The sequence below is a fragment of the Glutamicibacter sp. genome (assembly GCF_032154645.1).
GTDB lineage: Bacteria > Actinomycetota > Actinomycetes > Actinomycetales > Micrococcaceae > Glutamicibacter.
Genome location: NZ_JALDXV010000012.1, coordinates 56,259 through 106,588 on the forward strand (window position 1 = coordinate 56,259; position 50,330 = coordinate 106,588).

The window sequence follows — 50,330 nt, forward strand, 5'->3', positions numbered from 1 at the left end:
TCGCCGGCACCGGGGTTGATGTCCTGCGATTAACAAGGACGACGATCGCAGCTAAGACCAGCAGCCCCAACGCCAGCCCATGGAAGCCGAAGACTGCAAGAATTGGGCCTGCACTCAGCCCGCCGGCCGCCCCGGCGAGATTCATCAGTAAATCGCTGGTGCCCTGCAGGCTCGTGCGATCCTGCACCGGCACGGCGCCTGAAACCATCGTGGAACCGGCAACGGTGGATGCCGACCAGCCCAGCCCCAGCAAACCCAATGCAACGGTAACTACTGTGGCGTTCGTCGGTGCAAACCACACGCAGAGGCTTGCAGAAATGAACAAGATCTGTCCGGCTAGGACCACCGTGCGGCCGCCAACTTTATCCGTCAGCCAGCCGAAGACCGGCGACAGAGCATACATTCCCAGAACGTGCAGGGAAATAGTCAACCCAATGATCGTCAATGTCGCACCATGGTGCTGCATGTGCACAGGAGTCATCGACATGAGCGAAACCATGTAAGCGTGGCTCAACGCAACGGTAATAACGGCCCTGCGAGCTGCGGGAATCTCACGCAGCAGCCTGAACCCGCCTCCGCGGCGCGGTTTGTGGGCTGGTTCCTTGGACTGGACCAGGGCGACCTTCATCGGGTCGGGGCGAAGTCCCGAAAAATAGATGATCATGCCGATGACTTGTGCAGCCATGGCGATCAGGAACCCGCCGGTGTACTCGGGAAGTCCGAAAGCCTGTGACACTACCTCTCCGGGCGCGAAGAGGTTCGGGCCGATGACGGCGCCGATGGTCGTCGTCCAAACGACCAGTGAAAGATCCCTGCCTCGGGTGGCTTCGCTGGAGAGATCGGTAGCGGCAAAGCGAGACTGTAAATTCATCGCTGAGGCGGTGCCAAGGACCAGCATGCCGATGAAGAGCAACGGTACCGATCCTAAGATCGCCGCGGTGACGATCAGCGCCGAGCCAAAGGCCGCAATGAGTGCGCCGGTCGACAGGGATATGCGTCGACCGTATTTGTGGGCAAGCATAGCCAGTGGAATGGCCATGGCCGCGGCGCCCAGGGTATTCATTGTCGCGGCCATGCCTGCCAAAGAGTCAAGCCCCGAAAGATGCACGATCAGCAACGAGCCCAGGGTTAGCGTTGCACCGCCGCCCAGGCCTCCCAGAATTTGTCCCAGGGCCAAGACCGAGATCGACCTGCGTCTAATGCTTTGTACCTGCACATCGGTGTAGGGCTTCACAGGTACTTCCGCCATGGGCATGCTCATTTCTTCGGTCGAAAACGTCTAATTCCAAGGTTATTGCAGAAGTTCAACTACTTTCTTGTCACGGGCCTTCTGTGTCTTCTACCTGGTGTCCTGTGCCTTCCACAAAGGCACAGCGATTTGGTCAACGAGCTGCTCTATATATTGTTCGTCTACCTCGCGGTAACTGATCAAGCGCTGCTTGAGCAGGTCTACCGGGGCGCTGAGTACAAGCTGAGGCGGAATCTGGTGCAGCTCTCCACGTTCAACCGCCCGCTCTACGACCACGCGCATCATATTTGGGCCCATCCCCCACGACATTTCTGCCATGCTGGGGGCTTGCTGGGCCAAGGATGCGGCAAGAAGACTGCGCACCAGTTGCCCGGCCGGCTGTTGAATCTGTTGCGCCATGCCCCGAAAGACCAGCAGCAGGTCTTCGCGCAAAGTTGAAGGTTCCGGGGGCATTTGCGGAATGTCCACCTGCTGCGTGGCTGCGGCGCGGATTAGCTCTTCCTTGGTTGACCACCGCCGATAGATCGACACCTTGGATGCCCCTGCGCGGCGGGCAACCGACTCGTAGCTCAACCCCGCGTAGCCCACCTCGAGAAGTTCATCGGCGGCCGCCTGAAGTATCGCATCGACAAGTTCCTGTCCACGGCGCCGTGTGGCTACCTTCTGTTCAGGATGCTGCGGCATCGGTTGCCTCGAATATTAAGCCGCGGTCGCCGTCAACGCGGATGTGCTGCCCGTCGCGCAAGGTAGAGGTTGCACTGGCGCAACCCATCACGGCTGGGATGCGGTATTCACGGGCGACGATGGCAGCGTGCGAGGCAGCCGACCCATGATCCACCACCACGGCACTAGCCCGAGCAAACAGCGGGGTCCACGATGGATTGGTCGCGGGGCAGACCAAGATTTCGCCGGCTAACAATTTGTCAAAGTCTGCAGGACTGTTGATGATCCGTACCACGCCGGTGACCTGGCCACCACCCGATCCGGTTCCATGCAGCAACGCGCCCGGAACCGGTGAAAGGTCGTAGACGGTGGCCGGTGAGATCATCGGAGCCGTTGCCAGTTCCTGATGGCGTCGACGCCGATCCGCTGCCGAGGCAGCGACATCCGCGGTACACAAGGATTCGACGGTGGCGGCGTTCAACAACTGCGAGTAGTTCAAGAACCAGACGTCCTGCGGATCATCCAACCCGCCGCCCGCAGCCAATCGTTCACCGATCTCGTTAATGGCGGCTCGCACCACCGGCATCGTTCGAGTGATCTCGAAATGGGTGTCCTCTCGAACCGAAGTAAATTTCTGGATCTGCCGCGCCCAACGACTAATCCGAGCAGCGATCGCCGGTGCACGGAAAGCGGGAGCCTTCAGGATTTCATCTAGCGCAGTGTTTTGTTGTTCTTCCGGATTCTGGCCATTGGCGAGCAACAAAATCATCTGGAACACGGGAGTGGGGTCAGCTCCCCAGGTTGCCGAGCGTGGAAGCAGGAGGCTCGCTGTTTCTCGATGGCCGTAGCGTTGCAGAAACTCCTCGACCAGTTGTCCAAGTTTTCGGGTCCGCCTGGAACTTCGGAGGCCTTCGAGCACCTCTGTCCCGGGGCGCGTTGAGAGCACTTCTAGTGCAGCGGGCACCGCAGCGAACTGTGCGGCAATCTCCTGCAGCTCGCTATTGATGCGGTGAGTGACTGTGTTATTGGTGATGGTGAGCGCCGACAACTTCGAGAGCTGTCCGCTGATAGCTAGGGCCACGATCAATTTGGCTGCCGCTGGAATGATCGGCCGCAAATATTTCACGCGCAGTTCAGTTACCAGTTGCATGGCGTCGCAGGCCCGCGCTGGAATGCTCACCAACTGCCTGAAAGGCAGCTCTTGAAGGTCTTCGCGCTCAAGGTCGGCACAGAGCTGCAGATACCGCTCATACAGTTCATCTTCATTCCATTCGCCGGCAGTCCGCTGTTGAAGGAACGCACCAAGGAGTCTTCGAGGCGTGCGCAAAGATGGGCGTGGACTGGCTGGGATGAACTCTGTAATGACGCCGTCAACCCGTTTCAAGGAAGCAGAGTAGTCGACCTTGACACCGATAATTCCGTTAAGCATTCCGCCGACCAACGGATTAATACCGGCATCGATCCACGCCTCGGCTTCAAGGATCGTGGGTCGAAGCGGCAACAGCTCAAAGAGCATGGGAGCACTTTTGCGTTCAAAGATATTGAGCTTACGCGGAGCTGGCGGCAGGGCGGTCATGGGGCGTGCCTGCAATATTGACAGTTGCTGCCCGCTCACGGCCCATTCAATATCCATAGGCTGACCAAATCCGTCGCGTATTCTTCTGCCGGCTTGTGCGATCTCCTGCAACGTCGATTCGTCGAGTTTTAGGGTGCTGCCGCCGTGTTCGGTTATTGTTCCACCGTCTTCTTTCAGACGAATAATCGTATCGGCTTGGCCCACCCTGCGTTCCAAAACTTCACCGTCGTCCTTGATAACAGCCCGATCCGTAGTAACCATGCCGGATACAACAGCCTCACCCAGTCCCGGGTTGGCTTCGATCACCACGCGATCCTGGTACCCGGCAACAGGGTCCGCAGTGAACATGACGCCAGCAAATTCTGCATCCACCATTTCCTGCACAACAACCGCTATGGACACTTCCGCATCGTCAATTTCTCGCTCTTTTCGATAGGATTGCGCGCGCTCGCTGTAGAGCGAAGCCCAGCAATCCTCCACTGCCCGGATAAGCTCCGTCTCGCTGGCGATTCCGAGGTAAGTTTCTTGCTGTCCGGCAAAAGCAGCGCCCGGAAGATCTTCCGCTGTGGCACTTGAACGTACAGCAACCAGTGGGCTGCCGAGCATTTGGTACGCCGTTCGAAGTTCTTGTGCGAGCGCGTCTCCAACGAGGGCGGAGTGCGATGACTGGTCCAGCGCCGACTGGTAGGCAGCAGTGGTGACGACGAACCCTTCAGGTACGTTCTCCCCCAATTGCATGAGTTTATTCAGGCCGTAGGCTTTACCACCTACCACGGCGAGAGAACCGGCTTCGACGGACGACAGTACAACTACATCGGGAAGAGTCATGGCCTCAGAATAGCTCAGTAGTAAACGGTCCGTATACTATTTCTACCCATAATTTCAGTTACTCTGCGCCACACCCAAGCCCTAGGTTCTGATCCCAGTGGATAACGTGAATGAAGTTGTCGGAGTGCGCTGGTAGGAATTGATCATGAATAAACATGAGCATCCCGAGACAATTGAACTTATTCACCATGTATTCACTTCAAGGACTAAAGCCTGGGGAGAATACGCATGGTCAACCCTCGTTGCTGCAGGCAAAGTTCCCGCAGATCTGGATGATCCAGAAGCACAGGATTACGTCGACCACGTCATCACCATGGCAGCACTTGCTGCCTTGGCCGAGTGGTTCGAAGACGACTATGACTTGTCAGACTTCGAACCATCATGCGAAATCCTAGAACCAAAATTCACTGTTTCACCATTCGAATTCGGCAGGTATGTTGAGATCAATGGGATAGACCCTTACGACGACGGACGGCCAAACGCCCACCATGCGGCGAAGGAAGCAGTTCTAGAACGAACAAGAACTGTCGCCCGCGATCTAAGGAACGTCCTCGGATACTCCAAATTATTCACTTCACTCTGGTCCATTGCCTACGACGAATCGATTTCTCTTCCACCTACCGAGGATGACTTGGACCGCACACTCAATCTAGAAGTAGATTCCGAAAAGGGATATCGATTCGAACGGCTTCAAGAACTCTAGACTCCAGCATGTTTGACCTCTTAGCAGCAGTTAACCCATTGAATCTTCGGATGCGCCGATTGGGAATGAATGCACAACGACGACCGTTGATATAGATGACACGTCAACTGACAGTGGGCGTAGTGTAAATTGCTAGGAATATGAGGCTCTAAACCATGAACGAGGATATCCGCACCATCGGAATCTTGGGCGCCGGTAAAGTTGGTACCGCACTAGCTCGGCTGGCGGTCGCAGCCGGATATCGTGTGCTCATTGCAGGTTCTGGAGAACCGAACAAGATTGCACTGACCATAGAAATACTCACCCCTGGCGCGATCCCGGTTCACCCGGCGGACGCTGCACGGGAAGCCGATCTCGTGATCCTTGCGTTGCCCTTGGGCAAATACCGTACGATGCCCGCCGCTGAGTTGAAGGACAAGCTTGTCATCGACACAATGAACTACTGGTGGGAAACAGATGGATTTCGTGATGATCTAAGAAATCCAATAACTTCCACAAGCGAGATCGTCCGGGAATTTCTGGGCAATCCTCGTGTAGTCAAAGCACTTAACCATATGGGATATCACGACCTAGAAGACGAAGCGAAACTGGCGGGCGCAGATCAACGCAAAGCCATCGCCATTGCCGGAGATTCCAGTGAAGACGTACAACAAGTTGCAGAATTCATTGATGCACTAGGGTTCGACCCGCTGCCAATCGGGATGCTGTCCGCCGGTGCCACGCTACAGCCAGGCAACCCCGCTTTCGGCGCCAACCTCTCCGCAACGGAGCTTCAAAAAATAGTTCCACTCCCAAATGCTGAACGGGTACTCTCCACAGCAAGAGACTAGGTCACCTTTAGTTCATTTCCACACTCAAACGCGGGACGCCACCTCAGAGGCGCCACCGCGGTCAATGTTCGATCCAGCCGCTTCGGATCCCAACATAACCAACATACAAAAGGAAGACCCAACTCCGTTCAAACACGGGTTTGGGTCTTCCTGAAAATGCAAGACTACTTTACTTAGAAGTCCCAGTCCTCATCTTCGGTATTAACGGCCTTGCCGATAACGTAGGAAGAACCTGAGCCCGAGAAGAAGTCGTGATTCTCGTCGGCATTCGGGCTTAGCGCCGCAAGAATTGCCGGTGAAACGTCGGTGACGGATGCCGGGAACATCGCTTCGTAACCAAGATTCATCAGCGCCTTGTTGGCGTTGTAGTGCAAGAACTTCTTGACGTCTTCGCTCAGGCCTACCGGATCGTAGAGATCGTGAGTGTACTGAACTTCGTTTTCGTACAGTTCAAACATGAGCTCGAAGGTGTAGTCCTTCAGCTCCTGCTTGCGCTCTTCGCTCAGACCTTCCAGACCCTTCTGGAACTTGTAGCCGATGTAGTAGCCGTGTACGGCTTCATCGCGGATGATCAGGCGGATCAAGTCAGCGGTGTTGGTCAGCTTGGCATGCGAGGACCAGTGCATCGGCAGGTAGAAGCCCGAGTAGAACAGGAAGGACTCAAGCAGAGTCGAAGCGATCTTGCGCTTGAGCGGATCTTCGCCGTGGTAGTAGCTCTCAATGATCTGAGCCTTCTTCTGAAGGTTCACATTCTCAGTCGACCAGCGGAAAGCCTCGTCGATTTCCTTGGTGGAAGCCAGGGTGGAGAAGATTGAGGAGTAGCTCTTTGCATGCACCGACTCCATGAAAGCGATGTTGGTGTACACGGCTTCTTCGTGAGGGGTGATCGCGTCAGGGATCAGGGATACTGCACCAACAGTACCCTGCAGGGTGTCGAGCAGGGTCAGACCGGTGAAGACGCGCATGGTCAGCAGCTTCTCTTCTTCGGTCAGGGTACCCCATGACTGAATGTCGTTAGACAGCGGCACCTTTTCTGGAAGCCAGAAGTTGTTGACGAGGCGATTCCACACCTCAACATCTTTTTCATCCTGGATACGGTTCCAGTTGATAGCTTCAACCTTGTTGGTTAGCTGAATCTTCTCAGTCATTGCCCCTCATCGAAAAGCGCTCGCTATAGATTATTTCGCTTAAATCGTACCCCGTTTGTCCTGCTATTCCTAATAACTTGACCGATCCCACGCGCACTTCAATCACATTCTGACTAGGTGTTATTTAAATACAGCAAGCCACCGAACCTTGAAAAGTTCGGTGGCTTGCTGACAGTCAAGTAACGCTGATTACTAGCTACAAGACCTAGGCTCTAGAGCATGCAGGATACGCAGTTATCCACTTCAGTTCCCTCAAGTGCCAGCTGGCGCAGACGGATGTAGTAGAGGGTCTTAATGCCCTTCTTCCATGCGTAGATCTGAGCCTTGTTGATGTCACGGGTGGTAACTGTGTCCTTGAAGAACAAGGTTAGCGACAGACCCTGATCTACGTGCTGGGTTGCAGCCGCGTAGGTGTCAATGATCTTCTCGTAGCCGATCTCGTAGGCATCCTCGTAGAACTCGATGTTCTCGTTGTTCATGTAAGGAGCCGGGTAGTAGACGCGGCCGATCTTGCCTTCCTTGCGGATTTCGATCTTCGCTGCCACTGGGTGGATCGACGAGGTGGAGTTGTTGATGTACGAGATTGAACCGGTTGGCGGGATCGCCTGCAGGTTCTGGTTGTACAGACCGTGCTCCATGACCGAAGACTTCAGGGCAACCCAGTCGGCCTGGGTTGGAATCTCGATGCCCTCAAACAGTTCACGAACGCGCTCGGTGGCCGGAGCCCATTCCTGCTCGGTGTACTTGTCGAAGAACTCGCCGGTGGCGTACTTCGAGTTCTCGAAGTTCACGAAGGTCTCGTTGCGTTCGATGGCGATCTTGTTCGATGCGGTCAACGCGTGGAACAGAATCGTGTAGAAGTAGATGTTCGTGAAGTCGATGCCTTCTTCGGATCCGTAGCGGACATGTTCGCGCGCCAGGTAGCCGTGAAGGTTCATCTGACCCAAACCAATGGCGTGGGACTTCTTGTTACCGTCAGCGATGGATGGAACCGAAGCAATATCAGACATATCCGACACGGCGCTGAGGGAACGGATGGCAATCTCTACCGAATGGGCGAGGTTCTTGCCGTCCATTGCCTTGGCAATATTCATCGAGCCGAGGTTGCAGGAAATGTCCTTGCCCACGGTCTTGTAGGACAGATCGTCGTTGAATTCGGAAGCCGAGGAAACCTGAAGGATTTCCGAGCAGAGGTTGGACATGGTGACGCGGCCTTCAATCGGGTTGGCCTTGTTCACGGTGTCTTCGAACATGATGTACGGGTAACCGGACTCGAATTGGATCTCCGCCAGAGTTTGGAAGAACTCGCGGGCATTGATCTTCGACTTCTTGATGCGCGAGTCGTCAACCATCTCGTAGTACTTCTCGGTGACCGAGACCTCGCTGAATGGCTTGCCATAAACGCGCTCGACGTCGTATGGGCTGAAGAGGTACATGTCCTCGTTCTTGCGCGCCAGCTCGAAGGTGACATCCGGGATGACGACGCCCAATGACAGGGTCTTGATACGGATCTTCTCATCAGCGTTTTCGCGCTTGGTATCAAGGAAACGGTAAATATCTGGGTGGTGTGCGTTCAGGTAGACAGCACCTGCACCCTGGCGAGCACCCAGCTGGTTGGCGTAGGAGAAGGAATCTTCCAGCAACTTCATTACCGGAATCACGCCTGAGGACTGGTTCTCAATCTGCTTGATCGGAGCACCGTGCTCACGCAGGTTGGTCAGTGACAGCGCCACGCCGCCGCCGCGCTTGGACAGCTGCAGCGACGAGTTCACTGCACGGGCGATGGACTCCATGTTGTCTTCAATGCGAAGCAGGAAGCAGGAGACCAATTCGCCGCGCTGAGCCTTGCCGGCGTTCAGGAAAGTTGGAGTGGCAGGCTGGAAGCGGCCCTCGATGATTTCATCGACCAGGTTCTTGGCCAGCTGCTCGTCGCCGCGGGCCAGGTGCAGGGCGGCCATGCAGACGCGGTCTTCGTAGCGCTCCAGGTAACGCTTGCCGTCGAAGGTCTTCAGCGTGTACGAAGTGTAGAACTTGAAAGCACCAAGGAAGGTTTCGAAACGGAACTTCTTGGAGAATGCGTGCTTGAACAGGTCACGGATGAAGTTCATGGAGTACTGGTCAAGGGTTTCACGCTCGTAGTAGTCGTGCTTGACTAGGTATTCCAGCTTCTCGTCGAGATCATGGAAGAACACTGTGTTGTTGTTGACGTGATCCAGGAAGTACTGACGTGCCGCGTAGCGGTCCACCTCAAACTGGATCTTGCCGTCTGGGCCATACAGGTTCAGCATGGCGTTCAGGTCGTTGTAGCTCAGGCCCTGGAACTGGGCTGGGAGCTCTTTTGAGTCCGTCATGGTTTCTGCTGCTTCTGCGACGCTGGTGTCCAAAAGGTTTCTAGCCCTTCCCTAACTCGGAGAACATCCTCTGGGGTTCCCATAAGTTCGAATTTATAAAGTACCGGCACATTACATTTCTCTGCAATGCGCTTTGCTGCAATGCAGTAGTACTCGCCGAAGTTTGTGTTGCCTGCTCCGATAACACCGCGCAGGTTTCTACGATTCTCTTCATACCCAAGGAACTTCATGATCTGAGGCAGAATTGAACGTTTTCCCCTGTCTCCCCCATACGTGGGAATCAGGAGCACATAAGGAGCGTTGGTGATGAGCTTTGGCTCGTGCGCATGGAGCGGGATCCGAGCCGAATCCATCTGAAGTTTTTCGACGAATCGCAGGGTGTTCTCCGATACCGAAGAGAAGTAGACCAACTTCGAATCGGTGAACACCAGCGGTTCGTGTGCCTCAGCGAATTGCCTGTCGGCAAGAGCTGTTGGTGGCATTGTTTTCGCCTCCACTACAGAGTGAGCGAATTGAATTTGTTTTACTGCGTGATTAGTTGGCTGGGGCCAGCAGTGCGATCTTGTCTGGGCGGAAGCCCGACCAGTGATCATTGTCGGTGACTACGACAGGTGCCTGCATGTAGCCAAGACCACGCACGTGCTCCAGCGCTGCCGCATCCTGCGAGATGTCGACCTTGTTGTACTCGACACCCTTCTTGTCCAACGCGCGGTAGGTAGCGTTGCACTGTACGCAGGAAGGCTTCGTGTAAACCGTGATGGACATAGTCCCTGATCCCCTTTAAAAAGTCCTTGTTTCAGTTCATCGACCTGCGGTTTCCGCCGCGGGGAGAACTGTCCTTTCGGATGCCTCAAAAATGCTTTTCGAGGTGTTTTCGGCGTTTATCGCGCCATCGGGTTCAATACTACATCTTGTGCTTACCCGGTCAAGCAACCACTACATGATGTATTACCAGTATCTCATTCATACACCGACCAGTCCACAGGAACTGTGGATAGTTGACCTCGTTTAAACCGCGATTTCTCGCGGTCGGGCTTCGTTTGTCCACAGTTTTGTCGATTGTGCAGGCGGTTTAAAAATAGTTTTGTGAGATGTCCGTCGGTGTGTTTTGCGCCCTTCAACTTGTGTCTCAAGCACTAGTTGTGCCCTACCTGTAGTGTCCTCTGAGCTACCGACGATTTAGCCTGAGAAGCAACGCGCTGTGCATTGCAGAAGGTCCCCACGGCACAGCACGCCATGGACGTGAAGGACTTCAGCTGTACTTTGACGAGCCTGCTGAGCGGCTCCCTCCGGGAACCGCTAGGCAGTGGTCGGGTACTTGCGGGCGCCGAAGATGCCCTGGCCCACACGCACGACCGTGGCGCCTTCCTGGATGGCGAGCTCGAAGTCGCCGCTCATCCCCATGGAGAGTTCGGTGAAGCTCTCAGGCGCCCCTGCTTCCTGCAGCTGCTGCAGCGTCTGGCGTAGCAGGCCGAAGCTTGCCCGGATGCTTGCCTCGTTCGTGGTGTTGGCCGCCATGGTCATCAACCCCACGGGAATCAGCCGGTCAAGCGGTTCAATGGCGGACAGTAACTGCGCTGCCTCGTCAGCCTGGATTCCCGACTTTGATTCTTCGCCGGAGGTATTGACCTGGATGAAGACCTCCAGCCGGCGGTCTTCTACCTCTAGCCGGCGTTGCAGGGTTTCGGCCAGCTTGAGTGAATCCAAGGCATGGAACTCGTCGGCGAACTGCGCCACAAATTTTGCCTTGTTGGTTTGCAGGGGGCCGATAATCGAGTAGCGCAGATGAGGGTAGTCTTCTACGAATTCCTCGTGCTTGGCCATGGCTTCTTGCACCTTGTTCTCCCCCAGGGTGTCCACTCCTGCGGCGATGGCCAGCCGCAAGCGGTCTGCCGGAATCGTCTTGGTTACCGGCAGAAGGCGCACCGACGCTGGGTCGCGTCCCACCGAGGTTGCGGCGGCGTTGATTCGTTGTTGAACCGCAGCAAGATTGTGGGAGAAATCTTCGGTGGTTGCTGCCTGTGCCGCAGCCGGTTGCGAAGTCAAAGCGTCGACGCCTCTTTCTGAAAGGTTAAAAGCAAATGCTGGCGCCGCCGCAACGGCACCAGCATTAAGCATAGGCAATTTATCCCTAGAACATTTGACGCCAATTGGTTTTGGCGAGATCCAGCAGTTCATCGCCGCGCCCCGAGAGCACCGTGCGAATGGCGTAGAGCGCGAAGCCCTTGGCCTGCTCCAGCTTGATGGCCGGCGGCATCGACAACTCCTGCCTGTCGGTAACGACGTCTAGAACCGCGGGTCCGTCATGGGCCAGGAACTCCTTGATGGTGGCGGGCAGCGCGGAGGCGTTTGTCACCCGGTAGCCCTTGAGACCCGACGCGTTGGCGACCGCCCCGAAATCGGGATTCTGCAGATCGGTGGCATAGGTGACGAAGCCGGCGGCCTTCATTTCCAGCTCCACGAAATTCAAAGAGGAGTTGTTGAAGACGACTACCTTAACCGGCAGCTTGTTCTGCGTTGCCGTGAGCAGCTCACCGAGCATCATGGTCAGGCCGCCGTCTCCGGCGAAGGCTATGACCTGGCGCTTGCGGTCCACCGCCTGCGCTCCCAGTGCGTGGCACAGGGCGTTGGCCATGGAGCCGTGGTTGAAGGATCCGAGGACTCGACGGTCCCCTGTCATGCTCAGGTAGCGGGCGGCCCAGATCACCGGAGAGCCGACGTCGGCGGTGAAGATGGCGTCCTGGTCCGCCGCCTGATCGATGAGCCGTGCAAGGTACTGCGGGTGGATGGCAGCACCGTCCTTGGACGGCGTGGCCAGCTCATCGAGCTTGGTGCGGGTCTTGCGGTAGTGCTCCAAGGCGTTGTCCAGGTGTTTGCGCTTGGTCTGCGTTGGCAGCATCTCAATCAGCGCCGCCGCGGTGTCCTTGACGGTGCCGACCAGCGGGTAGTCCACCCTGGTGCGTCGGCCGATCTGTTCGCCTCGGATGTCTACCTGAATGATTCTCGCCTGCTGCGGATAAAACTGCTGGTAGGGGAAGTCGGTGCCCAGCATCAGCAGCACATCGCACTCGGCGATGGCCTTGGCCCCGGAGGCGAAGCCGAGCAAACCTGTCATGCCGACGTCGAAGGGGTTGTCGTATTCGATGTGCTCCTTGCCGCGCATGGCGTGGACGATGGGCGCCGCCAGCTTGTCTGCCAGGGCGATGACCTCGTCGTGGGCTCCCGCTACGCCGGCCCCGGCAAGGATGGTCACCTTCTTGGAGCTTTCAAGGACTTCCGCGACCTGTTCCAGCTCTTCTTCGCTGGGCAGCACCCGCGGATTGGCCTTGAGAATTTTCTGCGGCTCGGCGCGTTCCATCTCCGCCAACGCCACGTCCCCGGAAATCACCAGAACTGCAACACCGCGCTTCTCTATGGCTTCGCGCATGGCGATGCGCAGCATGCGGGGCATCTGCTTGGGATCCGAGACCTGTTCGGCGTACACCGAGCAGCCACGGAAGATCTCCACCGGGTGGGTTTCCTGGAAGTAGTTCGAGCCGATTTCATCGGTGGGGATGTGCGCCGCAATGGCAAGCACCGGGACCCGCGAGCGGTTGGCATCGTACAGGCCGTTGATCAGGTGCAGGTTGCCCGGACCGCAGGATCCGACGCAGACGGCGATCTCTCCGGTGATCTCCGCCTCCGCTGCGGCGGCGAAAGCGGCGCCTTCTTCGTGTCGGTGGTGCACCCATTCGATAGTCCCGTTTTCACGCAGAGCATCGGTCAGTCCGTTCAGCGAGTCCCCCGGGACCCCGTAGATGCGGCGGATACCCTGAGCATCGAATTGGTCAATGATGTGTTCTGCAACGTTAGGCAAGGCGTCTCCTGTAGTAACAGTGGTGTTATCACTTGTCAGACTACTTCGCCTGCCGGGCACTGGCTACTTGTTCTTGCAGATCACCCAGGGTGTCGAGATTCTCAGTTGGCGAACCCAGGCCAGTAGTGCGAGTCCGGCAGGGCGCGGGCGCCGAAGATCCCCTGGCCCACGCGGACTACCGTCGCTCCTTCTTCAATGGCCAGCTCAAAGTCGCCGCTCATCCCCATGGACAGTTCGACGATGCGCTCATCCTTGTCCCGCACCACCTCCCGCACCGCGCGAAGCGTCTGGAAGCAGCGGCGCACCGCTGCCTGGTCGGTGGAGAAGATCGCCAGGGTCATCAGTCCCTTGACGTTCAAGCGGTCGAAGGCCGGCAGCTGGGTGGCGACCCCTGCCGCCTGCTGTGGGGGCAGGCCGAACTTGGATTCTTCCCCCGAGGTGTTGATCTGGACGAAGACATCCAGTACCCGGTCTTCGACTTCCAGCCGGCGCTGCAACGCTTCGGCCTGGCGGAGGTTGTCCAACGCCTGGAATTCGTGGGCGAAGCGGGCAACATGTTTGGCCTTGTTGGTCTGCAGGTGGCCGATTACCGAGTATTTCAGCCCGGGGATGTCTGCCAGTTCCTCGGATTTCTGCGCGGCCTCCTGGACCTTGTTCTCCCCCAACCAGTCGATGCCGGCGGCGATGGCAAGGCGCAGGCGCTGCGAAGGGACGGTCTTGGTGACCGGCAGCAGCCTCACGCTTCCGAGCTGCCGCCCCGCTGCGGCTTCTGCCTTCGCGATCCTGGAGCGGACGGATGCGAGGTTAGCGGCGAAATCAGCCTGGGTTTGGGCCCGCGCGGCGGCGACGGAGCGGTCATCGGTCATGCTTCCATCCTACGACTGTGTCAGGGCGCCGGCACTGGGATAGATTCAAAGATGCAAGGGCAGAAATCCGAGGCTAAAGGGGAACGCTTTGAACCAGTCATATGGGCATCCGGCGAAGATGGCAAATACCAACCGCCTGTCTTTCGGCGCTGCGGACGGAGCGCAGTGGCGTCTTGAACCGCAGCAGCGCGACCTGGATGCCAACGTCATCCATCTGGCGGCGGGCAGCGAAATCGGCGAGCACGAGGGGCCGGCGCTGGACGTATTGCTGCATGTATTTGCCGGCGGCGGGATCCTGCATACCGAGGCGGATGACATCGAGCTTGAGCCCGGTGACATCATCTACCTGCCAGCCGGATCGCGCCGCAGGTTTGTGGCAGGAACGCAGGGCCTTGCCTATTTCTCGGTCCACCAGCGCAAGAAGACAGTGGGCCTGATGCCGACCCTGCGTTCGCAGCCATAGCGGTTATAAGGCTGCCTGTTCCCAGCTGCCGTCGGCCAGGAACTTTTCAAGGGCCGCGGTGTGCGGAGCCAGGTCCAGCCCTTGGGCATCGAGCCACGCATCGTTGTAGTAGGTGTTGGCGTAGCGCTCGCCGGAGTCGCAGATCAACGTGACGATGCTGCCCTGTTCTCCGCGGGCGAGCATGCCTGCGATCAGTTCGAAGGCCGCGTAGAGATTGGTGCCGGTGGAGCCTCCGGCGTAGTACCGGGTTTTGGCGCGCAGCAAGCGCATGGCCGCCAGGGAACCAGCGTCGGGAACCTGGATCATGTGGTCGATGACCCCCGGGACGAAGGACGGCTCCACCGTGGGCCGACCGATGCCCTCGATGCGCGACCCCTTGCCGGTGCAATAGCCCATGTCCCCGGTGCGCCACCCCTCATAGAAGGACGAGCCCTCCGGGTCTGCGACGGCAATCTGGGTGTCGTGCTGCTTATAGCGGACGAAGCGGCCGAAGGTTGCGCTGGTGCCGCCGGTGCCGGCGCCGACGACGATCCAGCTCGGGATCGGATACCGTTCCGCGCTCATCTGCGCAAAGACCGATTCGGCGATATTGTTGTTCCCGCGCCAGTCGGTGGCCCTTTCGGCAAAGGTGAACTGGTCCAGGTAGTAGCCGTTGTTGTTTTCGGCCAGCTCACGCGCCGCCTGGTTAACCTGCCCCGCCTCATCGACCAGGTGGCACTGTCCGCCGTAGAACTCGATCAGCTCGATCTTTTCCGTGCTCGTGGACTTGGGGACCACGGCGATGAAGGCAAGGCCCAGCATACGCGCGAAGTAGGCCTCGGACACGGCCGTGGAACCGCTGGATGCCTCGACGAGCGTGGTGCCTTCGTGGATCTTTCCATTGACCAGGCCGTAGAGAATCAGCGAACGCGCCAGCCGGTGCTTCAATGAGCCGGTGGGGTGCACCGATTCATCCTTCAGGTACAGCTCGATCCCCCAGGCCTTGGGCAATTCGAAGCGGTGAAGGTGGGTGTCTGCGCTGCGGTTGGCATCCGCGTCCAGCAGAGAAATGGCGTTGCGGACCCAGTTGGCTGTTTGCTTCATCCATCCAGCTTATCGCCTGCGACGTGCCGACAAGCTTTCATTCATGCAGCGTGGTAGGTTCAGACTCGAGATCAGCAAACATACCGAGGGAAACCATGGCCAAGGCGCATCAAAATGCGACGCCACTAGTGTCGATCTGCTACGCCGTGGCAGTATTTGCGGGCCTAGTCTGGGCAGTTTTCGGCACCGGGATTCTCTACGGTGCCCATATGGGCCCTACCGCACATGGATTGTTCGAACGAGACGCCACGGTCATGGCAGTTCCAATCGCAGGGCAGGTCCCCTGGCTCGGCTTGATGGTGGGCCTTGCCGTCTACGCGGTGTGGCAGTGCACACCAACGGCCAGACACACCCAGCTGCACGGAAGGCTCAGGCCGTGGGTGCTGCTCGTCGTGGTGCTCAACGCTCTGTGGCTCCAGCTGCTGCAGCGCGATCGCGTCGGCCCAAGCCTGTTGTGCGCCATCGGATTGCTGGCGACGCTGATCATGATCGACATCATGATCAGCCGCACCAGATTGTGCAGCAACATGGACCGTTGGATCACCCGGGCCAGCTTTGGCCTATTCACAGGTTGGCTGGGAATTATCGTCCTAGCTGAGCTGGTCACCTGGATCGCGCTGCTGGGTCCCGACCCGCAACAAATCATGTTCAAGGGAGCCGCAGCCTTCATCTTGTTGATCCTCTGCCTGGTGCTCTGCGTTGCCACCTTTAAGCAGGCACTGGGAATCTATGTGAACGCCGGCGCGCTGTGGGTGGTCTTCTGGATCACGCTGGACCGGATCACCTGGCAGGAAGCCTCGCCGCTGTTCGCCACCGTCTCAACGGTCGCCACCCTATTACTGCTGCTCTGTCTAGTCAGTGCGCTGCGCACCAGGATTAGGGCGTTGCGCTCGCACCCAAATACCGGTCGGGATCAGTCGTCGCCAAACTAGGCACGACTGATGCATCGGCTGAAAGTTCGCGTGAAGCACAACCGATGTGCTTGAGCGCGTCTCTCAGGCTAGATAGGGTGGCATTGTGACCCTACAGCGTTCAATGTACGGACGCGGGAACCGAGAGGAAGAAATGTCGAAGACTAGCAAGAGCTTCAAGGAAGTTGAAAAGTCACTTACCAAGCTGGCCAAGTCGGCCAAGGAGGAAGTGCCAGCGGAGCTTCGTGAAAGCTGGACCAACGCAATTTCCGGTGTCAATGCCGAAGCTATCGGCAATGCGGGAGCCAGCCTCATCGAGAGCGTCACCGGCAAGTCAAAAGCCGCAAAGCGCACCCGCGCATCGGTTGAGAGCGCCGTGAAGAGCGCCCAGAAGTCGTTGACTCCAAAGAAGTCGCGCAAGGGCCGCAACATTGTCATTATTGCGCTGATTACCGTTGCCGCCGTGGCCGTGGTCGCAAAGAAGAAGGCAGCATAACCGCAGCTTCATTCTAGAATTTGCCAGTTAGGGGAACACTACACGGTGTTCCCCTAACTGTTTACTCCCGACTTTCGCACCCAAGTTAAGTACAGCTGCTCACACTTAGTTGCTTCCGCTGTCCTGCGGGAGCAGACTCTTATTACTAGCTAGTAATAAGCATGGTCAGTGGGAACAGCCCGCTGCATTGGGACATGCCGACATGTGCCGGCAGGAAAAGAGCGACATCATGATCTTGAATAACACCACGGTACTTGGCACCGGTGTTCTCGGTTCACAGATCATCTTCCAGACCGCCTACCACGGCCTGCCGGTGACCGGATATGACATCAACGAAGCTGCACTGGAGACGGCCTCCAAACGCCTGGATCTACTGGTCACGCGCTATGCCGAATTCTTCGACGGCGGCGACCTCACCAAGGCGCAGGCGGCGCGCGACTCAATCCTACTCACCACCGATCTTGCCGAAGCCGTCAAGGACGCCGACCTCGTCATCGAGGCCGTGCCGGAGGCGCTGCAGATCAAACAGGATACCTATGAACGCCTTGCGCAGGTTGCCCCCGAACGTACGGTATTCGCCACGAACTCCTCAACGCTGCTTCCCTCAATGATCGCTCCGCACACCAAGCGTCCGGAGAAATTCCTTGCCCTGCACTACGCCAACGAGGTGTGGAAGAACAACACCGGTGAAGTCATGGGCACCGCACAGACCGGCGAGGAAGCCTATGAGGCGGTAGTAGATTTCGCTGAACGCACCGGGCTGGTGCCGATCCGCGTGCTCAAGGAACAGCCGGGGTACGTGCTCAATTCCCTGCTTGTGCCGCTCCTGCAGGCGGCCAGTGGATTGTTGGTCAACGGCGTGGCTGACGTTCCGACCATCGACAAAACCTGGAAGATCGCCACCGGCGCGCCCAAGGGCCCCTTCGAGATCTACGACATCGTGGGTCTGAACACCGCCTACAACATCTCTTCCATGGGAGATGAGACGAACAAGAAATTCGCCGCCCTGCTGAAGACCGAGTACATCGACAAGGGCAAGCTGGGACAGGCCACCGGAGAAGGCTTCTACAAGTACCAGTAGCCAGCGGCTACACCCAGAGCGCTCCGCCGTGATCCAGAATTTGATCCGGCGGAGTTTTCTCTGTCCTACTGCGTACGCGCTGCGCTGCTAGGGCGTTGACCACGCCAGCAAGCAGATCAATGACCCTTCCGCTCAGATCCAGCTGCCACTCCTGGACGCCGACCTCCAAAATCACATAGTCATCAACATCTTGGTCGATTCCGCTGGCAACTCCGATCCCCCAGCACGTCCCATGGCTTCCAGGCCCTGAAATGGACAGCCCGCCCAGTTCATCGGCGCGCACATGCAGCCTGGGCCCCAGAAGCTCGGCTGCTTGGCGTCCCAGCACCATGAGCCGATTGTGCAGCTCGGTTTCGATGAATTCCTGTTCGGCGCGCCGATAAGCATCATCCACGCGCTGGGCTTCCTCGGCCTGGGCATCGTAGTCGATCTCGGACCAACTGAAGGGTTCAGGCCGCCGCAGCCCATCGGGCACATCGAGGTCAATTTGTAACTCATCTGCGTCGACGTCCATGCTGTGGATCAAGCGGGCAGGTTCGGTCCACACCTTAGTTCCGCGCTGCTCCCGGAGCACGCGGATCTTTTCAACCTTGCCCACGACCACGACGACGTCGGCGCCGTTCTCGGAACACTGCTCATGGCTGTCGAGGACAAACTGCTGAGATTGATCCTCGACCACCGAGGCAACCGGCCAGGATACTTGCTTTCCAAGCCATAGGTCCTCGCCACAGCAAGCGTAGTCCGAAATAGCCATGTGGACGCTGATCTTCATATTCGCGATCCTAGCAAGGGACGGCGGCAACAGGCCCAAAGAACTTGCTGATGCCGACACCGTGCTTTATTTCTGGCGCATCCACTCGGCTTAGGCGCCGCCAAGCGCCGCAACCAACTTTCCCGCAGATTCCTACGCGCTGCTTTTCACGTTGGAGCAGTGTGCTGAATTCCGAGAACTGCACGGAAATCCAATACACCGATAGGATGACGTGGTGGCTCATATCGACGTAACCGACATCCAATATTTCCTCTCCGACGGCACCCAACTCCTCGGCGGCGTGACTTTCAAGGTCACCGCCGGCTCCAAGACCGCACTGATCGGCCCCAACGGCACCGGCAAAACCACGCTGTTCAAGATCATTTCTGGCGATCTCAAGGCCGACGAAGGATCAATCAACCGCACCGGCACCATGGGCATCATGCGCCAGTTCGTCGGCCAGGTGCGCGATGAATCGACGGTTAGGGACCTGCTGCTCTCCACCGCTGCCCCGCAGCTGGCCGAGGCGGCGGCAAAGGTCGCCAAATACGAAGCCCAGATGCTCACCAGCGACGATGAAAAAGTCCACATGCGCTACGCCGAGGCAATTATCGAATGGGGCGACGCCGGAGGCTACGAACTGGAAACCACCTGGGACAAGGTCTGCATGGCTGCCCTGGGCGTGGAATTCGACCAGGCCTCCGACCGTTTGGCGCGCACGCTCTCCGGCGGCGAACAGAAGCGCCTGGTTCTTGAGGCCCTCTTCGAAGGCAACGACGAGCTGCTCCTGCTCGACGAGCCGGATAACTATCTGGATGTTCCGGGCAAGCGCTGGCTGGAGGAAACCATGACGCGCTCGCCGAAGACCGTCCTGTTCATCAGCCACGACCGCGAGCTGCTGAACAACGCCGCAACCCGAATCGTCACACTTGAGCCCGGGCACGGCGGCGCCACCGCATGGGTGCACGGCGGAGCCTTTGGCTCTTATGTGGAGGCGCGTAAGGAACGCAACGAACGCTTCGAAGAACTGCGTAAGCGCTGGGATGAAGAGCATGCGAAGCTCAAGGAGCTCGTGAACATGTACAAGACCAAGGCGGCGTTCCGTTCGGACATGGCCAACCGCTATCAGGCGGCCACGACCCGACTCGAGAAGTTCTTGGAGGCTGGCCCGCCGCAGGCGATCCCGCTGGAACAGAATGTCAACATGCGGCTCAAGGGTGGACGCACCGCCAAGCGTGCGGTGGTGGCCGAAAACCTTGAACTCTCCGGGCTAATGAAACCGTTCTCCACGGAGATCTGGTTCGGCGACCGCGTCGGCGTGCTCGGTTCCAACGGCTCGGGCAAGTCTCACTTCCTGCGGCTGTTGGCCTCGGGTGGCAGCGACCCGGACAAGGAACACCTGCCGGTCTCAGATGTAGTCATCGAATCGGTGCCGCATGAAGGAAGCGTGAAGCTCGGCGCCCGCATCCGCCCGGGATATTTCGCGCAGACCCACTCGCGCCCAGACCTGTTCGGACGCACCCTGCTCGATATCCTGCACCGCGGCGACGAGCACCGGTCGGGCCTGCCTCGCGAGGCTGCGGCTGGGGCTTTGGACAGCTATGGTCTGGCAGGCCAGTCGGAGCAGAAGTTCGAATCGCTCTCCGGCGGCCAGCAGGCACGTTTCCAGATCCTACTGCTGCAGCTCTCGGGCGCCACCCTGCTGCTGCTCGACGAGCCCACCGACAACCTCGACCTGCATTCGGGCGAGGCACTGGAACGCGCCATCGACGCGTTCGAAGGCACGGTGCTGGCAGTCACCCACGACCGCTGGTTCGCTCGGGGCTTCGACCGCTTCCTGGTCTTCGGCTCCGATGGGAAGGTTTATGAGTCTTCCGAGCCAGTCTGGGATGAGACGCGCGTGGTGCGCGAGCGCTAAAAATAATACTCAGCAAAACACAATTGCAGCGGAAGAACTCGGTGATTGCTTAATCCTGCAACTGCTACGTTCGCGACTTTCGGTGCGCGGCGCGTGCTCACCTTTTAGAGCGTCACCGGGCATGATGAACAATGCAGAGCAGTAATCAGGTCTAGTAACCTCGCGGCCCTTCATCGAAACCAAAGCCGTAGTTGAGCTACCTATGGGACTGCCTAGCCCATCGGCAGCTTGTGCGTCGTTGAGGGTCTAGACACCGTCGCTGTTATCGAAACGAAAGACGGATACATCGGTGATAGCGTCCGGATAGGTAGCGAACGCTCGGTGCAGTTATTTGGCTTTTGTGGCGAGTCCAGTAAATCTAGTTATGGCCATCAAAAAGGCTAGGAGAAAATACGGTATTACAGATTTCTTCTTTATTGCTTTATCCCTTTCCCCGTGGGCCTGGATCTCATTTGGCGGAATGAATCACGAATCTTGAAACAAACACTTGCTTGCATGTAAGAAGTAGCCTTAAATCCAAGGCTTAGCCAATAAGAGCAGTAGAGAATTGCATTGATAATGCATATTTTGCCGAAATTTGCGTATCTCGAAAGCTGCTTTTTGCAAGTTTACATTGGCGCACTTAAGCGGGATACGCTCTAGACAATACCCACTCGAGTTCCTGCAGGGAAAAGCGACTGCATGAAACTATCTCAACGTCCTATTTTCCAAGAATTCTTTCCATTGTCCTCGGTTCGTCAAATTAGCTTTCTTCATTGCTCTTCGAAGATGGCTCTCCACGGTTCTAACGCTCAGAACGAGCTCGTCAGCTATCTGGGCATTTGTCCATCCACTCGCAGCCAATTGCGCTAATTGTAACTCTCGCTTCGTTAACGCGACACCGATTCCGCAAAAACGAGCGGTGTCGTACGTACCTGGAGGAAGAGTAGAAATCAACCCCAGTGCCTCATTTCTAGCGCTTTCAGATTCATCTGGCTTTCCTAGTTTCGCATACAGCGCAGCGGCTTCATTGTAGGCATTTATGGCAATTCCAACACGTCCTGTTGCCAATAGACGTGGGGCAGTCTTGAGAATAAGCTCAGCATCTTTGTATGCCAGACCTTCAACATAGGCCATAAGTGCAGCAGTGAATTCACCTTGGACACTCTCTAATCGAGGTTTTAGTTCTGTTAATCGAGTAATGCTCGGTTTTAGCTCTAGCTCAATTAGCCAGCCTTGTACTGCCGCCCATTTCGAGCCACGTTGCCATAGCTGCTCAGATCCGGTTTGAATGATTTCAATTGCCCGATCAGCTTCCCCTGCGGCAAGTGCAAGTTGTCCTTTGGGGAGAGCTACAGACATTGTGGGCAATGGCCCATCTTGAACTGGGAGCTGTTCAGCGTTCTTAAGCCGCAGTTCAGCCAGTTCGAAATTTCCAGTTCGACCAGCAACGACGCTACCCATGCATAACAAGCCCAGCAAAGGCGACGTTGGTAAACCCCGTGGGGTAACGGTAGCCAAAGCTGTCTCTACGAACTTCGCCACCTCGCTATAGTGTCCCGCGATAAGCTGGCACCAGCCTGCTAGAAAGCAGGCGCCCTGGATAGCCTTTGGATCAAGTGACTCGCGGGCACGCTGCATCACCCTATAGGCAAGAGAAGTAGCCTCTCGATGGTTGCCAATACCCAAAAGATAAAGGCCTCTCATCATCGCAATATCTGACCAACGGAAGTGCGGAACTGCGTCATCGAGGCCAGCGAGCTCTTGACCCGCATCGTATACTCGTCCGGCTGATAGCATCGCAAGAGATCGTACATATCGAAGTTCAATTTGGACTTCTTCTCGCAATGAAGGCTTGACCGGTAGATCTTTTTCAATATCTCCGTCATATCCTAGCTTGTCAAGGCGCAACCGCACCTCCGCTGCCTTCAGCAAAGCAGCATATTCAACATCTGAAGTTGAGTATTTCTGCTTTAGAAATGAAATGGATTCCTCTACTCCGTATTCTGTAGAGATCCAGTTTCCTTGCAACTCCAAAATCTGAGCGTTAATCAGAGTGGTTTCTTCGTTACCTGCGTTAAATACTTCAACTAAATGTTGTGTGGGAGCGTTACTGCGGCTCAAAGCCCTGGCATAATCCAACCGATCGCGGGGGTCGCCTGTTTCTTTCCATTTTTCTTTAGACCGATGCAGTTGATTCCGCACTTTTTCTTGAACATTTCGAACAAAAAGTGCATCCGGGTCTGGTACCGAGCATTCCTTGCCAGAAACTGGATTGCTGAAATCTCCCTTGCCGCTCGACAAGTCAGCCGTACCAAGCCTTCGCAAAGGGGCTCGGAATGAGGAATATCTATAGTGCTCTGCAATAAGTGGAGGAGTAACGGTTGCGATGAGATCATCATTATCATTCTCGAACTTCAGCATTCCTTTGGCTTCAAGAAGCTCAAGATGCTTCTGCCCAATCAGCCTGGAAGCTTCTTCAATCGTTACCGGTCCGGAGAGGCTAAGGAGCCTTAGTGCTTCGTATAACTCCTCGTTATGTACCGTGATTTGTCTTTCCATTAGGCGTTGGAGAGTTGACGACCACAACTGACCGCGCTTTCTCCAAATACCATTCACATTCACGATTGCACCCTCGCGGATCCCAACGTCAAGCATCCCTAGAGCAAGACCTGGTAATCCCCCGCTTTTGGCGAAAATTGAGTTCATACAGGTCGAGTCAAGAGGAGCCCCGGCCCGCGAGACCAGCAATGATTCCAGCACGCCATGACTCATCGGAGAAAGATATATCGTGTAGGCGCGCAGGCGTCGATGAATGGCCTCGTCAAATAGTGATTCGGTAAACGGCAGCTGAGACGACAATATTCGAAAATCAGCCAAGGCACGTGCCGAAATCACTGTTCGCCATGTTGCTTGATCGAGCGTATCGGAGTTATCAATTATCGCCACGAGGCTCTTTTTTTGGGCCAAGTCGACGATGTTATCAATGGTGCAATCTTGCAGTATTTGACCTGCAAATTGTGACTTTGCGGTGACAACTCTAGAGGGTCTAGTTTTGCTATTCACCAGAGAACTGAACGATCTTTGTTGAATTCGGTCTGCAGCAATTCTGATGACACCAAACTCTTCGCCAAGTAGCATTTGTTCAATTTTTGAAAGCAACGTGGTTCTTCCACTACCCGGTTCTCCAGTAATGATTACATCGACACCAGACGACAAGTAGCTTAAAGAATCTTCTAACTCTCGTTCTCGACCTATCATGCAGGCAATCGTACCTTTACAAAAGCTAAGTGCCGCCCAATTACTCAATGTGAGAAGATGTTGGACCTAGAACTCAGACTTCATCCTTCTTCGCTAGCAGCACCAGTTTCCAATGCAAAGAAGCAGCTAAATCTTGTAGTCGGTGATTTGCAGGCTTAGATAACTGATAGCGCGTGACGTGACCGGAGCGGCACATGTCATTGCCTCTCCTTCTTCCTCTATACCCCTCCGTGCTGGGAGTCTGCACGACAGTTCGAGGTGGGAAGGATTCCTAAGTTCACGCTTTCGCGCATTGCGCGGAATCCGTCCTACCTAATTGCGGACCCGCAAACCCTCAAAAAATCTTGGGCACTACGCAAGTATTGACATTAGTGCACTTAAGCACCGCAAATCACTCCTAGCTTTATTGGTAAGTCCATGAAGTTCAAACGATTTCTTACATGCAAGATACGCCTGCCCTGAGAGTCGTGATTCATACCACTAAGGGAGATTTCCTATGACTGAGTACCGAACCAATCCCAACGTAGATCGACGCACCGTTGTTAAGGGCGCAGCTTGGGCTGTCCCCGTAATTGCCGCTGCTACCGCCGTGCCACTGGCTTCAGCAAGCGGCGTTCCAGCAGATCCAACTGACGTAGCAATAAGCGTTTTCGGCCAAACCGGCCAGGCCGACCGAGGCTTCGAGACTCACTTAATTGATAAAAATTTTCAGCCAGTACCATTCCCTTCAGGAACTTCAATGAGCATCCGGGTTACCAGTGTAAATGGAGGAGCCGTCGACGGAATTACAACCACGGGTGCAACTCTCGTAGCTACGCATATCAATGGTACTGTGACAACCTACACTTACATCGTTCCAGAAGGCGGCACCACAGTGAGTTTCCGCGGAAACGTGACTGGAACAATTACTGCGGTAGTTACCTACGCGGGCTCGTTTGGAACCATCAGCTCTTCGGCGATCTCGATTACCGGAGCCTAGTCCACAGAACTATCAGGGCAAGGAAGCCGACCTTCGCCGAAGTCGTCCGAATCGATCGAATGGCAGACGAAGCAAAGTCGTCGTTGTCAGCGGTAGCCTTCGTGATGAAATCATCATTTGACGGCTCGAAGGTTGGCTTCTGGTCATGTACAGCGGCCATCGACAAAACTGAGTCAGTGTAGAAGTACTCTGCCGAATCATTGCCGTCGGTGAACACTGTGGATACCGGCACCTGGTATTCAATCACCGGCCAGTCCTTTTCTGGATCCGAATCATCCATCGCGTACTGTTCAGCGTAGTCACGAGACAGGGTTACCCAGTCTCCAGTGTTGATTGCTTCAATGCCAGAAGGGCACATCGCGGTAGACAGACACCATGGAATTGGGATTGTCTCGCACCGCTTTGAGCTGACGTATTGTGGATCGTACCGGGTCTAAATAAAGGCAAGGAAATTGAAAAAGAACACTTCTCGCTTGCCAATCAAATACACTGATGAATTCAAAACTCGCGCCGTTGATCTAGTGATCCATGCGCAGGCCGATCCAAGCACAGCTACTGGCGCTATCCGACGCGTTGCCATAGAGCGGGGCTGAGCAGCGAAACACTACGTACCTGGGTATGCAACCACAACTACAAGAACAGCGGAGCAACAACACCAGCGCAGTCCATCGACTTGGAAGCTGAGAATAAGCGCCTGCGGGCCGGACTAGCCGAAACCAAACGAGCCAACGAAATCTTGAAGATTGCAGCGACATTCTTCGCGGCGAGAGCTCTTGCTGCTCTTCATAGTAATCTTCGATTTATCGATCATCACAAAGACGAACTCGAGGTCGAGCAAATTATCCACGCGTTAAAAGGAACCCGTGTACAGATCGCGGTGAGCTCGTATTATGCATTCAAGAACCGACGACCTTCTGTCGCAGTATTCGGGACGAACAATGAATTGGTCAAGTTTTTGAGACACAATCTATGATTTTTTCTAACTAAACTCAGGCCACAAGAGCCAAAAAATTCTTGGCCGCATACGCATCCAACACCGTCTGAGGACTGATCCCACCATTACTGGAATGCGGACGCTTCCGGTTGTAACCAAACCTCGATATACTCCATCACCGCAGTCCTGGCCGCCACCCGGCTGGCCAAAGCCCGCTATGGAACATTTCATTCTTAATCGTAGAGAAGGTCGACTCCGCCACGGCGTTATCCCAACACACGCCGGTGCGGCCCGTGGACTGCCGCCCTCATGCTCAGTGCACCACGCCTGAAACGCATCCAAGGTATACTGCGTTCCGAGGTCCGTATTAAGCCGATATCGGCTTAATACGGATCACGGCGTGCAATTCCGCTCCATTTGATACGGGCAAGCGTTGGCTGAATCCAATGTCGTTGCTTTTGGCGGGTTCAAAGGGTGATTCGTTCGATCATGCCATGGCTAAGGCGCTGAATTCGGTCTACAAGGCGGAGCTGATCGGCCGGAAGCAATGGTCTGGACAGGTTGAGGTCATGGCCGAGACCTCCAGGTGGGTTGGCTGGTGGTGGTACAACTCCCAGCGACTGCATTCGGCACTCGGTTATAGGCCGCCAGCCCACGTGCATCAGCTGTGAACAGAACGGACGCAGACGGACGTTGTGGCTGCTTAGGAAAACAGGTTAAAGAGCCTCTACATAACCCGTGGTTTGCCAGTATCGAGGATCACGAGGACTCACCCAAGTGCAACCATAACTTCCGGCTGATTCTGAGATTAGATCTTTGACCTTGTTGTACCGGGTGAGCTCTAAACGCTGGTTCTTACTGCCCAGAATATTTTTCCTCTATATCAGGAGTGATCACATTATGATCGGCGGCGATACTGTTCCAACGCATCAGTCAGACTGCCGAGGTGAGATAGCAAAACGGAAGCACACCATACTCTCGGACATTCCAAATTTCTCATTTACAGCTTTAACTCGCATGTAAATGGACACTGCTCCAAAATGGATACGTATGCGGACGCTTTACTCCAAACGTTAACGGCAAAAAATCCCCGGATGCATACGTTGAAAACTTGCTTCCGAGGATCTGCTGGAGCCCCCTACCGGATTCGAACGGGTGACCTTCAGTTCTCGAGACAGAGATTCGATTCAAGCAGATTCACTGTCGACAAAAGACGCTCATAAGCGCAGTTCATTTACCCGATATTGCGATATCTGAGACAGATTATTCAACTGCTCCGCGCACGCTAAAAACGTTGCCCCCTAGTGGTGGTGCGGGTGGAGCGCAGAGTGCGGGGCATCGACCTGATGCAGCAGGCGGTGCACCTCGGGATGCTCTAAACGCCAGCGGCGGAACCGCCCGTCCTGCTCCACCTGCACCACGCCAGCCTTATGAAGGGTCGCCAGCGCCTGGGACACCGTGTTGGCGGACAGGCCAGTGGCTTGGGCCAGCTGGCTCACCGACGACTGCGGGGCAGCGTGCACCGCGACGAGGATCTTCATCCGCGTTTCATCGGCGCACAGCGAAAAGACGTCGATCCATTCGGGAATCTTTTTCTGCACCGCAGATACTGCGTTGGCAGCAATCTCTTGGCGCTCAGCCTCCGCCATGTCGGCCTCCAGTATCAGGGCGTGCTTCGCCTAGTCAATCGTCCCGCGTGAATTTCATCTGTCTGGCCAGACACATGTAATCTTGGGTTGACGCCTCTCACAGCCAAAAACCCCAGTTGAAGGACCATAAATGAACAAAATAGTACGACGCACTGCAACATTCGTCGTGCTTCCCATCGTACTTGCAACCTCCGGGTGCCAAGCAACTGCGAGCAGTCAAGTGCAAGACGATGTGGTGCTGTTGACCCCTGCCCTGCCCGAGACGCTCAATCCGCTGGCGGGCTTCGACATGAACGGGACGGGGAAGATCAATGAGTCGCTGTTCACACTGACCGGCGGGTCCGATACACTCCCGCAGATTGTGCCGCTGCTGGCCACGGGCGAGCCGCAGATCTCCAAGGACGGGCTGCGCTGGATCGTTGACCTGCGCCGCGACATCACCTTCAGCGACGGCAGCGCCTTTGACGCGGCGGACGTGGCCGCCAGCTATCGGGCGATCATGGATCCGACGTCGGCCTCCCCCATCGCCGGGGCCCTGGAGAATCTGAAATCTGTGGCGCAGCTCGATGCGCACAGGGTCGAATTCGAGCTGAAGGAACCGCAGTCCTCCTTTAAAACGCTGCTGTTGATCGGCATCGCCCCCTCAGAACTGATTGTGCCGGGACAGCCGGTGAGCGAATCGGCGTTGAACCAGCACCCGGTGGGCACCGGCCCCTACCTGGTGCAGAAATTCGAGCCCACCCAGCTGGTGCTGAGCACCAATGAGCATTACGCGGGCGGGGCACCGGAGGTGGGCCGGGTGGTCTACGAGCAGTCGGCCGATGACAATGCCCGCGCCCAGTCGCTGGCGGGCGGCGGCTACACCGGCACCGTGCTGCCGCCCAAGCTGGCCGACAGCTTCAGCGGCAAGCCGGGCTTCGAGGTGCTGCGCGCCACCTCCGCGGACTGGCGCGGCATCTCCCTGCCGGCGGACAACCAGTTCACCAAGGATCCGCAGGTGCGCCTGGCACTGAACGTGGGCATCGACCGCCAGGCGATGATCGACGCGGTGCTGGCCGGCGCCGGGCGCCCCGCCTATACATTTCTCCCGCCCCAGTACCAGGATGCCTACCAGCCCTCGGCAGTCTTCGACTACGACGTGGATCGGGCCAAGAAGCTGTTGGATGATGCCGGCTGGAAGGCTGGTGCCGACGGGCAGCGCAGCAGGGACGGGGTGCCGGCGGCATTCTCCATCATGTACAACCCAGGGGACACGATCAGGCGGGACCTGTCGGTGGCGCTCTCCGCTCAGCTTGAGCAGCTCGGCGTGAAAACCACCGTTCAGGCGGCGACCTTCGACCAGGCTGAACCGCGCGTGGACACCGATGCCATCATGCTCGGCGGCGGCGACACGCCCTACGACGTGGACACCCAGCTGTACAAGATGCTGCATTCCTCCTACCCCGCGGCCGGCTCCTATTGGGACAATCCCAGCCACTATGCCAACGCGGCCATGGACCGGGCGCTGCATGCGGGGCGGGTGAGCACCGATGAGGAGGCCCGCAACCGGGCCTACCGGAAGGTCCAGGACCTCTATGTGAACGATCCCTCGATGCTGCTGATCGCGTTCATCGACCACACCTATGTGCAGTCAAGCAGCGTGCACGAGCGCTGGGACACCGGCGGCATGCTCCTTGAGCCGCACGACCACGGCACTGCCTGGGGACCCTGGGTCAAGATCGGCGACTGGAGCAGGGCCTCATGAGCCTAAGTCGGGCCGCGGTCGCGCCGCGCCGGCTGCGCTGGGGCGGCGCCGGGAAACTCCTATGGCGGCGCATGGCGCTGGGGGTCCCGGTGACCTTCGGCATCACCGCCGTGGTGTTCTGGCTCGCGTCCATCGCCCCCTTCAATCCATTGGCCGCCTATGCGGGCTCGCGCTACCAGCAGATGAGCCTGGCCGAGCGCGCGCAGCTGGCCGCGCAGCTCGGCCTGGACCAGGGATGGTTCACCACCTGGTGGCAGTGGTTCACGTCGCTGGTGCAGGGCGAGGCGGGTACCTCGATCCTCTACGCCCGCCCGGTGGCCCAGGTGCTGGCCGAACGCCTTCCGTATACCCTGCTGCTGGCAGGCTGCGGGCTTCTGCTCGCGATCCTGCTCTCGGCGGGACTTGCCGTGGCTTCCGGTACGCGTCCGGGCGGCCTGGCCGATCGGGCGACCACGGTGCTCGCCCAGCTGGCGCAGTCGCTGCCGCCCTTTGTGCTGGCATTGATCGCGGTGGCGGTGTTCGCCCTGCGTCTGGGCATGCCGACCTCCGGCATTGCGGCTCCCGGGCAGAGCCCCACCGCCGGATCCATCGCCTGGCATCTGGTGCTGCCCGCCGGCGTTCTTGCCCTCACGCTGCTCCCTTGGCTGGTGCTGAACCTGCGCGCCTCGATCTTCCAGGCCCTGGACTCCGACTCGGTGCTGGCGGCCCGCGGACGCGGGGCCGGCGAGTGGCAGATCATGGTCCACGAGGTGCTGCCCCTGGCGCTGCTGCCCTTCACCACCGTGGTTGGTTCGCGTCTTGGAGAACTGGTCACCGGCGCACTGCTGATTGAAACGGTGTTTTCGTGGCCAGGCATCGCCTCGGCGACGGTTGACGCCGCCAAGGCTGGTGATTTTCCGCTGCTCGCTGCCGTCACCGTGGCCTCCTGCCTTGCGGTCTTTCTGGGCAACGCGCTGGCCGATGCCTGCTACCTGCTGATCGATCCTAGGGTGAGCGATGTCTAAACTACGAAGTCACCGGCGCCTAGTGCCGATCGTCATCCTGTCGTTGATCCTTGCCTATGCACTGATCGTCCCAGCGCTGGATCCCCAGGCGGTGCACCGGGTGGACCTGAATGCGGTGTATCAGCCGCCCTCGGCCCAGCACTGGTTCGGCACCGATCAACTGGGCCGCGACGTGTTCGTGCGGGCGGCGCAGGCGTTGCGCCTCTCGCTGCTGCTGGCCCTGTGCGCGACGTTCTTCTCCACGGTACTCGGTGTCATCGGCGGCATGCTCGCCGCAGCCTTCGGCGGAATCATCGACCGCATCATCATGCGCTCGGTCGACGCGCTGAACGCCATCCCGCACCTCCTGCTTGGTGTTGTGGTGCTTGCGCTGTGGCCGGGTATGGCCTGGGCCATCGTGCTGTCCATCGCGCTGACCCACTGGACCCAGGTGGCGCGCATCATCCGCGCACGCCTGGTGCAGGAGCGTGAACGCGGTTACGTGAGCCTTGCCAGGGCCTCCGGCGCACCGGCCGCCGCCATCTGGTGCACCCACCTGGTGCCCGCGGCTATCCCGCAGGCAGGCATCGCGCTGGTGTTGATGCTGCCGCACGCCATCTGGCATGAGTCGGCGCTGTCATTCCTGGGCGTCGGGCTGCCGCCGCAGTCAGCATCCCTGGGTCTGATCCTCGAGGACGCCCGAGCAGGGATCCTGCTCGGAGCCTGGTGGCTGTTGTTCTTCCCGGCGCTGCTGCTGGTCTTGGTCAGCTGGTCGGTTGCCGTGTTCGCGCACGCACAGCCGCGCACTGCGCCAACAATGGCGCGGCGAAGCACCCGGTCGACACCGCGGCAGGGACAACGAGAGGGGCAGGGAGAAGGACGGCAGGTCGACACGGCGGCGATCGCCGCAACGCCGGAAGGCGGCGTCACGCCAGCACTTGAGGCTCGCGACCTGACCGTGTGGGCACAGGATGCTGCTGGGGGCCGGGTGCACCTTCTCTCCAAGGTATCCTTCGGCGCGCTGCCGGGAACGATCACCATGATTATGGGCAAATCGGGGGCTGGCAAGAGCCTGCTGCTCAAATCCCTGGCGGGCCTGCTTCCCCATGACCTGCACAGCGGCGGAGAACTTCGGGTCAATGGACACTCCGTCACGCAGCTCCAGATCGCGAAGCTGCGCGGTTCCAGCCTGGTATTCATCCCCAGTTCCGCCGCGACGGCGCTGAACCCGGTGCGCACCGTAGGCAGCATGCTGCGCAGTGAACTTCGCCGAAACCACCAGCCGCACCGGCATGAGGCGCTGGTTCAGATCATGCAGCAGGTAGACCTGCAGCCGCAGCTGCTCAAGAGCTACCCGCATGAGCTTTCCGGCGGTCAGGCGCAGCGCGTGCTGCTGTCGCTGGCGCTGATTTCCAGGGCCGAAACCGTGCTGTTGGACGAACCGACCAGCGCCCTGGACCGGGCGACGCGCGACGTGGTGATCGGCGTTCTTTCGCGCCTGGCCCACCAGGGCAGCAGCATCGTCATGACGACGCACGACCCTCAGCTGGCCGGGGCATTCGGTGCGCGCGTGGTCCGCATTGAAGGCGGGCACCTCATGGAGAAGATGGCATCGGAGGTGGGTGCATGAGTCTGGAACTGTGCGATATCAGCCACCGCTACGGCGGAGCCGGCGCATTCGTGGTGGAGCATGCCAACCTCAAGGTGGCGGCCGGGGAAATTGTTGGACTTGTCGCTCCTTCCGGCGCCGGCAAATCCACCCTGCTGTCGATTGCCGCAGGACTGCTCGCCCCCTCCAGCGGTGGGGTGCGGGTTGCTACACCGGATGGCGCCGCGCATGCTGTGGGCTACCTGCCGCAAAGTCCGCGCGCCTTCGCCGATCCACGGCTAACGCTGGGTGCAACCATCTGCGCGCCGTTGGCCTTCGCCCAGGGTCGTTGGCGGCCTCGGCCCAAACGCTACGCCAGCGACCTGCAACGGGTCAGTGCGGAAGCCAAACTCGATGCGGTTTTATTAGACCGCAAGCCGATGGAAGTCTCCGATGGCCAGCTGCAGCGAGCCCTTATGGCAAGGACGCTGATCACCGATCCCTGCGTCATCGTCGCCGATGAGCCGACGGCCCAGTTGGATCAGGACACGACCCGCGTGATCTTCCAGACGCTCTCACAGCGGGCGCTGCGGGGCGCCGCTGTCCTCATCGCCTCCCACGACGTTTCTACCCTCTTGGAATTCTGCACGAGGGTACTGGACCTCGATGAGCTCGTTTCCGGTTGAGTTCCGCCCCCGCAACCTGCTGCAGGAATGAGTCATGCCGGTCGGCTGGAAGTGCCGACCGGCATGATTTCTAGTTCTTGCGAAGGTTCATCGGCTCCTGGCCGCGCAAACGGGCACGCAGGAAGTTCACCACGGACATCAGCACGGCGTTCGCCGATTCGGTAGAGGTGCTCAGGGTCCGTACTGCCACCCCGTGCATTGCGGTCAGCGAGATCCCTACCTGTACGTTGTCGGCTTGTTCCGCCGCGATCCGGTAGCTCAGCTCCCGCAGTTCTGCCGCCATCGCCGCATCGATCTGCCGGTCGACGGCTAGGAGCATACCCACATGGGTGGCCTCGTTGAAGTACAGCGAGGAGTCGATCGCCTGGTCTGCGGGTTGGATCCAGAGGTTGTCCAGCGCCGCAAGCTCCCCGTCGACCTGCACCTCGGTGCGCATCCGCAGCAAGTCATAGCTGAATTGGCTGCCGTCCGGGCTCCATCCCGGAGTCAGCACCTCGCACATGATGAACGATGAACTGGAACCCATCTTGACCACGGTGTCCTGCAGGTAGGTTGCCTCCCGGTAGGCGATGAGCTGATCCGGGATGTACTCCAGCACCGCGTCGTCTTCCAGCGTGATGAGCATGTGCTGCTGAGCCGGGCCCTGCGGGGTCTTGTAGATCTTCGTTGCAGACTGGGTGGTCAGCAGCAGGCTGCTGCCAGCATGAACCGTGATGTCGATGCCGTACTTGTCGGCCCCGAGGTAGGCGCCGCCGGGATTGATGATGGTGTAGCAGACCTGCGGTGTGGCATCGAGGTAGTGCGGGCGGAAGACCCGCAGGGCGCCGCGGCTGTATTGCGAGACCGCGATGTCTTTGCCTGCCCGCTGCCCGATGGCGAGCCGAAGCTCCCCCACCAGTTCTGTGGTGAAGGAGCTTTCAGCCAATTCGACGGGGGTGGATTGTGCGGCCACTAGCCCAAGTCCGTCATCAGCACGTCGTGCTTGAGCCAATCGATGACCTTCTCCAGGCCTTCGTCGGTCTTGAGGTTGGTGAAGCAGAATGGCTTGTCTCCGCGGAATTCCTTGGAGTCCGATTCCATGATCGACAGGTTAGCGCCGACGTAGGGGGCCAGGTCGGTCTTGTTGATGATGAACAGGTCCGACTTGATCATGCCCTGTCCGGCCTTGCGCGGGATCTTCTCGCCCTGGGCCACATCGATGATGTAGATGGAGAAGTCGACAAGTTCCGGGGAGAAGGTCGCCGAGAGGTTGTCTCCCCCGGATTCCACGAAGATGATCTGCAGGTCCGGGTGCTTTGCCTTCAGCTCTTCGATGGCAGCGGAGTTCATCGAGGTATCTTCACGAATCGCGGTGTGCGGGCAGCCGCCGGTCTCGATGCCGACGATGCGATCCAGCGGAAGCACGCCGTTGGCTGCCAGAATTTTTGCATCTTCGATCGTGTAGATGTCGTTGGTGATGGCGGCCATTGAGATTTCGCCGTCCAGGGCGCGGGTGATCCGCTCAACCAGCTGGGTCTTGCCGGCGCCCACTGGACCGCCGATGCCGATGCGAATTGGTTCCATGTTTTTCTCCGTAATAACTCTAGATAGATGATTGCGCCGGGCGTGGACTAGGACATGAACATGCGGGCGCGCTGGTGTTCATGGCGCATCTGCGCGATTTCCAGTCCCGGTGCGGCGGCGCCGACATCACGAATGTTCAGGGTGTAGATGGTTTGCACCGCTCCGGCGACCGGTGCATGCATTGCCGCGAGGACGCGCTGTCCGGCATTCTGTCCCAGCGGGATGGCGCGGATCGCGTTCTGCGTCAGGCTGGTCAGCGTGGAGAACAGGTAGCTGCTGAGCACGTCGGGCAGCGGCGCCTGGGCTGCCTTGGCGGCCAGTGCAAATCCAATGCCCGGGTGCCCAAAGCAGCGCCCCTGTTCAATAGCTTGGCTGTAGTGCTGCAACTGCGTGCTGGGGAAGACCATGTTCGCCACCGACAGCATGCGCGTGCCGATCTTTGTCGCCGCCTCGCGCATTTCACGGGGCAGCGCCGCCGCAATGGCCAGCTGGTCCAGGTAGAAAACGTCCTGCAGCTGCTCTGCCTCGTAGGCAAGGCGCACCACCAGTCCGTCGGTGTACACCAGCGACTGGTCAAGGAAGTGCTTGAGCCATTGCAGGAAGCTGTCTTCATCGTGCACCTGCCCCGTCTCCAGGTAGCTTTCCAAGCCGAATGAATGGCTGAAGGCACCGGTGGGCAGGGCTGAATCCGCCAGCTGCAGCAGCGTGAGCAGGTGCGCTGAACTAGTGGGTGTGTTCGGCATGGCGGAAAGGCACCGGCATCACGCGTTCTTGACGGTTGTACGGCGTGTTGTGGTGGATCAGGAAATCTTCTACGGTGTGGTCGTACTGCACCACCATGACCTGGGCCTGGTATTCGGAGTCCACGTCGAAGAACTGCGCCTGCAGGTGCCGGTTGCCCAGCGCGTGCGCCACGGTTCCCATTTCGTAGATGCTGCCCGGTGCGATGACCAGGACGTCGGTGGGGAGCACCGCAATGGTGATCATTTCGGTGTCCGAAAGGTACAGGATGTCCCCGTCGCGCAGGTCCGGCCCGGGTGCCAGCCGCAGGCCCAGCTCACGGTCGTGGTCGCTGGTCAGCCGCTGAATGCGCTTGACCAGGGCAGCGCTGGGAAGCACTACCTTTTCGTGGTGTCGACCAGCATAGGCATCTTCTGGCAGATCGTGGAGGTTTCCCACGAGCTCTTCGATGATCATTGTTGTCCTTCTCAATGACGGGTTTAGAACAGGAAATAGCGTTGTGCCATGGGAAGTTCTTCCGATGGCTCGCAGGTGGCGACCTCGCCGTCGACGATGACCTGATAGGTCTGTGGATCCACCTGGATCTCCGGGGTGGCTCCGTTGTGCTTGAGGTCCGCCTTGGTCAGGCTGCGGATGCCGTGGCAGGCGCGGATGACCTTGCGCAGGCGCAGACGCTCGGGCACGCCCTCGTCGATGGCGGCCTGGGACAGGAAGGTGATTGAGGATGCATGCACCGCGGTGCCCAGGGCGCCGAAGTTGTAGCGCAGGGTCTGCGGCTGCGGGGTGGGGATCGATCCGTTGGAATCGCCCATCAGCGACTGCACAATCACGCCGCCCTTGATCACCATTTCCGGCTTGACGCCGAAGAATGCAGGATCCCACAGGACCAGGTCGGCGAATTTGCCTTCCTCAACACTGCCGATCGAATCGGCGATGCCGTGGGCGATGGCGGGGTTGATGGTGTACTTCGAGACGTAGCGCTTGAGTCGCGCGTTGTCCCCCACCGCGTTGGCATCCTCGTCCAGCTTGCCGCGCTGGCGCTTCATCGCGTCGGCCACCTGCCAGGTGCGCAGCACTACCTCGCCCACTCGTCCCATGGCCTGCGAGTCGGAGGAGGTGATGGAGAAGACGCCCAAATCATGCAGCACGTCTTCGGCGGCGATGGTCTCGGCGCGGATGCGCGAGTCGGCGAAGGCGACGTCTTCCGGGATGTCGGCGTTCAGGTGGTGGGCCACCATGAGCATGTCGAGGTGTTCCTCGACGGTGTTGATGGTGTACGGCAGGGTGGGGTTGGTAGACGCAGGCATCACATTCGGCAGCGCCGCCATGCGGATGATATCCGGTGCGTGGCCGCCGCCGGCGCCTTCGGTGTGGAAGGTGTGGATGACGCGGCCGGCGATAGCCTCGATGGTGTCTTCCACGAAGCCGCACTCGTTCAGCGTGTCGGAGTGGATTGCCACCTGGACGTCGAACTCGTCGGCGACCTTCAGTGAGTTGTCGATGCACGAGTGGGTGGATCCCCAGTCTTCGTGGATCTTCAGGCCGATGGCGCCGGCACGGATCTGTTCAGCCAGCGGGCCGCGCTCGCTGGCGTGGCCCTTGCCCAAGAAGCCGATGTTGATTGGCAACCCCTCAACGGCCTGCAGCATGCGGCTGATGTGCCACGGGCCCGGGGTGAGGCTGGTTGCCTTGGATGATTCGGAAGGTCCCGAACCGCCGCCGATCAACGTGGTGGTTCCGTTGGCCAGCGCCGTGGGAACCTGGTCCGGGGAGACGAAGTGGATGTGGGTGTCGATGGCCCCGGCGGTAAGGATCTTGTGCTCGCCGGCGATGATATCGGTGGCGGCGCCGATGACGATGTTCACCCCGTCGGAGATGTCCGGGTTTCCGGCCTTGCCGATACGGAAGATATGTCCGTCGCGCAGGGCCACATCTGCCTTGTAGATGCCGCTGTGGTCAAGGACTACCACGTTGGTGATCACGGTGTCCGGGACGTCTTGGTCTCGGGTGAGACGGCCGTTCTGGCCCATGCCGTCACGGGTGACCTTGCCGCCGCCGAAAACTACTTCCTCGCCGTAGAGGGTGTAGTCTTTTTCGATTTCCAGCAGCAGGTCGGTATCTGCCAAGCGGATGGCATCCCCGGTGGTGGGACCGTAGAGCTCGGCATATTGTTTGCGAGTGAGTTCAAAACCCATGTTTAGTGCTCCTGCTCATCTTTCTGGCCGTCGCTGGCTTCGCCGTGAGCTGCTTTCTCAGCTTCGGCGGCCAAACGTGCTTCATGGGGCTGCGGCGGATGAGTTTCATCCACAGGGTCGACGCCGAAGCTAGTGCTGAAGCCGATGGAATCGCCTTCGGCCTCATTCGGCAGGTCGATGTCGTAGTCCTCAACCAGGTCTGCTTCGCGCTCCAGATCGATGCCTGCGGTGCCGCCGATGGCGTCGGTTTCAACCACCGGGATCGGCTTGCCCAATGGGCCATTGATGAGGTTCTGGAAGCCGTGGACTTCGCGGGCTCCGGCGTATTCAACGAGGTGCACCGTGCGGGCGTCCCCGGGCTCAAAGCGCACGGCCGTGCCGGCCGGAATGTCCAGGCGGAAGCCGCGTGCGGCGACTCGGTCGAACTCGAGGTCGTGGTTGACTTCAGCGAAGTGGTAGTGCGAACCGACCTGGATGGGACGGTCGCCGCGGTTGATGAGGTTTAGAATACGAGTCTGCTGTTTTTCATTGCACAGAATCGGCTCATCACGAAGGATGTATTCACCGGGAATCATCGGGTCTCCTCGTTGCTGGATTCAGAAGTGTTAGCGGATCGGATTGTGAATGGTCACGAGCTTGGTGCCGTCGCGGAAGGTAGCCTCTACCTGGACCTGGTCGACCATTTCGGGGATGCCGTCCATAACGTCTTCGCGCTTGAGGATGGTCGTTCCGTAGCTCATCAATTCGGCTACTGTACGGCCGTCGCGGGCACCTTCGATGATTTCGTAGGTGATGATCGCGACCGATTCAGGAAAGTTCAGCTTTAGTCCACGTTCTTGGCGGCGGCGGGCGAGGTCGGCGGCCACTACGATCATGAGTTTTTCATGCTCACGCGGAGTTAAATACATCGATTGTCCCCTTATTCAACTGTGCTTTTGGGTGTCCACATCGATCCTTACAACCGGCCAGAAAATGCCGGGAAGCCTGTGGCTAAGGCAAGAATAGCAGACGTCACAGGTGACTTTGCCCGCATTGGTCCAGAACTCATCGAGGATGTCAACCCCCTATTTTTAGTTCATCAGTCAAGTGGGGAATTGGCATAATGTCGCCGTGAGGATAACCCTTTTCAGCTATTTCATTTTCTCGCTAGACAGAACGATTTTTAGTTGTAGTTAATCACCTGTTTTGGTGTAACTAGCCTTGAAGCACAAAAGTTCGGACCCGGCTTCGACCGGGTCCGAACCTATATTTCGAAAGTTGACAGGAACTTTTATTCGACGAGCTTGCCCTCCTGGGATACCTCTGTCATCAGTTGTTCGATCTGCTCTGGTATCTGTGGAATTTCTTCACGCACCACACCATCCTTTGGCGACCACACGAGGTTGACCTGAAGTGCAGGGTCCGCCTGCGGATAGTCGCTGCGGTTGTGGCAGCCGCGGGTTTCGCGGCGTTCCAGGGCGGCTTCTAATGTTGCCCTCGCGGCGAGCACAGATGACCTGAGATCAAAAGCGTGGGCAAGGTCCTGGAAACCAGCAATATCCGGGTGGATGCCCACGTTGCTCATGCGCTGCTCAATAACACCCAGCTTGGCAAGGCCGGCCAACAGACCCTCCTCGTCACGCAATACACCTGCATGCTCTGTCATCAAATCTCGGATGCTGCGTTGCAGGGCGCGAACATTTTCATGCCCTTGGGACGCCAGCAGTTCATCAACCTCCGCCTGAGCCTGCGCAACCGCGGAGGAAGAACGCGGCTGGCTGGCGAGTCCACGCGAGTAGTTGGCAGCTTCTTGACCCACGATGCGGCCGAAGACCAAGAGCTCGATCAGTGAATTGCCGCCGAGGCGGTTCGCTCCGTGCAAGCCGGAGGATGCCTCGCCGATGGCATAGAGCCCGGGAACTTCGGTTGCATGGGTCAGTGGGTCCACCCAGACACCACCCATGGAGTAGTGGGCCGTGGGCGCAATTTCCATTTTCTGTTCGGTAATGTCGCGCATCTGCAGTTCCATCACCGTTTGGTAGACGCGAGGGAGGCGTTCCATGATCACATTGCGCGACAGATGGGAGACATCCAACCAGACAGCGCCGTTCTCGGTGCCCCTTCCCTCCCTGATTTCCGTGTAGGCGGCCAATGCGACACGATCGCGAGTTGAGAGTTCCATGCGCTGCGGGTCGTAGCGTTCCATAAACCTTTCGCCCAGGGCGTTGGTGAGGATTCCGCCTTCGCCGCGGGCCGCCTCGGAAATCAAAGTTCCGGCGACATTCTCCGGTTCGATAATGCCCGATGGATGGAACTGAACCAATTCGGGATCGCGCAGTCTTGCTCCTGCCTCAACCGCCAGGCGCCACGAATCGCCGGTGTTCTCGTCACGCCGCGACGACGTGCGGCGCCAGATCCTGGTGTGGCCGCCGGCTGCCAGAATGACAGCATCGGCATAGATGAGGTAGCCGGTTCCATCATTGACATCGAACCCGTAGGCGCCGAAGATCTTCCCGTCCTCCACGAGCAAACGGGTCACGTACATGGTGTCGAGGATGGAAACGTTGAGTTGTTCTGCGCGGCGAACCAAGGTTCGCTGGATTTCAAGCCCCGTATAGTCTCCCGCGAAAGCAGTGCGGCGGAACTTGTGAGCTCCAAAGAAGCGCTGGGAGATCCTGCCGTCCTCTTCACGGGCAAAGTTCATTCCGTAGCGTTCAAGATCTTCAATGCCTTGTTGCGCACCCTGGGCAACGACCTGCACCGTGCGTGGGTCGGCGAGCAGGTAGCTTTCCTTCAAGGTATCCGCAGCGTGCTGCTGCCAAGAGTCTTCTTCATCCATGGTGCCTAGGGCGGCGTTGATGCCGCCAGCCGCCAGCGCGGTGTGGGCATCGTTGCGCGGACGCTTGCCGACCGCAAGTACATCGACGCCTAGTTCTGCCAGCTCAATGGCTGCACGCAGGCCGGATCCACCGGTTCCGATGACGAGCACGGACGTTGAAATCTGCTGTTGTTTTCTCATGTTTCCCAGCTTCACGCCACAACTTCCATACGTCCAATGAATAATGAGCATCATTTCAATAGCGGTATGCTATGCACTATGAATTTAGAGCAATTAAGAGGCTTCACAACGATTGCGCGTATGGGCCACTTCACACGTGCAGCCGAAGAACTGCATCTGGCCCAGCCCTCGCTCAGCCGACAGATCGCCACCCTTGAACATGATTTGGGGTCGGTGCTTTTCCAACGGGCCCGCGGCAATATCACCTTGACCCCGGCAGGGCGCGCACTGTTGCCGCTAGCGACCAGGATGCTGGCTGATGAAGAATCCATCAGGGTGGAGATGGCTGAACTAGCCGGCTTGCGGCGCGGACGGGTCAGGCTTGGCGCTCCCCCAACGCTCTGCGTATCACTAGTTGCCGAGGTTCTATCGTCATTTCATGCAAAATATCCGGGCATCGAGCTGCAAATCTCTGAAGCCGGGTCCAGGGTTCTGCTCGAACAACTCTCCGGCGGACAATTGGATCTTGCACTAATTGTGACCAGCGAGCACGCGGTCAATGAGACGACATTGCAGCACGTTCCACTGCTTGCCGAGCGTCTGGTAGTAGCCGATGCACCCGATGGTGCACTGAGTAAACAAGACACCGTCGACTTGCGAGCCCTGGCCAAGGTGCCGCAAATAGCTTTCTCCCGCAGCTATGACCTGAGGGCTGCAACGATGAGTGCCTACGACGGCCTGGGACTGGATCCGAATATTGTCATTGACGGCGGCGAAATGGATGCGGTTTTACGCTTCGTCCAGGCGGGGCTCGGTGTAGCAGTGGTCCCGGCAACGGTGCTCACCCAAAGCACGGGGCTGCGTTCAGTGCAGCTGGTGGATCCGCAGCTTCAACGCACCATTGGCCTGGAACATCGCCGTGACGTAACCCTGACGACAGCCGTTGCCGCGATGCAGGAAATGATTCGCTCTACGGCACAGCAGCTGGCTGGACGCTTTGAACCGATCAGTACGTTATCTTGAGACCCGCATGGGATGCCAGCTGTTCGGCCAACCCGGATAGTTGGAGACTGCTGATGCTTGCGCCGCGAAGACCGGTAATCCCGTCTACCGTGGCGAAATCGAGTCCCTGAAGAAAAACTGAATTCATTTTTGCTTGGTTGGCAGCCAGCACGGCGGTACGGCAATCGGTAAATCTCACCCTGAGCGATTCGCCCAAATCCAACTCGTCAAATTGGCAGTTGCGGAACTCGACGTCACGCAACTTTGCCCCGCGAAGGTTCAACCAACCGAATTTACAGTTCTCGACAACCACGGAATCCCACGTGGAATCGGCGGCATCGGCCGAGCCAAAGCGACTGTGACTCATGCGGACATCATTCAGGTGTACCCCGGCTCCTTGAAACACCGGCGCGCTTACTTGGGTTAGCTCGCACTGGATCAGTCGAGCATTACGCAACGACAGGGTGGGTGCATTCAACGAATTAAATGAGCACTCTTCGAAGCGCGCGGCGTCAGCGGCAAAGTCATCATTTATTCCGCTGAAGCTCAATGCGTCAATATAGCCGGCACCCGCGAGGTCTCCTATAAATCCTTCGGCCAACGGCGGCAGGACGAAGTTTCGAATTTTTGGTGCAGGCATGCAGCTCCCTCGGCATCGTGGTACTTGTGGCTAATCAGCAACAACATCAAACCCTACGCAGTGCCACCGACAGCTCATGCCTGCAACGCGCGTACCCCTAGAATTCGTCGATGACCAGCTTTTTCATCGACAGCATGTGTTCGAAGGCGTTGGGCCGCGACATGAGTTCGCCCATATTGGCTGGAACAATCTGCCAACTGACGCCGAACTTGTCCGCCAGCCAGCCGCACTGTTCAGCTTCAGGCACCGCCGACATCGCGTCCCAGATCCGATCGATTTCCTCTTGACCTTCGCAGTCCCACTGCAGTGAAACGCCTGGGGTGAATGCCAGGTCCTGTGCTACTCCCGAATCCATTGCCGAAACAATGTCCGGGCCGAGCGTGAAGTCGGTGAACATCACCGAATCGGTGGTGACGACATCGTTGGCTTCCTCATACTTGAACATGGCCTTGACGTTGCCGCCCAAGACAGAGGTATAGAATTCCACCGCTTCGGCGGCTTTATTCTGTGCAGCTCCGGCGAACATCAGGTTTGGAATGAGCAGTGGCGCCGGTTCGCCATCCGGATTGGTGAGCATCAACTGCCAACTCACCCCATAGCGATCCGCAACCCATCCGTACTTTGGGCTGAACGGGTATTCACCCAAAGGCATCAGCACGGTACCTCCGTCCAGCAATGCCGCCCACGTCGCGTCGAGCTGTGCTTCTGCGTCCTCCAAGCTTGAAGGATCAAAATTCAAGATCAGTGAAATTGACGGATTCGGGCTGAACTCCGGCCCGGCATTGATGAGCGTCAGTTTGGTACCGCCAACCCAGATTGAAACCGTCAGCGCCTGCCCGGCCAGCGGCTGTTGAAAATCCAATAGGCCTTCGGTGGGATAACGCGATTCAACTTCTGTCGTTGTCTGGGGAAGCGCCGCGGCATAGAACTGCCCCGCCTCCTCAGCCGTTCCATTCATCCAAAGATTTACGGTGAGCTGCTGCATGGCTCGTCCTCTCGGTTCACGTAGTCCGTGGCTCTTCGTGCACAAGGCTACCGGCAAGAACCGACGCTAGGAATAGCGTTTGCCAAACTTTCAGTGACTCGTTGAAACACGTTATCCACCTCGTTCCCTCCACACCTCGCCGTGAGCTATCCCACGTTTAGGCACACCTCGGCGCATCCATGGGATCAACCCGCGCTAGCCTTGGAGACAGGGCGCACAAAGGCGTGTTGCCCGCATCAACAACCGTTGAGGCTAAGGAGCAAGTCCATGCGCATCGACCAACTGGACGCAGACCTGATCGATCTACTCACAGATTTCCCCATGTTGCCGGTGATGGAATGCGCACGCCGCCTCGGCGTGGCCCGCGGAACCGTGACCAGCAGGCTTGCGCGCCTGCATGATGCAGGTGTCATTCAGGGAATCGTCCCACGCATTCAGCCCGCGGGATTCGGGTATACGCTCGTTGCCTTCTGCGCCGTGGAGATTGTCCAGAAATACGGCCACGACCCGGTGGCCAACGCGCTCGAAGCTGCGATTCCTGAAATCATCGACATGTACACGGTCACGGGAAGTTCGGATCTGCAGCTTCGCGTCGTCGCGCGAACCCCTGAAGACCTTCAGGATATTTTCAACCGCATTAACACAGTGCCGGGTGTTGCAAGAACCTCCTCGGCGTTCGCACTTCATGAGCACTTTCAGGGTCGAACCCTGCCACTGGTTGCAGCCTGCGCGAAAGAAGGCGCAAGCGCTATACAGAATGACCAGTAAAATGGTGTATTAGCCGAATTTTTCTATACAGTTTGCACAGTCAAGCCGGCATCGATTGAAACCATGGAATGGCGCGATCTAGAGTCGTAGTCTGTGAATCGCGCCACGCGAGCATATGAGCGGGATTACTCCGCACCCCTATTGCGCCCATGGTCTTCAGAGAGGAACCCATGACCCTTCACCAGCGCCCATCTTTGCAGTCAGTTCCCGCTTACAAGCAGGGAAAGCCTGCGGCGGCTGGAGCCTCGAAACTCTCATCGAACGAGTCTCCGCACAGCCCACTGCCTTCGGTTATCGACGCCATCAGCGAAGGCCTTGGCACAATCCACCGCTACCCAAGCATTGCGGCGCCGCAGCTGACGGCCGAACTGGCCCAGCTGCACTCGGTGGATCCTGAACACATCACCCTGGGCGCAGGTTCCGTTGAAGTGGCAGCACAGCTCATCCACGCCGTGGCTGCGGAAGGCGACGAAGTCATGTACGCGTGGCGCTCATTCGAAGCCTATCCTTCGCTGGTGCGCATTGCCGGTGCAACCCCCGTCGAGATTCCACTAGACGCGGAATCAAAGCACGACCTTCCTGCCATGTTGGCGGCGATCACCGACAAGACCCGCCTGATCTTCATCTGCAACCCAAACAACCCCACCGGAACCGTGGTTGAGGCGAAGGTGCTGGAAGATTTCATCGCAGCGGTTCCACGAGACATTCTGATCGTCATCGACGAGGCCTATGTACACTTCGACCGATCGGCTGTCCGTGCCGACGGCATTGACCTGTTCAAGAAGAACCCAAACGTCGCCGTGCTGCATACCTTCTCCAAGGCCTACGGTTTAGCAGGACTGCGCATCGGCTATGCCATCAGCCCGCTGGAGGTCGCCAACAACCTGCGTAAGGTGGCCATCCCCTTCGGAGTCTCAGACCTCGCGCAGCGCGCAGCGGTCGCCTCGCTGCACGCCGCCGACGAACTGGCTGTACGCATCGATGAGGTAGTCGCCCAGCGCGAACGCATGTACGAGGCACTTGAGGCGGCCGGCTACCCGGTAGTGAAGTCCCAGGCGAATTTCGTATGGATTGGTGCGGGTGATGACACGACCGAGATTGAGTCTCGACTGGCCGACGGAGGCGTAGTTGTCCGCGCCTTCCCGGGCGATGGACTGCGTATTTCCTCCGGCTCCGCGCTGGATGTGGACCGCGTTATTGCGGCGCTGGCCTCCGTGAATGAAAAGGTCCAAGCATGAGTGAATCAACGGATACCCAGCTGCACGCGGGCCTGACCCAGCGGCAGATTTCCATGATGGGTCTGGGCGGCGCCATCGGCGCTGGCCTGTTCGTCGGTTCCGGCCAGGCGATCTCCATCGCCGGCCCTGCCGTCCTGATCTCCTACCTGCTGGCAGGTACGGTGATCATCGTGATCATGGCCATGCTGGCAGAAATGGTCGCAGCCAACCCTTCCTCCGGCGCATTCAGCACCTTCGCTCACAAGGCCATGGGCCGCAGCGCCGGCAGCACCCTAGGCTGGCTTTACTGGATCCAGCTGGTGGTCGTGGTCGCCGCCGAAGCCACCGGTGCCGCGGCGATCGTAGCCCAATGGTTCCCCGGGGTGCCGCAGTGGGGATGGGTCCTGCTCTTCGTCATCGCCCTGTCCGGCGCCAACCTGCTCGGTGTACGCAATTACGGTCGCTTCGAATACTGGTTTGCGGTCATCAAGGTTGCCGCGATCATCATCTTCCTCGCCTTCGGAGCGCTGGTCCTGAGCCACATCGTCCCTACCGAGGCCCCTGTTGGACTTGGCAACCTGGCAGCCCACGGAGGCTTTGCACCGGGCGGCATGTCGGGCATTGCAGCTGCGGTGCTGATCGTGATCTTCTCCTTCGGCGGCACCGAGGTCGTCGCCATCGCCGCGGCCGAATCCAACGATCCGGCCGGCAACATCAAGCGCGTTGTCCGTTCGGTCATGGCCCGAATCCTGGTCTTCTACCTGGGCTCCATCCTGGTGATCGTTTCCATCGTTCCTTGGAACGATCCGGAGATCGTCGTCGGTCCGTTCGCTGCGGCCCTGAGCGTCCTAAAGGTGCCTGGTGTTGCCATCGTCATGAACGCCGTGGTGGTCATCGCCCTACTCTCGGCAATGAACGCAAACATCTACGGTTCTTCGCGCATGCTGTTCTCATTGGGCAAGCGCAAGCTCGCTCCTGTGGGGGTCACCCATGTCACCGGCAAGGGCGTACCTGCCAAGGCCGTGCTCAGCTCGGTAGCGTTCTCCTTCCTCGCCGTTGGCTTGAACTGGATCTGGCCAGAACAGGTCATGCCGATCCTGCTAAATGTGGTCGGCTCGACCATCATCGTGATCTGGACCTTCATTGCCGTCACGGAATTGATCCTGCGCACCCGGGCAGAGAAGAACGGCGAGTACCTTCCGGTCAAGCTGTGGGGCTTCCCCTACCTGACCTACGGTGTCTTGGCGGTCTTGGCCGGTGTCATCGCGGTGTCCATGACCGACGAAGCGGCACGTACGCAGCTGCTGCTGACCTCTGGCCTGACGGCGCTCATCTGGATCATCTCCAAGATTGCCCTGCGCAACGTTCCCGAGGTCGTCGAGTTCCAGGAAGTTTCCTAGGCTCACCTCGATCCTGCGGCGCCGGTTCCAAATGGACCGGCGCCGCAGTGTTTAACCGGTACCACGTTTTCAGGTATCCGCCTTCTGACGGAGCGTCAGGTTGAACATCTCCGCAAGCGGTGTAACGTGGCATTCAATGGGGCTATAGCTCAGTTGGTAGAGCGCATCGTTCGCAATGATGAGGTCAGGAGTTCGATTCTCCTTAGCTCCACAATTTCACGGCCGGGTTCGACGTTGCTGAACCCGGCCTCGTGTATGTTCATACTGGGACCGTCACCGGTGTTCGACGGATTCTCCCAGTAAGCCGAGAGCGAGGATTGTGCCCATGGTGAGAGATGTTCGACGCGGTGCACGCGCTCCTCAGCGAAGCAAAGGGCACGTAGATCCCGTCTTCCGCTTTGTCGAAGACGGTGTCGTTCGTCCAGCCCCGGACGGCACCACGGCGGCCTCAGCGCTGGAATTTTCTCACGCGTCGCAGGACCGCATCTCTCTGGGGCTGTTTCCCGCTCCCGATTTCTCTGATATTCAAGAGCTGGCAGAGGCATGGGACCTGCACCCGGTATTGGTTGAAGACCTGTTGCATGCTGGTCAGAGGCCCAAATTTGAGCGCTACGGCGACGTGAAACTCCTGGTGATCAGGTCGGCTCTCTACATTGATGACCTAGAAGAAGTTCAGCTTTCCGAATTCCACATCCTGTTCCGTCATGGCGCCATCGCCATCCTCTGCCAGGACAACCGGTGGATCGACGGCACACCGGGTGATGAATGGGCTAGGGCGATCCTCACCGATGAAGTTGCCAGCGGTCAACAGCTGCTCAGCGATCCAAAGCTGCTGCGTTTTGGCTCGGAAGCTGTGTTGTACAGGCTGCTCGACGAGATCGTCGACGGCTACGTTCCCGTGCTCCAGGGACTGGGCATAGACAAGGAACAGATTGAACGTCAGGTATTCAGCGGCGACACCTCAGTTACCGAACGCATCTATCGCCTGAGCCAAGAGGTGATCGACATGCAGCAGACCACAGTTTCATTGACCGAAGTGGTGCAGGCTCTCACCGCGGGGTTCAGCAAATACAACGTTCCAGAAGAACTTCAAGCATATTTGCAAGACGTCAATGACCACCTGACGCGTGCCCACACGCAAACCATGGAATACAGGGAAGCACTCTCACAGATCTTGAACGTCAATGCGACCCTCGTTGCTCAACGACAGAACGAAGACATGAAGAAGATCTCTGGTTGGGCCGCAATCCTGTTTGCTCCAACGCTGATCGCGGCGGTCTACGGGATGAATTTCGACGATATGCCCGAGCTTCACTGGGCCTACGGCTATCCGCTGGCGTTGTTCGTCATGGTTGCCTTTGCGACCGCCCTCTACGGAATCTTCAAATGGCGCAAGTGGTTCTGATGCCGAAATTCGACTTTAAAAAGACCCCACCGTATCGTGCATCCACGAAGTTTGAAATAGTGGACATGCCGGCGGCTAAGTATCTAATGATTGATGGCCACGGCGATCCCAACACCGATCCCATATATGAGCGAGCCCTTCAAACGCTGTACCCTGTGGCCTACAAGATTAAATTCGCTAGTAAGGAATCCGGACGGGACTACGTGGTTCCGCCCCTTGAGGGATTGTGGTGGGCTGAAGACATGGACTCATTTACGCGCTCCCGGGATAAGTCGAAGTGGTTGTGGACCATGCTCCTTGCCGTACCTGAATGGATCACGGAAGTCGATGTTGCGCAGGCTGTCGAATTAGCGAATCGTTCAGGAAAGTTCTCCGAACCCCAATTGCTTCGCCTAGATTCACTGGATGAAGGCCTATGCGTCCAGGTGCTGCATCATGGCTCATACGATGACGAGGCGTCGGTACTTGCACAGATGCACCAGTACATTGACGAACAGGGCTTGCAGCTCTCCAGCAAGCATCACGAGATCTATCTATCCGATCCTCGGCGTGTTCAGCCCGAGAATCTTCGAACGATCCTGCGTCAGCCGGTGACGCAGAAATCCAATTAGACTATCTGATCAAGGGAGCCCCGCATGAGCACCGTATTAACCCCAGAGAGTTCGGTCGCAGACGTTCAGGCCGCATTGGCAGAACTTGAAGACCCCAAGATGCGGGCGGTTAACGAAAAACACGGTGATGATTTCGGGGTCAATCTCTCGAAACTGCGGGCGTTGGCCAAGGCTCTGAAAAGCAACCAAGAGTTGGCCGAAGAGCTATGGGGCACTAAAGATACTGCCACCAGACTGGTCGCCATCCTAATTTGCAAGCCCCAAGGATTTAGTCTGAACGAGCTGGAACGATGGTTGCGCGAAGCGCGCACCCCGAAGGTCCAGGGTTGGTTCATTAGCTACGTCGTAAAGAAGAGCAAACATCTCGAAGAACTTCGACAGATCCTAATAGCAGATTCGGACCCGATCGTCGCAAGCGCAGGGTGGGAACTGACCGCACATCAGGTTGTGAAGGCTCCAGACGTTTTGGATCTTTCTGCTCTATTGGATGAGATTGAAGCCGAGATGAAGTCTGCACCGGAACGGCTTCAATGGGCCATGAATAATACGCTTGCCCAGATTGGTATCGAGCACGAGGAGTACAGGGGCAAGGCCCTGGCGATCGGAGATAAGCTGCAAGTGCTGGCGGACTACCCTACTCCCCCAGGGTGTACCTCTCCATTCGCTCCAATTTGGATTAACGAAATGGTGCGTAGGAGGTCTGCCAACGATTAATTCGCCGCAGACATTCGTTTGCCGTCTAGTTGGATCAGCGATGAACTTGCGGCGGCCTTCTGCTTTGGGACAGTCCGCCGCAAGCTCTTGGCTAAGGTTTAAGCTGCCACTTCCCAGTCGACGGTTCCAGTTTCAAGATTGTATACGGCTGCGACGACCTTGGTCTTTCCCTCCTCGACTGCCTTTCGGACAATTGCCGAACGCTTGAGTAGCCCTTGGGCCACGGCCACCGTATTTGCGCGGACTACGGCATCAATATGCTCAGTTTCGGTGCCGTGCTCCGCCACTTTTCGTGCTACCGGTGCAATTTCTTGGGCGAAATCATTCATTTCACCTGGCAGCGAGGGATTCTTCGGATCATCCTTGAGCGCTTTGACTGTCCCTGTGACAGCTCCACAGGCGGTGTGTCCGAGAATCACGAGAACCGGAACTGAATACGGGGCGCTCACGGCGAACTCCATGCTGCCGACCAACGTATCGTCCAGTACGTTACCGGCGGTACGGGTCACGAACAGGTCGCCGATACCTTGATCAAACACAATCTCAGGAGAGACTCGTGAATCCACGCAACCATGAACCAGAGCCCACGGAGCCTGATGCCCGGCCACTTCCTCTCGAGTTTCTGCATTTTGATGAGGATGGGTCATCTGGCCAGCTACGAATCGGGCATTTCCCTCTTTCAAGGCGTTGAGTGCTTCCTCGGGAGTGCCAGGAACAGTCTTATCGGCAGTTGGCTCGGCCGGAACTGCGGCCGGCGCAACTTCGGCTCCGCACGCGGTGAGCGTGGCCAACGCGAAGATCCCAGTTGCTCCCGCCAAGAAACGCCGGCGCCCAACGGCTTGAGAGGTAAGTTCGGAAAACTTGGATTCCGAGGAGTTCGAATTGTTATTGAAAATCAAGATTGGACCTTTCAAATGGCCACGGAGAAAATCATGCAAGCGCATGATCAAAGGATAGATTGGGCGTCTTTGAACGAATATCATCGAGGATTTCTCTAAATATTCGCATGTAGTCTATTTGCAGATATTCGATACACAAAAATCACAGCGTACAATTCCGGCGATCCGCTTCATCTTTTCGTAATGTCCAACAACACCCTGCACTTCTTCGCAAAGTTTCCTGTGAGCATTTCGGAAGTTGAAAATACAGCATTGGACTGGACCATGAATCGTAGATCCGCTTTCACGTGTTCCTATTCGGACGAAGCGCGCTGCACCAGTGAGGCGTCGCTCCCTGATGCAGCGAAGCTGTGCGAAATAGATCAGCGAGATCAAAATCGGGCGGAATACCATTCGCAGTCTCACTGAAAGCGACTGCTCATCGAGCCAGGAGTTGTGAGTCTTGGGAATGAGCGAAAAGCCCCGACCCTCATAATTCGAAAATGAGACGAGCACTCATCCGGACCAAACCGTCATGAGCCTGCAGACGAAAAATCCCGAAACTCGAGCGAGTTTCGGGATTAATTTCAATTTGTGGAGGTAAGGGTGTCTGGTCTCAAGACATCCTTCACCCATGTCACGGGACATCCTTCACCCC

At 57.9% G+C, this 50,330-nt stretch carries 46 protein-coding genes, 1 tRNA gene and 1 pseudogene (1 of these 48 only partly in view); 21 read left to right on the forward strand and 27 right to left on the reverse strand.

Translation table 11 applies throughout. From position 1 onward, the window contains the following. From RUH64_RS11235 to RUH64_RS11245, 3 genes are all read right to left on the reverse strand, one after another. A protein-coding gene (locus RUH64_RS11235; protein WP_313813420.1) for an MFS transporter crosses the window boundary here: on the reverse strand, positions 1–1,249 show its 5' portion. The gene continues 17 nt to the left of window position 1, outside the view; only the first 1,249 of its 1,266 coding nucleotides appear in the window; it begins with the start codon at positions 1,247–1,249; its stop codon lies beyond the left edge, outside the window. Between the two features lie 90 nt (positions 1,250–1,339). Next, positions 1,340–1,933 (reverse strand): TetR/AcrR family transcriptional regulator, encoded by a 594-nt coding sequence (locus tag RUH64_RS11240; protein WP_313813421.1) that lies wholly within the window; start codon positions 1,931–1,933, stop codon positions 1,340–1,342. Continuing rightward, complete coding sequence (locus RUH64_RS11245; RefSeq protein ID WP_313813423.1) at positions 1,917–4,316, reverse strand: PEP/pyruvate-binding domain-containing protein; 2,400 nt, start codon at positions 4,314–4,316, stop codon at positions 1,917–1,919. The genes RUH64_RS11240 and RUH64_RS11245 overlap by 17 nt, the downstream gene beginning before the upstream one ends. Before the next feature lie 145 nt (positions 4,317–4,461). On the opposite strand from RUH64_RS11245, the gene RUH64_RS11250 reads away from it, so the two are divergent. Together RUH64_RS11250 and RUH64_RS11255 are read left to right on the forward strand one after the other, a co-directional pair. Continuing rightward, the gene (locus tag RUH64_RS11250) at positions 4,462–5,019 is read left to right on the forward strand and encodes a hypothetical protein (RefSeq protein ID WP_313813424.1); all 558 of its coding nucleotides are present in this window, start codon (positions 4,462–4,464) and stop codon (positions 5,017–5,019) included. 155 nt (positions 5,020–5,174) lie between these two features. Beyond that, complete coding sequence (locus RUH64_RS11255) at positions 5,175–5,849, forward strand: NAD(P)-binding domain-containing protein (RefSeq protein WP_313813426.1); 675 nt, start codon at positions 5,175–5,177, stop codon at positions 5,847–5,849. Positions 5,850–6,022: 173 nt separating this feature from the next. On the opposite strand, the gene nrdF is transcribed toward RUH64_RS11255, so the two are convergent. From nrdF to RUH64_RS11290, 7 genes are all read right to left on the reverse strand, one after another. Then, on the reverse strand, positions 6,023–6,997 hold the full coding sequence (nrdF, locus tag RUH64_RS11260) for a class 1b ribonucleoside-diphosphate reductase subunit beta (RefSeq protein ID WP_313813428.1): 975 nt from the start codon (positions 6,995–6,997) through the stop codon (positions 6,023–6,025). 212 nt (positions 6,998–7,209) lie between these two features. After that, entirely contained in the window at positions 7,210–9,348 is a 2,139-nt protein-coding gene (gene nrdE / locus RUH64_RS11265; protein WP_313813430.1) for a class 1b ribonucleoside-diphosphate reductase subunit alpha, read from the reverse strand. Beyond that, the gene (nrdI, locus tag RUH64_RS11270; protein ID WP_313813431.1) at positions 9,345–9,830 is read right to left on the reverse strand and encodes a class Ib ribonucleoside-diphosphate reductase assembly flavoprotein NrdI; all 486 of its coding nucleotides are present in this window, start codon (positions 9,828–9,830) and stop codon (positions 9,345–9,347) included. Before nrdI ends, nrdE begins: the two co-directional genes overlap by 4 nt. Positions 9,831–9,882: 52 nt before the next feature. Then, positions 9,883–10,113, reverse strand: a complete 231-nt coding sequence (nrdH, locus tag RUH64_RS11275; RefSeq protein WP_141360891.1) for a glutaredoxin-like protein NrdH — start codon at positions 10,111–10,113, stop codon at positions 9,883–9,885. Positions 10,114–10,647: 534 nt separating this feature from the next. Then, positions 10,648–11,394 (reverse strand): YggS family pyridoxal phosphate-dependent enzyme, encoded by a 747-nt coding sequence (locus tag RUH64_RS11280; protein ID WP_313813434.1) that lies wholly within the window; start codon positions 11,392–11,394, stop codon positions 10,648–10,650. 85 nt (positions 11,395–11,479) lie between these two features. Then, positions 11,480–13,204: a ubiquinone-dependent pyruvate dehydrogenase gene (gene poxB, locus RUH64_RS11285; RefSeq protein WP_313813436.1), complete on the reverse strand. Its 1,725-nt coding sequence runs from the start codon at positions 13,202–13,204 to the stop codon at positions 11,480–11,482. Between the two features lie 101 nt (positions 13,205–13,305). Then, on the reverse strand, positions 13,306–14,070 hold the full coding sequence (locus tag RUH64_RS11290) for a YggS family pyridoxal phosphate-dependent enzyme (protein WP_313813437.1): 765 nt from the start codon (positions 14,068–14,070) through the stop codon (positions 13,306–13,308). An 88-nt stretch (positions 14,071–14,158) separates the two neighbouring features. Between RUH64_RS11290 and RUH64_RS11295 the strand changes: the two genes are divergently transcribed. Continuing rightward, positions 14,159–14,533: a cupin domain-containing protein gene (locus RUH64_RS11295; RefSeq protein ID WP_313813438.1), complete on the forward strand. Its 375-nt coding sequence runs from the start codon at positions 14,159–14,161 to the stop codon at positions 14,531–14,533. 3 nt (positions 14,534–14,536) lie between these two features. On the opposite strand, the gene RUH64_RS11300 is transcribed toward RUH64_RS11295, so the two are convergent. After that, complete coding sequence (locus RUH64_RS11300) at positions 14,537–15,616, reverse strand: PLP-dependent cysteine synthase family protein (RefSeq protein ID WP_313813439.1); 1,080 nt, start codon at positions 15,614–15,616, stop codon at positions 14,537–14,539. Positions 15,617–15,711: 95 nt separating this feature from the next. Between RUH64_RS11300 and RUH64_RS11305 the strand changes: the two genes are divergently transcribed. From RUH64_RS11305 to RUH64_RS11315, 3 genes are all read left to right on the forward strand, one after another. After that, positions 15,712–16,548: a hypothetical protein gene (locus tag RUH64_RS11305; protein ID WP_313813441.1), complete on the forward strand. Its 837-nt coding sequence runs from the start codon at positions 15,712–15,714 to the stop codon at positions 16,546–16,548. A gap of 133 nt (positions 16,549–16,681) precedes the next feature. Beyond that, on the forward strand, positions 16,682–17,023 hold the full coding sequence (locus RUH64_RS11310) for a hypothetical protein (protein ID WP_313813442.1): 342 nt from the start codon (positions 16,682–16,684) through the stop codon (positions 17,021–17,023). 226 nt (positions 17,024–17,249) lie between these two features. Next, on the forward strand, positions 17,250–18,104 hold the full coding sequence (locus RUH64_RS11315; protein ID WP_396276010.1) for a 3-hydroxyacyl-CoA dehydrogenase: 855 nt from the start codon (positions 17,250–17,252) through the stop codon (positions 18,102–18,104). A gap of 7 nt (positions 18,105–18,111) precedes the next feature. Here the strand turns inward: RUH64_RS11315 and RUH64_RS11320 are convergent, their stop codons facing one another. Further along, on the reverse strand, positions 18,112–18,876 hold the full coding sequence (locus tag RUH64_RS11320; RefSeq protein ID WP_313813444.1) for a DUF6578 domain-containing protein: 765 nt from the start codon (positions 18,874–18,876) through the stop codon (positions 18,112–18,114). Between the two features lie 214 nt (positions 18,877–19,090). Between RUH64_RS11320 and RUH64_RS11325 the strand changes: the two genes are divergently transcribed. Continuing rightward, entirely contained in the window at positions 19,091–20,773 is a 1,683-nt protein-coding gene (locus RUH64_RS11325) for an ATP-binding cassette domain-containing protein (RefSeq protein ID WP_313813446.1), read from the forward strand. Positions 20,774–21,460: 687 nt separating this feature from the next. On the opposite strand, the gene RUH64_RS11330 is transcribed toward RUH64_RS11325, so the two are convergent. Next, complete coding sequence (locus RUH64_RS11330) at positions 21,461–24,013, reverse strand: LuxR C-terminal-related transcriptional regulator (protein WP_313813447.1); 2,553 nt, start codon at positions 24,011–24,013, stop codon at positions 21,461–21,463. A 496-nt stretch (positions 24,014–24,509) separates the two neighbouring features. On the opposite strand from RUH64_RS11330, the gene RUH64_RS11335 reads away from it, so the two are divergent. Then, positions 24,510–24,992, forward strand: a complete 483-nt coding sequence (locus RUH64_RS11335; RefSeq protein WP_313813448.1) for a hypothetical protein — start codon at positions 24,510–24,512, stop codon at positions 24,990–24,992. On the opposite strand, the gene RUH64_RS11340 is transcribed toward RUH64_RS11335, so the two are convergent. Both RUH64_RS11340 and RUH64_RS11345 read right to left on the reverse strand, forming a co-directional pair. Beyond that, complete coding sequence (locus RUH64_RS11340; RefSeq protein ID WP_313813449.1) at positions 24,979–25,350, reverse strand: hypothetical protein; 372 nt, start codon at positions 25,348–25,350, stop codon at positions 24,979–24,981. The two genes, RUH64_RS11335 and RUH64_RS11340, sit on opposite strands and share 14 nt — an antisense overlap. A gap of 631 nt (positions 25,351–25,981) precedes the next feature. Next, a pseudogene (locus RUH64_RS11345) lies at positions 25,982–26,295 on the reverse strand (integrase core domain-containing protein); the annotation flags it as partial. 77 nt (positions 26,296–26,372) lie between these two features. On the opposite strand from RUH64_RS11345, the gene RUH64_RS11350 reads away from it, so the two are divergent. Continuing rightward, the gene (locus RUH64_RS11350) at positions 26,373–26,597 is read left to right on the forward strand and encodes an integrase core domain-containing protein (protein WP_313813450.1); all 225 of its coding nucleotides are present in this window, start codon (positions 26,373–26,375) and stop codon (positions 26,595–26,597) included. Positions 26,598–27,227: 630 nt separating this feature from the next. Here the strand turns inward: RUH64_RS11350 and RUH64_RS11355 are convergent. Continuing rightward, positions 27,228–27,575 (reverse strand): metalloregulator ArsR/SmtB family transcription factor, encoded by a 348-nt coding sequence (locus tag RUH64_RS11355; protein ID WP_313813452.1) that lies wholly within the window; start codon positions 27,573–27,575, stop codon positions 27,228–27,230. 130 nt (positions 27,576–27,705) lie between these two features. Between RUH64_RS11355 and RUH64_RS11360 the strand changes: the two genes are divergently transcribed. From RUH64_RS11360 to RUH64_RS11375, 4 genes are read left to right on the forward strand one after another with little or no spacing between them, the layout of a single operon-like run. Then, complete coding sequence (locus RUH64_RS11360; protein WP_313813453.1) at positions 27,706–29,319, forward strand: ABC transporter substrate-binding protein; 1,614 nt, start codon at positions 27,706–27,708, stop codon at positions 29,317–29,319. Next, on the forward strand, positions 29,316–30,323 hold the full coding sequence (locus RUH64_RS11365) for an ABC transporter permease (RefSeq protein ID WP_313813454.1): 1,008 nt from the start codon (positions 29,316–29,318) through the stop codon (positions 30,321–30,323). The genes RUH64_RS11360 and RUH64_RS11365 overlap by 4 nt, the downstream gene beginning before the upstream one ends. Beyond that, positions 30,316–31,932, forward strand: coding sequence for an ATP-binding cassette domain-containing protein (locus RUH64_RS11370; RefSeq protein ID WP_313813456.1), 1,617 nt, complete (start codon positions 30,316–30,318; stop codon positions 31,930–31,932). Before RUH64_RS11365 ends, RUH64_RS11370 begins: the two co-directional genes overlap by 8 nt. Then, positions 31,929–32,576, forward strand: coding sequence for an ATP-binding cassette domain-containing protein (locus tag RUH64_RS11375; RefSeq protein WP_313813457.1), 648 nt, complete (start codon positions 31,929–31,931; stop codon positions 32,574–32,576). Before RUH64_RS11370 ends, RUH64_RS11375 begins: the two co-directional genes overlap by 4 nt. A gap of 70 nt (positions 32,577–32,646) precedes the next feature. Here the strand turns inward: RUH64_RS11375 and RUH64_RS11380 are convergent, their stop codons facing one another. The 8 genes from RUH64_RS11380 to RUH64_RS11415 form a co-directional block, all read right to left on the reverse strand. Then, a complete protein-coding gene (locus RUH64_RS11380) occupies positions 32,647–33,528 on the reverse strand; it encodes an urease accessory protein UreD (RefSeq protein WP_313813458.1) in 882 nt (293 codons plus the stop codon). After that, positions 33,528–34,139 (reverse strand): urease accessory protein UreG, encoded by a 612-nt coding sequence (gene ureG / locus RUH64_RS11385; RefSeq protein ID WP_313813459.1) that lies wholly within the window; start codon positions 34,137–34,139, stop codon positions 33,528–33,530. Before ureG ends, RUH64_RS11380 begins: the two co-directional genes overlap by 1 nt. A gap of 47 nt (positions 34,140–34,186) precedes the next feature. Then, positions 34,187–34,882 carry an urease accessory protein UreF gene (locus tag RUH64_RS11390; RefSeq protein ID WP_313813460.1) on the reverse strand — a complete coding sequence of 232 codons (696 nt, stop codon included), beginning with the start codon at positions 34,880–34,882 and terminating at the stop codon, positions 34,187–34,189. After that, entirely contained in the window at positions 34,863–35,336 is a 474-nt protein-coding gene (gene ureE / locus RUH64_RS11395) for an urease accessory protein UreE (protein WP_313813461.1), read from the reverse strand. Before ureE ends, RUH64_RS11390 begins: the two co-directional genes overlap by 20 nt. Positions 35,337–35,359: 23 nt before the next feature. Next, positions 35,360–37,075, reverse strand: coding sequence for an urease subunit alpha (gene ureC, locus RUH64_RS11400; protein WP_313813462.1), 1,716 nt, complete (start codon positions 37,073–37,075; stop codon positions 35,360–35,362). 2 nt (positions 37,076–37,077) lie between these two features. Further along, positions 37,078–37,650, reverse strand: a complete 573-nt coding sequence (locus RUH64_RS11405; protein WP_313813463.1) for an urease subunit beta — start codon at positions 37,648–37,650, stop codon at positions 37,078–37,080. A gap of 30 nt (positions 37,651–37,680) precedes the next feature. Further along, a complete protein-coding gene (locus RUH64_RS11410) occupies positions 37,681–37,983 on the reverse strand; it encodes an urease subunit gamma (protein ID WP_313813464.1) in 303 nt (100 codons plus the stop codon). Positions 37,984–38,345: 362 nt separating this feature from the next. Beyond that, a complete protein-coding gene (locus RUH64_RS11415; protein WP_313813466.1) occupies positions 38,346–40,073 on the reverse strand; it encodes an FAD-dependent oxidoreductase in 1,728 nt (575 codons plus the stop codon). A 78-nt stretch (positions 40,074–40,151) separates the two neighbouring features. On the opposite strand from RUH64_RS11415, the gene RUH64_RS11420 reads away from it, so the two are divergent. Beyond that, positions 40,152–41,075, forward strand: a complete 924-nt coding sequence (locus RUH64_RS11420; protein WP_313813467.1) for a LysR family transcriptional regulator — start codon at positions 40,152–40,154, stop codon at positions 41,073–41,075. Here the strand turns inward: RUH64_RS11420 and RUH64_RS11425 are convergent. Together RUH64_RS11425 and RUH64_RS11430 are read right to left on the reverse strand one after the other, a co-directional pair. Next, a complete protein-coding gene (locus RUH64_RS11425; RefSeq protein WP_313813469.1) occupies positions 41,059–41,694 on the reverse strand; it encodes a pentapeptide repeat-containing protein in 636 nt (211 codons plus the stop codon). The two genes, RUH64_RS11420 and RUH64_RS11425, sit on opposite strands and share 17 nt — an antisense overlap. 97 nt (positions 41,695–41,791) lie before the next feature. Continuing rightward, positions 41,792–42,679, reverse strand: coding sequence for a VOC family protein (locus RUH64_RS11430; protein ID WP_313813471.1), 888 nt, complete (start codon positions 42,677–42,679; stop codon positions 41,792–41,794). Positions 42,680–42,946: 267 nt separating this feature from the next. Between RUH64_RS11430 and RUH64_RS11435 the strand changes: the two genes are divergently transcribed. The 7 genes from RUH64_RS11435 to RUH64_RS11465 all read left to right on the forward strand — a co-directional run bounded on the left by RUH64_RS11435 (position 42,947) and on the right by RUH64_RS11465 (position 48,794). Then, positions 42,947–43,447 (forward strand): Lrp/AsnC family transcriptional regulator, encoded by a 501-nt coding sequence (locus RUH64_RS11435; protein ID WP_313813473.1) that lies wholly within the window; start codon positions 42,947–42,949, stop codon positions 43,445–43,447. A gap of 170 nt (positions 43,448–43,617) precedes the next feature. Beyond that, positions 43,618–44,685 (forward strand): histidinol-phosphate transaminase, encoded by a 1,068-nt coding sequence (gene hisC / locus RUH64_RS11440; protein WP_313813474.1) that lies wholly within the window; start codon positions 43,618–43,620, stop codon positions 44,683–44,685. Then, positions 44,682–46,064 carry an amino acid permease gene (locus tag RUH64_RS11445; RefSeq protein WP_313813475.1) on the forward strand — a complete coding sequence of 461 codons (1,383 nt, stop codon included), beginning with the start codon at positions 44,682–44,684 and terminating at the stop codon, positions 46,062–46,064. Before hisC ends, RUH64_RS11445 begins: the two co-directional genes overlap by 4 nt. A 138-nt stretch (positions 46,065–46,202) precedes the next feature. Next, a tRNA-Ala gene (locus RUH64_RS11450) sits at positions 46,203–46,275 on the forward strand. Between the two features lie 114 nt (positions 46,276–46,389). Beyond that, positions 46,390–47,469, forward strand: coding sequence for a magnesium and cobalt transport protein CorA (locus RUH64_RS11455; protein WP_313813477.1), 1,080 nt, complete (start codon positions 46,390–46,392; stop codon positions 47,467–47,469). Beyond that, complete coding sequence (locus RUH64_RS11460; protein ID WP_313813481.1) at positions 47,451–48,080, forward strand: GyrI-like domain-containing protein; 630 nt, start codon at positions 47,451–47,453, stop codon at positions 48,078–48,080. The genes RUH64_RS11455 and RUH64_RS11460 overlap by 19 nt, the downstream gene beginning before the upstream one ends. Positions 48,081–48,104: 24 nt before the next feature. Then, positions 48,105–48,794: a DNA alkylation repair protein gene (locus RUH64_RS11465; RefSeq protein ID WP_313813482.1), complete on the forward strand. Its 690-nt coding sequence runs from the start codon at positions 48,105–48,107 to the stop codon at positions 48,792–48,794. Between the two features lie 98 nt (positions 48,795–48,892). Here the strand turns inward: RUH64_RS11465 and RUH64_RS11470 are convergent, their stop codons facing one another. After that, complete coding sequence (locus RUH64_RS11470; RefSeq protein ID WP_313813483.1) at positions 48,893–49,777, reverse strand: carbonic anhydrase; 885 nt, start codon at positions 49,775–49,777, stop codon at positions 48,893–48,895. Between the last annotated feature and the right edge of the window lie 553 nt (positions 49,778–50,330).

Bases quoted from the DNA above. Each gene is read 5' to 3' on its own strand.
- RUH64_RS11240 (WP_313813421.1), bottom strand. From the start codon at position 1,933: ATGCCGCAGCATCCTGAACAGAAGGTAGCCACACGGCGCCGTGGACAG.
- RUH64_RS11245 (WP_313813423.1), bottom strand. From the start codon at position 4,316: ATGACTCTTCCCGATGTAGTTGTACTGTCGTCCGTCGAAGCCGGTTCT.
- RUH64_RS11250 (WP_313813424.1), top strand. From the start codon at position 4,462: ATGAATAAACATGAGCATCCCGAGACAATTGAACTTATTCACCATGTA.
- RUH64_RS11255 (WP_313813426.1), top strand. From the start codon at position 5,175: ATGAACGAGGATATCCGCACCATCGGAATCTTGGGCGCCGGTAAAGTT.
- nrdF (WP_313813428.1), bottom strand. From the start codon at position 6,997: ATGACTGAGAAGATTCAGCTAACCAACAAGGTTGAAGCTATCAACTGG.
- nrdE (WP_313813430.1), bottom strand. From the start codon at position 9,348: ATGACGGACTCAAAAGAGCTCCCAGCCCAGTTCCAGGGCCTGAGCTAC.
- nrdI (WP_313813431.1), bottom strand. From the start codon at position 9,830: ATGCCACCAACAGCTCTTGCCGACAGGCAATTCGCTGAGGCACACGAA.
- nrdH (WP_141360891.1), bottom strand. From the start codon at position 10,113: ATGTCCATCACGGTTTACACGAAGCCTTCCTGCGTACAGTGCAACGCT.
- RUH64_RS11290 (WP_313813437.1), bottom strand. From the start codon at position 14,070: ATGACCGATGACCGCTCCGTCGCCGCCGCGCGGGCCCAAACCCAGGCT.
- RUH64_RS11300 (WP_313813439.1), bottom strand. From the start codon at position 15,616: ATGAAGCAAACAGCCAACTGGGTCCGCAACGCCATTTCTCTGCTGGAC.
- RUH64_RS11305 (WP_313813441.1), top strand. From the start codon at position 15,712: ATGGCCAAGGCGCATCAAAATGCGACGCCACTAGTGTCGATCTGCTAC.
- RUH64_RS11310 (WP_313813442.1), top strand. From the start codon at position 16,682: ATGTCGAAGACTAGCAAGAGCTTCAAGGAAGTTGAAAAGTCACTTACC.
- RUH64_RS11320 (WP_313813444.1), bottom strand. From the start codon at position 18,876: ATGAAGATCAGCGTCCACATGGCTATTTCGGACTACGCTTGCTGTGGC.
- RUH64_RS11330 (WP_313813447.1), bottom strand. From the start codon at position 24,013: ATGATAGGTCGAGAACGAGAGTTAGAAGATTCTTTAAGCTACTTGTCG.
- RUH64_RS11335 (WP_313813448.1), top strand. From the start codon at position 24,510: ATGACTGAGTACCGAACCAATCCCAACGTAGATCGACGCACCGTTGTT.
- RUH64_RS11340 (WP_313813449.1), bottom strand. From the start codon at position 25,350: ATGTGCCCTTCTGGCATTGAAGCAATCAACACTGGAGACTGGGTAACC.
- RUH64_RS11350 (WP_313813450.1), top strand. From the start codon at position 26,373: ATGTCGTTGCTTTTGGCGGGTTCAAAGGGTGATTCGTTCGATCATGCC.
- RUH64_RS11355 (WP_313813452.1), bottom strand. From the start codon at position 27,575: ATGGCGGAGGCTGAGCGCCAAGAGATTGCTGCCAACGCAGTATCTGCG.
- RUH64_RS11360 (WP_313813453.1), top strand. From the start codon at position 27,706: ATGAACAAAATAGTACGACGCACTGCAACATTCGTCGTGCTTCCCATC.
- RUH64_RS11365 (WP_313813454.1), top strand. From the start codon at position 29,316: ATGAGCCTAAGTCGGGCCGCGGTCGCGCCGCGCCGGCTGCGCTGGGGC.
- RUH64_RS11370 (WP_313813456.1), top strand. From the start codon at position 30,316: ATGTCTAAACTACGAAGTCACCGGCGCCTAGTGCCGATCGTCATCCTG.
- RUH64_RS11375 (WP_313813457.1), top strand. From the start codon at position 31,929: ATGAGTCTGGAACTGTGCGATATCAGCCACCGCTACGGCGGAGCCGGC.
- ureG (WP_313813459.1), bottom strand. From the start codon at position 34,139: ATGGAACCAATTCGCATCGGCATCGGCGGTCCAGTGGGCGCCGGCAAG.
- RUH64_RS11390 (WP_313813460.1), bottom strand. From the start codon at position 34,882: ATGCCGAACACACCCACTAGTTCAGCGCACCTGCTCACGCTGCTGCAG.
- ureE (WP_313813461.1), bottom strand. From the start codon at position 35,336: ATGATCATCGAAGAGCTCGTGGGAAACCTCCACGATCTGCCAGAAGAT.
- ureC (WP_313813462.1), bottom strand. From the start codon at position 37,075: ATGGGTTTTGAACTCACTCGCAAACAATATGCCGAGCTCTACGGTCCC.
- RUH64_RS11405 (WP_313813463.1), bottom strand. From the start codon at position 37,650: ATGATTCCCGGTGAATACATCCTTCGTGATGAGCCGATTCTGTGCAAT.
- RUH64_RS11410 (WP_313813464.1), bottom strand. From the start codon at position 37,983: ATGTATTTAACTCCGCGTGAGCATGAAAAACTCATGATCGTAGTGGCC.
- RUH64_RS11415 (WP_313813466.1), bottom strand. From the start codon at position 40,073: ATGAGAAAACAACAGCAGATTTCAACGTCCGTGCTCGTCATCGGAACC.
- RUH64_RS11420 (WP_313813467.1), top strand. From the start codon at position 40,152: ATGAATTTAGAGCAATTAAGAGGCTTCACAACGATTGCGCGTATGGGC.
- RUH64_RS11425 (WP_313813469.1), bottom strand. From the start codon at position 41,694: ATGCCTGCACCAAAAATTCGAAACTTCGTCCTGCCGCCGTTGGCCGAA.
- RUH64_RS11430 (WP_313813471.1), bottom strand. From the start codon at position 42,679: ATGCAGCAGCTCACCGTAAATCTTTGGATGAATGGAACGGCTGAGGAG.
- RUH64_RS11435 (WP_313813473.1), top strand. From the start codon at position 42,947: ATGCGCATCGACCAACTGGACGCAGACCTGATCGATCTACTCACAGAT.
- hisC (WP_313813474.1), top strand. From the start codon at position 43,618: ATGACCCTTCACCAGCGCCCATCTTTGCAGTCAGTTCCCGCTTACAAG.
- RUH64_RS11445 (WP_313813475.1), top strand. From the start codon at position 44,682: ATGAGTGAATCAACGGATACCCAGCTGCACGCGGGCCTGACCCAGCGG.
- RUH64_RS11455 (WP_313813477.1), top strand. From the start codon at position 46,390: ATGGTGAGAGATGTTCGACGCGGTGCACGCGCTCCTCAGCGAAGCAAA.
- RUH64_RS11460 (WP_313813481.1), top strand. From the start codon at position 47,451: ATGGCGCAAGTGGTTCTGATGCCGAAATTCGACTTTAAAAAGACCCCA.
- RUH64_RS11465 (WP_313813482.1), top strand. From the start codon at position 48,105: ATGAGCACCGTATTAACCCCAGAGAGTTCGGTCGCAGACGTTCAGGCC.
- RUH64_RS11470 (WP_313813483.1), bottom strand. From the start codon at position 49,777: ATGATATTCGTTCAAAGACGCCCAATCTATCCTTTGATCATGCGCTTG.